The organism is Anaerovorax odorimutans, from assembly GCF_024459955.1.
Taxonomy (GTDB): Bacteria; Bacillota; Clostridia; order Peptostreptococcales; family Anaerovoracaceae; genus Hominibacterium; species Hominibacterium odorimutans_A.
Window position 1 is genome coordinate 115,344 of sequence record NZ_JANFXK010000002.1, and the last position, 57,671, is coordinate 173,014.

Annotated in this window: 47 protein-coding genes and 1 riboswitch (2 of these 48 cut by a window edge); of the genes, 3 read left to right on the forward strand and 44 right to left on the reverse strand. The window is 48.1% G+C overall.

The features are described from left to right. From NE619_RS02770 to glp, 14 genes are all read right to left on the reverse strand, one after another. Positions 1 to 1,881, reverse strand: partial view of a transglutaminase-like domain-containing protein gene (locus tag NE619_RS02770; protein ID WP_256130836.1) — the 5' portion only. The gene continues 504 nt to the left of window position 1, outside the view; only the first 1,881 of its 2,385 coding nucleotides appear in the window; the start codon lies at positions 1,879 to 1,881; the stop codon falls past the left edge of the window. A 2-nt stretch (positions 1,882 to 1,883) separates the two neighbouring features. Next, complete coding sequence (locus NE619_RS02775; RefSeq protein WP_256130837.1) at positions 1,884 to 3,038, reverse strand: DUF58 domain-containing protein; 1,155 nt, start codon at positions 3,036 to 3,038, stop codon at positions 1,884 to 1,886. After that, positions 3,038 to 4,237 (reverse strand): MoxR family ATPase, encoded by a 1,200-nt coding sequence (locus NE619_RS02780; protein ID WP_330640653.1) that lies wholly within the window; start codon positions 4,235 to 4,237, stop codon positions 3,038 to 3,040. Before NE619_RS02780 ends, NE619_RS02775 begins: the two co-directional genes overlap by 1 nt. Before the next feature lie 11 nt (positions 4,238 to 4,248). After that, the gene (locus tag NE619_RS02785) at positions 4,249 to 5,328 is read right to left on the reverse strand and encodes an ABC transporter substrate-binding protein (protein ID WP_256130838.1); all 1,080 of its coding nucleotides are present in this window, start codon (positions 5,326 to 5,328) and stop codon (positions 4,249 to 4,251) included. Between the two features lie 3 nt (positions 5,329 to 5,331). Continuing rightward, complete coding sequence (locus NE619_RS02790; protein WP_256130839.1) at positions 5,332 to 6,135, reverse strand: ABC transporter ATP-binding protein; 804 nt, start codon at positions 6,133 to 6,135, stop codon at positions 5,332 to 5,334. A gap of 4 nt (positions 6,136 to 6,139) precedes the next feature. Beyond that, positions 6,140 to 7,162 (reverse strand): FecCD family ABC transporter permease, encoded by a 1,023-nt coding sequence (locus tag NE619_RS02795; RefSeq protein ID WP_256130840.1) that lies wholly within the window; start codon positions 7,160 to 7,162, stop codon positions 6,140 to 6,142. A 40-nt stretch (positions 7,163 to 7,202) separates the two neighbouring features. Further along, on the reverse strand, positions 7,203 to 8,081 hold the full coding sequence (locus tag NE619_RS02800; RefSeq protein ID WP_256130841.1) for a hypothetical protein: 879 nt from the start codon (positions 8,079 to 8,081) through the stop codon (positions 7,203 to 7,205). Positions 8,082 to 8,833: 752 nt separating this feature from the next. Beyond that, positions 8,834 to 11,998 carry a leucine-rich repeat protein gene (locus NE619_RS02805; RefSeq protein WP_256130842.1) on the reverse strand — a complete coding sequence of 1,055 codons (3,165 nt, stop codon included), beginning with the start codon at positions 11,996 to 11,998 and terminating at the stop codon, positions 8,834 to 8,836. Between the two features lie 71 nt (positions 11,999 to 12,069). Next, positions 12,070 to 13,764: a fibronectin type III domain-containing protein gene (locus NE619_RS02810; RefSeq protein WP_256130843.1), complete on the reverse strand. Its 1,695-nt coding sequence runs from the start codon at positions 13,762 to 13,764 to the stop codon at positions 12,070 to 12,072. A 66-nt stretch (positions 13,765 to 13,830) separates the two neighbouring features. Beyond that, positions 13,831 to 14,655 (reverse strand): Ig-like domain-containing protein, encoded by an 825-nt coding sequence (locus tag NE619_RS02815; protein ID WP_256130844.1) that lies wholly within the window; start codon positions 14,653 to 14,655, stop codon positions 13,831 to 13,833. 248 nt (positions 14,656 to 14,903) lie between these two features. Further along, a riboswitch (molybdenum cofactor riboswitch) is annotated at positions 14,904 to 15,024 on the reverse strand. Between the two features lie 662 nt (positions 15,025 to 15,686). Further along, on the reverse strand, positions 15,687 to 16,064 hold the full coding sequence (locus NE619_RS02820; protein WP_256130845.1) for a DUF4988 domain-containing protein: 378 nt from the start codon (positions 16,062 to 16,064) through the stop codon (positions 15,687 to 15,689). A gap of 839 nt (positions 16,065 to 16,903) precedes the next feature. Beyond that, complete coding sequence (locus NE619_RS02825; protein ID WP_256130846.1) at positions 16,904 to 17,053, reverse strand: hypothetical protein; 150 nt, start codon at positions 17,051 to 17,053, stop codon at positions 16,904 to 16,906. A gap of 217 nt (positions 17,054 to 17,270) precedes the next feature. Continuing rightward, positions 17,271 to 19,175 (reverse strand): molybdopterin biosynthesis protein, encoded by a 1,905-nt coding sequence (locus NE619_RS02830; protein WP_256130847.1) that lies wholly within the window; start codon positions 19,173 to 19,175, stop codon positions 17,271 to 17,273. A 33-nt stretch (positions 19,176 to 19,208) separates the two neighbouring features. After that, a complete protein-coding gene (glp, locus tag NE619_RS02835; RefSeq protein ID WP_256130848.1) occupies positions 19,209 to 20,438 on the reverse strand; it encodes a gephyrin-like molybdotransferase Glp in 1,230 nt (409 codons plus the stop codon). A gap of 109 nt (positions 20,439 to 20,547) precedes the next feature. Here glp and NE619_RS02840 point away from each other — a divergent pair, with 109 nt between their 5' ends. Continuing rightward, on the forward strand, positions 20,548 to 20,823 hold the full coding sequence (locus NE619_RS02840) for a GIY-YIG nuclease family protein (protein WP_256130849.1): 276 nt from the start codon (positions 20,548 to 20,550) through the stop codon (positions 20,821 to 20,823). A gap of 13 nt (positions 20,824 to 20,836) precedes the next feature. Here the strand turns inward: NE619_RS02840 and NE619_RS02845 are convergent, their stop codons facing one another. From NE619_RS02845 to ord, 9 genes are all read right to left on the reverse strand, one after another. Then, positions 20,837 to 21,505 (reverse strand): N-acetylmuramoyl-L-alanine amidase family protein, encoded by a 669-nt coding sequence (locus tag NE619_RS02845; RefSeq protein ID WP_256130850.1) that lies wholly within the window; start codon positions 21,503 to 21,505, stop codon positions 20,837 to 20,839. A gap of 62 nt (positions 21,506 to 21,567) precedes the next feature. Continuing rightward, entirely contained in the window at positions 21,568 to 22,653 is a 1,086-nt protein-coding gene (gene orr / locus NE619_RS02850) for an ornithine racemase Orr (protein WP_256130851.1), read from the reverse strand. Positions 22,654 to 23,077: 424 nt separating this feature from the next. Further along, a complete protein-coding gene (locus NE619_RS02855; RefSeq protein WP_256130852.1) occupies positions 23,078 to 24,685 on the reverse strand; it encodes a GlmL-related ornithine degradation protein in 1,608 nt (535 codons plus the stop codon). A 285-nt stretch (positions 24,686 to 24,970) separates the two neighbouring features. Next, positions 24,971 to 25,615, reverse strand: coding sequence for a hypothetical protein (locus NE619_RS02860; protein WP_256130853.1), 645 nt, complete (start codon positions 25,613 to 25,615; stop codon positions 24,971 to 24,973). A 146-nt stretch (positions 25,616 to 25,761) separates the two neighbouring features. Further along, entirely contained in the window at positions 25,762 to 27,978 is a 2,217-nt protein-coding gene (gene oraE / locus NE619_RS02865; RefSeq protein ID WP_256130854.1) for a D-ornithine 4,5-aminomutase subunit OraE, read from the reverse strand. A 2-nt stretch (positions 27,979 to 27,980) separates the two neighbouring features. Then, positions 27,981 to 28,346 carry an ornithine aminomutase subunit alpha gene (locus NE619_RS02870; protein ID WP_256130855.1) on the reverse strand — a complete coding sequence of 122 codons (366 nt, stop codon included), beginning with the start codon at positions 28,344 to 28,346 and terminating at the stop codon, positions 27,981 to 27,983. Positions 28,347 to 28,470: 124 nt separating this feature from the next. Continuing rightward, the gene (gene ortB / locus NE619_RS02875) at positions 28,471 to 29,889 is read right to left on the reverse strand and encodes a 2-amino-4-oxopentanoate thiolase subunit OrtB (protein WP_256130856.1); all 1,419 of its coding nucleotides are present in this window, start codon (positions 29,887 to 29,889) and stop codon (positions 28,471 to 28,473) included. Next, entirely contained in the window at positions 29,889 to 30,188 is a 300-nt protein-coding gene (gene ortA / locus NE619_RS02880; RefSeq protein ID WP_256130857.1) for a 2-amino-4-oxopentanoate thiolase subunit OrtA, read from the reverse strand. The genes ortB and ortA overlap by 1 nt, the downstream gene beginning before the upstream one ends. Positions 30,189 to 30,279: 91 nt before the next feature. Then, on the reverse strand, positions 30,280 to 31,338 hold the full coding sequence (gene ord, locus NE619_RS02885; protein WP_256130858.1) for a 2,4-diaminopentanoate dehydrogenase: 1,059 nt from the start codon (positions 31,336 to 31,338) through the stop codon (positions 30,280 to 30,282). Between the two features lie 500 nt (positions 31,339 to 31,838). On the opposite strand from ord, the gene NE619_RS02890 reads away from it, so the two are divergent. Further along, positions 31,839 to 32,402: a hypothetical protein gene (locus NE619_RS02890; protein ID WP_256130859.1), complete on the forward strand. Its 564-nt coding sequence runs from the start codon at positions 31,839 to 31,841 to the stop codon at positions 32,400 to 32,402. On the opposite strand, the gene NE619_RS02895 is transcribed toward NE619_RS02890, so the two are convergent. From NE619_RS02895 to serC, 17 genes are all read right to left on the reverse strand, one after another. Continuing rightward, a complete protein-coding gene (locus NE619_RS02895) occupies positions 32,397 to 33,785 on the reverse strand; it encodes a sigma-54 interaction domain-containing protein (RefSeq protein WP_256130860.1) in 1,389 nt (462 codons plus the stop codon). The two genes, NE619_RS02890 and NE619_RS02895, sit on opposite strands and share 6 nt — an antisense overlap. Before the next feature lie 67 nt (positions 33,786 to 33,852). Continuing rightward, on the reverse strand, positions 33,853 to 34,578 hold the full coding sequence (locus tag NE619_RS02900; RefSeq protein ID WP_256130861.1) for a hypothetical protein: 726 nt from the start codon (positions 34,576 to 34,578) through the stop codon (positions 33,853 to 33,855). 23 nt (positions 34,579 to 34,601) lie between these two features. After that, on the reverse strand, positions 34,602 to 35,693 hold the full coding sequence (locus NE619_RS02905) for an alanine/ornithine racemase family PLP-dependent enzyme (RefSeq protein ID WP_256130862.1): 1,092 nt from the start codon (positions 35,691 to 35,693) through the stop codon (positions 34,602 to 34,604). Positions 35,694 to 35,695: 2 nt separating this feature from the next. Further along, positions 35,696 to 37,507, reverse strand: a complete 1,812-nt coding sequence (locus NE619_RS02910; RefSeq protein WP_256130863.1) for an AMP-dependent synthetase/ligase — start codon at positions 37,505 to 37,507, stop codon at positions 35,696 to 35,698. 1 nt (position 37,508) lies between these two features. Further along, positions 37,509 to 39,251: an AMP-dependent synthetase/ligase gene (locus NE619_RS02915; RefSeq protein WP_256130864.1), complete on the reverse strand. Its 1,743-nt coding sequence runs from the start codon at positions 39,249 to 39,251 to the stop codon at positions 37,509 to 37,511. A gap of 156 nt (positions 39,252 to 39,407) precedes the next feature. Continuing rightward, positions 39,408 to 39,617, reverse strand: a complete 210-nt coding sequence (locus tag NE619_RS02920) for a cold-shock protein (RefSeq protein ID WP_256130865.1) — start codon at positions 39,615 to 39,617, stop codon at positions 39,408 to 39,410. A 346-nt stretch (positions 39,618 to 39,963) separates the two neighbouring features. After that, positions 39,964 to 41,229 carry a pre-peptidase C-terminal domain-containing protein gene (locus tag NE619_RS02925; protein WP_256130866.1) on the reverse strand — a complete coding sequence of 422 codons (1,266 nt, stop codon included), beginning with the start codon at positions 41,227 to 41,229 and terminating at the stop codon, positions 39,964 to 39,966. A 312-nt stretch (positions 41,230 to 41,541) separates the two neighbouring features. Next, positions 41,542 to 41,946, reverse strand: a complete 405-nt coding sequence (locus NE619_RS02930; protein ID WP_256130867.1) for a C-GCAxxG-C-C family protein — start codon at positions 41,944 to 41,946, stop codon at positions 41,542 to 41,544. A gap of 69 nt (positions 41,947 to 42,015) precedes the next feature. Further along, a complete protein-coding gene (locus NE619_RS02935; protein ID WP_256130868.1) occupies positions 42,016 to 42,573 on the reverse strand; it encodes a DUF2238 domain-containing protein in 558 nt (185 codons plus the stop codon). Beyond that, positions 42,574 to 44,358, reverse strand: a complete 1,785-nt coding sequence (locus tag NE619_RS02940) for an ABC transporter ATP-binding protein (RefSeq protein ID WP_256130869.1) — start codon at positions 44,356 to 44,358, stop codon at positions 42,574 to 42,576. It abuts the gene before it with no gap. 84 nt (positions 44,359 to 44,442) lie between these two features. Next, positions 44,443 to 45,822, reverse strand: a complete 1,380-nt coding sequence (locus NE619_RS02945; protein WP_256130870.1) for an NAD(P)/FAD-dependent oxidoreductase — start codon at positions 45,820 to 45,822, stop codon at positions 44,443 to 44,445. 182 nt (positions 45,823 to 46,004) lie between these two features. Next, the gene (locus NE619_RS02950) at positions 46,005 to 47,228 is read right to left on the reverse strand and encodes a L,D-transpeptidase family protein (RefSeq protein WP_256130871.1); all 1,224 of its coding nucleotides are present in this window, start codon (positions 47,226 to 47,228) and stop codon (positions 46,005 to 46,007) included. A gap of 84 nt (positions 47,229 to 47,312) precedes the next feature. Then, positions 47,313 to 47,561 (reverse strand): DUF1292 domain-containing protein, encoded by a 249-nt coding sequence (locus tag NE619_RS02955; RefSeq protein WP_256130872.1) that lies wholly within the window; start codon positions 47,559 to 47,561, stop codon positions 47,313 to 47,315. Positions 47,562 to 47,628: 67 nt separating this feature from the next. Then, complete coding sequence (gene uvrC / locus NE619_RS02960; protein ID WP_256130873.1) at positions 47,629 to 49,485, reverse strand: excinuclease ABC subunit UvrC; 1,857 nt, start codon at positions 49,483 to 49,485, stop codon at positions 47,629 to 47,631. Next, positions 49,478 to 50,842, reverse strand: coding sequence for a D-alanyl-D-alanine carboxypeptidase family protein (locus tag NE619_RS02965; RefSeq protein ID WP_256130874.1), 1,365 nt, complete (start codon positions 50,840 to 50,842; stop codon positions 49,478 to 49,480). Before NE619_RS02965 ends, uvrC begins: the two co-directional genes overlap by 8 nt. An 8-nt stretch (positions 50,843 to 50,850) precedes the next feature. Further along, positions 50,851 to 52,062 carry a cofactor-independent phosphoglycerate mutase gene (locus tag NE619_RS02970; RefSeq protein ID WP_256130875.1) on the reverse strand — a complete coding sequence of 404 codons (1,212 nt, stop codon included), beginning with the start codon at positions 52,060 to 52,062 and terminating at the stop codon, positions 50,851 to 50,853. A 58-nt stretch (positions 52,063 to 52,120) separates the two neighbouring features. Beyond that, on the reverse strand, positions 52,121 to 53,209 hold the full coding sequence (gene serC / locus NE619_RS02975) for a 3-phosphoserine/phosphohydroxythreonine transaminase (protein ID WP_256130876.1): 1,089 nt from the start codon (positions 53,207 to 53,209) through the stop codon (positions 52,121 to 52,123). Between the two features lie 127 nt (positions 53,210 to 53,336). On the opposite strand from serC, the gene NE619_RS02980 reads away from it, so the two are divergent. Next, entirely contained in the window at positions 53,337 to 54,503 is a 1,167-nt protein-coding gene (locus tag NE619_RS02980) for a 3-phosphoglycerate dehydrogenase family protein (RefSeq protein ID WP_256130877.1), read from the forward strand. Positions 54,504 to 55,508: 1,005 nt separating this feature from the next. On the opposite strand, the gene NE619_RS02985 is transcribed toward NE619_RS02980, so the two are convergent. The 4 genes in view from NE619_RS02985 to NE619_RS03000 are tightly spaced (at most 24 nt apart) and all read right to left on the reverse strand, a layout consistent with a single transcriptional unit that may run on beyond the window. After that, positions 55,509 to 55,703 carry a nucleic acid-binding protein gene (locus tag NE619_RS02985; protein WP_256130878.1) on the reverse strand — a complete coding sequence of 65 codons (195 nt, stop codon included), beginning with the start codon at positions 55,701 to 55,703 and terminating at the stop codon, positions 55,509 to 55,511. Positions 55,704 to 55,716: 13 nt separating this feature from the next. Further along, positions 55,717 to 56,574 carry a YihY/virulence factor BrkB family protein gene (locus NE619_RS02990; RefSeq protein ID WP_256130879.1) on the reverse strand — a complete coding sequence of 286 codons (858 nt, stop codon included), beginning with the start codon at positions 56,572 to 56,574 and terminating at the stop codon, positions 55,717 to 55,719. A gap of 24 nt (positions 56,575 to 56,598) precedes the next feature. After that, positions 56,599 to 57,201 carry an RdgB/HAM1 family non-canonical purine NTP pyrophosphatase gene (gene rdgB, locus NE619_RS02995; RefSeq protein ID WP_256130880.1) on the reverse strand — a complete coding sequence of 201 codons (603 nt, stop codon included), beginning with the start codon at positions 57,199 to 57,201 and terminating at the stop codon, positions 56,599 to 56,601. Between the two features lie 15 nt (positions 57,202 to 57,216). Then, positions 57,217 to 57,671, reverse strand: partial view of a manganese efflux pump MntP family protein gene (locus tag NE619_RS03000; RefSeq protein WP_256130881.1) — the 3' portion only. The gene runs 97 nt beyond the window's last position; only the last 455 of its 552 coding nucleotides appear in the window; its start codon lies beyond the right edge, outside the window; the stop codon is at positions 57,217 to 57,219.

The window sequence follows — 57,671 nt, forward strand, 5'->3', positions numbered from 1 at the left end:
CTTCTCGTCTTCTTCCTTTTCCTGCGTCTGCTGTTTTGCCATATCGTAGTACCCGGGAACCACTTCCACCGGGAACCAGCCGATTTCGTCAATATAGATTTCCACCCAGCTGTGAGCCAGCGAATCGGGCACATCCACCGTCAGATCGCTCATGCCTGTGTAAAGCTTCATGTATTCCGGCGAAAGGTAATAGCCTTCCGCATATCTGGCAGGAATCCCGGCCTTGCGGAACATGAGAGCGGCGGCAGTGGCAAAGTGCATATCGTTTCCGCTGTAGCTGTCGTTCATAAAATAGTCCAGCTCGCCCTTTCTGCCGGGCGCTTTGCCCTGCTGGGAATCGTATGTAAACTCTTCATCGAAGTTCTTGCGGATATAATGGAGGGTGTAGTCGATGGTTTTTCCCTCGCACTTTTCAATGCCGCTGGCGCCCAGCGCCGCCGCGTCTTTGTTGGAAACATAGAGGTATGTATCGTAGACATACCTGCGGTAAACCGCCTCCGCTTCCGAGTAGGCAGCCCAGTCCGGACTCTTTTTCAGCTCACTGAGCCAGTCTGCGATACTTTCTTCACTGTAATCATTAAACTTGGGCTGGAACGTCTTAAAGGTATATTCCCGCTGACCGGCCAGCCCCTTTGTGAAGGCTCCGTAGTCCTTTTCATAATCCACCTCGCCCGGCGCAGTATCGCCGCCTATGACTGCCTCATAGGGAAGATACATGTATTTGCTGTTTCCGTTGATGTTATTTACATCCACCGAATAGAAATCATAATCCTTTGACATACGGTATAGCCGATCCTGCTGCATCCACGGATAAAAATCCTTTTTCTCCAGCCATTCGATCATACCGGTGAATTCGCCGGAATACGCTCCCTCCGGAGCTTCCGACCATTTGTCCTTTTCAAAGTTTCCGCCTGTGAAGCCTCGCAGGTACATGGGCTGCGCCATCTGCGTCTTTAGGGATAGCACCGTACTGTCCGTATAGGCCAGCGGATGGGATTTGGTCAGATCGCCTTTCGTCAGCTGGTCGATCTCGCTCCCGCCCAGTTTGTCGTAACGGAGGTGCTGCTCCGCGGCAACGACAGCGGCCTTGGCATCCTCCACCGTCTGCGGCGGCCGATAGTCCTCTCCTGAAAAAATCGTTACATACCCCAGCAAAAGTACCAGTGTAATGCTGAGGAAAATATATGGAAGGGAAGAGTTTTTCGCATTTTGTATGTAAATGGGCCGGTTCTTTTTCCGGCTCACCGGTCTGGCGACTGCCGAGAGAACCAGCAGCCCTGTCCAGCATAAAAGCAGCAGGATCAGCAGCCACACCGATGGCTCGATTTTCAGACACAGTCCGATCATTACCGGAATGGCGGTCAGCACAAATCCCAGCAGCGGCTCTTTGTGATAGATGCTGTGGACAATCGCCATGGAGGCCAGCAGGATAATGGGGATCATCGCCAGAAAAACATCGGTGCTCCAATCTACCGTATCGCCTGTGACCTCAAAGGGAACCAGTCCCGCCTTCATCTGATCGTTGAGCACTTCGATGATGATGTTTGCCATAACCATCAGCCCGTTCCATACCGACTCATAGGCCAGAACAAAAAACACGGCTGTAAGCAGAAATACATAAAAAACCAGAAACCTGCCTAAAAAGGGATTCCAGCACAGGAAGTACAGGCCGATGGGAAGTCCCGCAATCAAAAGGATACTAATGAGCGGGTCCACCGGATTGGGGAACATAGAAAAAAAGGTATACCAGCATCCCACCGACAGGGCGATGGCCAAAAGCAGCTCAAAGATAACCCTTCTGCCGGGATGTCTGCTGTTTTCTTCCGTTATCTGCACCAGATCCATTGTTGTCTGCGCTTCTTTTTTCCTTGTCAAAATCATAGTTACACCATTATCTCCGGAATGCCTTCGGCTATATTTTTCACAGATACCGGGATCATTTGAATGGCCTGCTGGGCCTGCTCCCGTTTCTTTTCGTCTTCATAAACATAAATGGTACGCATGATCTGGGATACTTCCATTTCCGCGGTTTTATCCAGATCCGGGTCCGATGCCACATAGACCAGCGTGCTCTTCTGCGTGCGATAAGCGCTGGCAGCGTAGTAGTCCAGGGCTATGCCCGTTTTTTCCCCGGCATAGGAGGACAGCACCTGAGCTGCAGCGATTTCCAGGTCCTCAAAATCATCCAGCTCCCGCACGTGAAAAGCGCCCTCGCCTGCGTCATACCAGGCCAGGTTGTGGTTGATCCCGCTTTCCAAAAGCGCCCTTGACAGGGAAAGATACAGCTCCACCACCGCATCCACCACGTCCTCTTTTCCCTTTGTCAGTTCCATCAAAAGGAACACGGAATAATTGAGGGGCAGGCTAAAATCGCGAACCATCATCTTGTCGATCTTGGAAGACAGTTTCCAGTGGATCTTCCGCACCTCATCTCCCGGCACATACTCCCTGAGGGTGAAAATTTCGCTTACATCCTGTCCCGGTTTGTCCGGTGAATACCGGCTTCCGTCGCCTGTGGTCTCGATGGGCTTTTCCATATAGACCTGCGCCTGACGCATATCGGGATAAACGACCGTCGCCCGGTCGGCAAGGTCCGGTTTTTTCAGGGCAAACAGGCCAAATGCGTCGTAAACCCGGATTTGTTTTGTGGAAACGATAACCGTTCCCACCTTGCTGTCCTTCATGGCAAGTCTGGCGGTCACCGTCTTTTTACCGCCCACGGTAGCGTTGACTTTTCTCGTCTTCTGCGAACCGGTCATCTGATTTTCCATCTGTACCAGAAAAATCAGCCGTGCCACGGGAAAAACGCTGCTGTTTTCAAAGCTGTAGGTAAAGACTGCGTTTTCTTTCTCCGCGGTGCCCGGAACCTCCAGCCCTATGGAAAGGCCTCTGCGGGAGAAAAGCATCAGCGCCAGAGAAATTACGGGCAGCAGAACGCACAGGCCCAAAAGCGTCAGCGTGTAATATGTATTTGTAAAAATATAGATCATTGCCATTGCCAAAAGCAGCAGCACATAAAACACTCTGTTTCGCAGCATTATTTTGCCTTTCTTTCCAGGATGGCCGGCGGCTTTACCTCGTTTAAAATATCCAGCAGGATCTTTTCCTCTGTTTCCTTGCGGATCTTGGCTCTGGCCGTCAGGATCAGCCTGTGGGAGCAGACATCGACGAATACGTCCTTGATATCCTGCGGAATCGCATAGCCTCTGCCGTCCATAAGCGCGTCGGCCTTAGCCATCTGCACCAGGGCCAGCACAGCTCTCGGGCTGACGCCCTGCTCTACGGATTCCACGTTTCTGGTCTTTTCGCACAGCGCCGCCGCGTATTCAATGATCTCGTCTTCCATGCGTACCAGCTGCACGGCCCGCTTCATGGCTTTGATATGGGCAGCGCCCACCAAAGGACGAACCGTGTCCATGGGGTCGGCAGTCTGTCTCTGTTTTATGATATCCACCTGGCTTTTCAGATCCGGGTAGCCCATGGAAAGCCTGGCCATAAAGCGGTCCAGCTGCGAATCGGGAAGCTTCTGGGTTCCGGCGCTTCCCAGCGGGTTCTGGGTGGCAATGCAGACAAAAGGCTCCGGTGCTTTGTGGGTCACTCCGTCTACCGTTACGCCGCCCTCTTCCATGACTTCCAGAAGAGCCGCCTGGGTTTTGGCGGAGGTCCGGTTGATCTCGTCTGCCAGGAAAAGATTGCACAGCGCTGCTCCCGGCTTGTAATCCAAACCGCCGGTTTCCTTATTATAAACACTGAATCCGGTGATATCGCTGGCCATGGTGTCCGGTGTAAACTGCATTCGCTTGTAATTGAGGTTCATCACTCGTGAAAGTCCCAGGGCCAGAGTGGTCTTTCCCACGCCCGGCACATCTTCCAGCAGAATATGGCCTCCAGCCAGAATGACCATCAGCACTTTTTTGATGACCTCGTCTTTTCCCACAATGACCTTTTTCAGTTCTTTGATTACCGCCAGACAAACCTTCTGCATTTCAACGGTCACAGCATCTTTTTTTGCTGCGGTCGCAGCTGCGGCATGGGGCTGCTGCGGGCTGGGCTGTGCAGGCTGCGGCTGCACTTCCGCTCCGCTCTGGCCGGGTGTTTTTTCAGGCGCCGCTGCCATCCTGCTCTGCTGCGCCTGGGCAGTGCTGACATTCTGGGCGGCTATTTTTGCGGCCCGTTCATCTGCGCTGCCTGCCGGCATTTGCACGTTTGTCTGTGGGTCCTTTGTCTGTTTCTCCATAATCTCCTCCTCTAATTGTTCGGCGAATTGGACATGCGCATCCCTTCGCCGGAAAGAATTCTTGCAACCGTCCGATCATCCAGATCTAAATCAAAATAGGTTTCATAATAATCAGCCGTGTAGGCTTCCATATCCAGATCCCTGAATTTTTCAGGGTAAAACAGCCTTGCTGCCGCAAGCACTCCCATATGGGCCTCCATGGAGCCCGGATGGCACCATCTGGTGGCTCCCACCGGCAGGGTGTAAGCTTTCCCTTTTCTCACTGCCGTAAGGCCCTTCCACTTGGAGTCGGAAAGGATGTAGTCTGTTACGGAAGCTTCGTTGGCAATGAAGGCGTCCGGATCCCAGCTGTAGATTTCCTCCAGAGTGGTGTACGTTTTATCGCCGCCCATCTTTACTCCCTTTTCAATGGAAATATCCTTTACTGCCGCCAGATTCAGGATCTCGCCGCAGATATCTCCTTCCCCGTCCGTGCGGATCGCTTCATTTACGGAATGATAGGCGGAAGGCCACTTTTCCTTTGGAATATCGCCTAATCGCTCTTTTACCATGTCGATGGTATCCTTGCTGAACTGAATATATTGCTGCGCCTGTTTTTCTTTTCCAAAGATGCTTCCCATCACTTCGATGGATTTCTCCAGCTCTTCCATGGTTGTATAATCCACTACCGCATAAGGGATTTTCAGTTTTTCCAGCTTTTCCACTTCTCCCTTATTGGCAGCAGTTGAATAGCGGATCAGCGCCAGGTCGGCTTCGATCCGCAGCAATTCCTCGGCGTTGATGGAGCCTTCCTGATAGGGCGTCGCCGTCTCTGCGATTTCAGGATATTTCATCTGCATCAGCACATCGGACTTTACGCCGTTGGGCGCACCGACAATCTTATCGCCTTCGTCGAGCATGGCCATCATGTGGGCTGTGCTGGCGTATAGGCAGGCCACCTTCTGCGGGTTTTCGGGAATCTCCACCGTCCTGCCCGCGCAGTCGGTGATGGTCTTTGTCTTCCCTGAGGAAGCTTCCGTATCGCTGTCGCAGGCTGCGGCGGTAAAAAGCACGACTAAAACAATAACAATGCTGACGATCTTTTTTTTCATAAGTTACCTCTTGTTTCGCAGCGGAAGAATGTATTTGCGCTCGCCGCTTCCGTTGCTGACGATCTCGGTGATAATGTTGAAGGTTCTTTCCAAATTCTCCGTATTGAGCACCTGGGACGGTGTTCCCACCTGGGCAAAATTCCCGTCGTTGACGAGGGCTACCTTTGTATTGACCCCTGCGTTTTCCAGGTAATACGCCTGGTTGAGGAAGTGGGTCGCCATAATGATGGAAATTTTTTTATCCCGCACCAGACGGGCTATAATTTCCATGACCGTAAGCTCGTGGGTGAAATCCAGGTGAGCGGTGGGTTCATCCATAATCAACAACCGGGACTGCTGGGCAATGGCCCGGGCGATGATCACCAGCTGCAGCTCGCCGCCGGAAAGCTTGGTGTATTCCCGTTCTTCGAAGCCTTCCAGGCCAACCTGCTTTAAGGCGTCGCGGGCAATTTCCCTTTCCTTCTCACCGGGAGGCGCAAACATTCTGGCCGCATAGGTTCTTCCCATGGTCACCACATCCAGCACTGTGTAAGCAAAAGTGGTCTTATGCCCCTGGGGGACATATGCCACATGCTCGGCCAGTTCCCTTGGCTTGAAGCTTTCCATCGGCCTTCCTCCGATCAGGATCTGGCCGTTTTTCAGCTTGTTCAGTCCCAGCACGCAGTCGATCAGCGTCGATTTACCGCATCCGTTGGGACCGATGATGCAGAAAATTTCTCCTTCTTCTACCCGGAAATTAATATGTTCAAATATCGTTCGCTTTCCGTCATAGCTGAAAGCAGCGTCTTTTATTTCTATAAGCGCCATGGCATCACCAGTTCTTTCCTTTTGTCTTTTTCAGCAGGTAGATGAAGAACGGCCCTCCCACAATGGCCGTAACGATGCCCAGAGGGATCTCCGCTCCGCTGATGGTCCGGCAGAGGGTATCGACGAAAACGGTAAAACAGGCGCCGATGGAAATGCTGGCCGGAATCAGCCATTTGTTGTCGCTGCCGATGACCATTCTGCACATATGCGGCACCACCAGCCCCACCCAGCCGATCACTCCGCTGATGCAGACCGCGCCCGCCGTAGCCAAAGTCGCAAAACCGACGATAATCCCTTTGTTCAGTCCTACGTTGAGGCCCAGCGTCTTAGCCTCACGGTCTCCCATGGAGAGGACGTTGAGCCGCCAGCGGAACAGGAGCATTCCCATGATGCCAACGAGCATTGGAATGGCTGAAAAAAGCAGTTCCGTGGACTTTGTAGACGCTAGACTCCCCATGAGCCAGAAGGTAATGGCCGGAAGTTCGCTGTAAGGGTCCGCCACATATTTGAGCAGGGAAAGCAGGGCTGAAAAAATGGACTGAATGATCGTGCCTCCCAGCACCAGGGTAATGGTCGGGGTTCCTCCGCTGACTTTGCCCACCAGATAGGCAAGAATCACAGCTAAAATGCCGAAGCCAAAGGAAAAAACGGATGTCATGACCATGCTGTTAAAGAGCAGGATCGACAGTGCTGCCCCGAATCCGGCCCCGTTGGAGACTCCCAGCATCCCGCTTGAAACCAGTGGGTTGCGGAAAAGGCTCTGAAAACAGGCTCCGCTCGCTGCCAGGGAGGCCCCCACCAGCAGCCCCTGAATCCCCCGCTGAAAACGGATTTCCATGACTACGGTGAAAGTCTTTTCATCAATCCCCAGATCCGCCCCTGTAAGGGCTGTCCAAAAACTTTTGAAAACAGCCTCTATGCTGATGCTGTATCTTCCGACGCAAATGGTTCCGATGAAGAAGATCAGCGGGAGCGCGATGAGAACTGCCGCCTTTATCCAGTTGTGTGTTCTATGTTCCTGGGTCACGGTTCACTCTCCGGTTTTCTTTCACATTTCCGCTTAGGTTTTATTTCACGCAGATGAACCCGTTTGCGGTCCATCTTCTGTAAAGGCAGTTGTAGCAGGCATTTTCGCTTTCGCTGTAACACTCTTCGGCATCGTTGTCCGCCTGAAAGTTTTCACAGGAAGTGGTCCAGGTGCTGATCCGTTTATCTCCCTGGTAGAGGTCCTTCTTGGTGCAGGCTATGTAGGCCCCATCCCACAGTTCTGCAATGAGGGTCTTTTTGTGGTCCAGCATGGCCAGTTTCAGCTGCTTGTCCACAGAAACGGTTTCTGTGTCCGCCAGCTCTCTGCCCTGAAAATCCAAAACCTGCTCAATGCCCATCATGGTTTTCCACTGAGCTGCTGAATAGGTCTGCCCTGCGTACTTGCTGCCCTTTCCCCCTCGGAAAGTCCCGTCGCAGCCGGAAAGCCGCAGTCCGACTCCTGCCAGCGCTCCGATGACTCCGATTCCGGTGCCTCCGTATTCTTCCAGGATCGTGCCGCCGATCTGATCCGCCAGATCATAGGCCTCCTGTTTTTGAATTACTTCTTTCTGCGCCCGCTTGCCGTAGGCAATGAGCCTGTCCGGTTCTTTGAGCTGATCCAGCCGGCAAAAACAGAGCCCCGGATCTGAAGTCTCAGCCATGTTGGCTTTGAGGATCTCCTCTGCCGCCGTCTTTATTTTCTCCATTTCAATATTCTCCATATCCATTACCATGCACATGGAGCTGTTGTGGGAGGTGTATTCGATGTCTTCATGGAGCAGCAGCTGGTGGCGGGTAATTCCCTTTTCCAGCACACCGCCCAATTCTTCCAGCCTGCGGGCGATCAGATCGGAAATCTTGCCGGTGCTGGTGCTTTTGGTCAGGTCGTCTGTATCATCTACACAAATGTATAATTTCATAGCTTATTTGTTCCTTTTCTTAGAGCGCGTGGCTTGCCTGCGATGGCTGCACGGTTCGCGGCCGGGCGCCGCGGTAACTTTTTCTTTAAATCGGCATCGGGTTACGCAAAGTTGTGGCTTTGACGGGGTATGAAACCGTTAAAAATGAAAATTTGTGCTGCGGCTTGTTTCTGTGCCGCAGAAGCGTTGAAAAGCGCGTAGCTTTTCTCTAAAATCGGGCGTTGGTTACCAAACCGCATTCCGATATAGTATATCACATTTCCATACCCCGTGACTACCGCCTATCTGGCCTTTTGAGCGGCTGCTGACAGGCGGGGTGCAGGTGGTTTGTGAGGATTTATACTATGGGCCGGCTCGCTGCGGAAGGTAGCGCCTGTTTCAATCTTATATGGCAGTTTCCATTGCCTGCCAGCCGGGGTGTTCGGAGTGTTCAGGGTATTCGGGGTGTTAAAAAGCCTGATTTTGTCTTTTTATATAAAACTCGTTCTTTTGTGCCAATTTTATATTTTTTTATGCCGTTTGCAGCGACCGGAAGAAGCAAAGTCTGCTTATATCCGCATTTCCTCTCTTCCCAACCTCCTGAAACCCATAAGTTTGTTATAAAATAGAGGAAAATTCTTTGTTTTTATATGGGTATGCTGGCCGGGTGAAGTCGGAGGTCGTCACGGTTTTACTTAAAACGGGCCGGAGCCCAGCCAAAGGCCCGACCCCGATCCGTTTTAGATTTTATAGAGTTATGCAGGACGCGGCCTTTATCTTGCTTTATAGGACGCAACTGTCGAATAGGCTCCGTATACCTTTTTGCCCTTTACTTTTCGATAAGCCCGCACTTTGAAGTAGTAGCGTTTACCTTTTTTCAGTTTTCCTGTGGTGTACTTGACCGTCTTGGCCTTTTTAATCGTTTTCACGGCTTTGTAGCTTTTGTTCTTTTTCAGGGATCGGTAAACGGTGTAGCCGCTGGCTCCGGTGGTTCTCTTCCAGGTGACTTTTATCTTTTGGGAACCGCCCCTCCGCGCTTTTACTTTGGTCACTTTGGCCAGAGTCGGTTTGGCACTGGCAACGGGCGAGTAGTCGCCCAGATATCTGGTGCCGCTTATGGTTTTATAGGCCCGAACTTTGTAGTAATACGTGGTTCCGGTGGTTCTGCCGGTGTCGGTGTAGCTGCGGGAGGACGCCGACAGGGTGCGCAATTTGCTGTAGGAGCCGTTGCTTTTGGTGGCTCGGTAGACCTCATAGCCTGCGGCGCCACTGATGCCGCTCCATGTCACTTTGGTTTTGTTGTAGCCGGCGGAGGCCGCTCTGGCAGTCGGCGCCGCTACGGCTTTGACGGTGACGGTGCAGGTGGCGGTGACATATCCGTTTGCGGCTTTGGCTGTAATCGTTGCTGTCCCCGGTTTGACTGCGGTGACAGTGGTCGTTTTCCCACGTTCAGGGCTGACTGCCGCAACTCTTGTATTGCTGGATTCCCAGGTGACCGTATCGTTGTTGTTATTATATACGGTTACGTTCGCGGTGAGGCTGCTCTTTGCCGGCGCTTCCAGGGTTATAGCTCTGGTGCTGAGGGAGAGGGCTACCTGGGATATAATGTTGTAGGTATTCCAGCCAGTTGCTTTTCTATATGCGCTTTCACTGCCCGGGGGTACGATGATGGTTTTTAAATTAATTCCACCTAAGCTGCCATCATAACTGGGCGGCGTCCTTCTATCGATAATTAAACGGTATAATGAATCACATCCATAAAAAGCTCCATCCCCAATTTTATCTACTGTAGCGGGAATTACCACTTGCCCTAAGTTACAACAACCTGCAAATGAATTTCTTGCTATTCCTACAGAATCTTCCGGAAGTTTAATTGATTTTAGATTTATTCGATCTTTAAAGATTTCTCCTTTTAATTTGCTGCCGCCTTCTCCATCATCCTCAAGCTTTGCTTTTGACAAATCAATTTCGGTTGCATTAAGAAAGTGGTTTTGTAAATATTGAATATCTTCTTGATAGTTAAGCATTACATTTCCAACCGTTTTAATTTTTAGCAAGTCAATTTCTTTGGAATCCATTCCCTCCAGTTTTTCTTCTGCTTCTTTTTTTAAAGAACCGCTTTCCGAAACTGTAATTGACAACTCATCATAAGGTTCTTCTGTAATATTGCCCCCAAATTTTTTCCAATAACTATCCTTTTTATAAATATTTGAGCATCCCGGTAGCACTCTAATGCTTTCAAGACCTGCTTCGGCAAAGGGGTCATCAAAAGTCGTTGCTACCTCAGGAGGAGATACACAGTACAAGACTAAGGACTTTAAGGACCTGCACGCCAAAAAGCTTTGTGTTTTTATTTGCTTTATGGCTGCCGGAATATAAATATCTTTCAGGCTGGTACAGTTTTTAAAAGCTCCGATACCGATTACACCCAAAGTTTCCGGCAATTTAACTATCTCCAGTTTCTTCATATTGGCAAAAGTATTATCTGGAATTCCTTCCACCATAATATCTTTACCCTTTTCATTTTTTTGACCAGACTCTATTAATGCAAAGCTGGCAGCAGTCAAATCCAGTTCATTTAAACTATTCATCCCTTTATCATGAATCGTAGTTAAGTCGCTGCTCGAAAGTTGTTTATTTTTTGCTGTTATTACTTTTAGTTTGGATAGCTCTGTTTCATTTTTACCCGCATTATTTAGGATATTTTCCAAAGTCTCATCAGAAGGTATATAAAGGGCTGTCACACCATCCTTCTCATCCTTCACAGTAAATTTTATTGTCTCAAGAATCTTTTCATTAAATGCCGACACTAATTGAATCTCAGCTGTTCCTGCTGAATTGGCGCTCCAAGCTCCTGACTTTTCATCAACAGAAATATTTTTTGTTGCAGCCTGCCATTTGACTTTTTTATAAATCAAGTTGTCTGCATGGTCTGTTGTTATCGATACAATACCTTTCAAAGTCCCCGTACCGCCTACTGTTACTGAGGCATTTTGCTCCAGGCCGGTGATAGCACCAGTAAGTGTAATCACTCTTGTCTTTTCAATTTTTTCTATTCCGGCTTTTAATGTTTGTGATGCCTGAATTATCTCGTTTTCTGTTCCGGCTGCTTTTGCTTTTGCTATGGCATCGCCCAAGTCTTTAATATCTTCTGCGCTCACGTTATACTTCCCGTCTTCAGTTCCCTGGTTAGCAGGATCAGATACCTGAGAGTATAGAGCTTCAGCAGTTGCAATCATATCAGCTAAGCCCTGAGTCCCTAGAACTGTAAATTCGAATGCCACCGGAACGCCTAAAATTTTTGAAGTTTCATTTCCGCAAACATTTTTCCCGAACTCAAGAATATAGGTGCCCGATTCCAAAGTATCAGCCTCTAAGCACAATGTAATTCTTCCTTTTCTATCATTATTAGTAGGATTTTGATATGTCTTTGTCGAATCATAATTAACAGTTAGTTGTCCTTGTGCCTGCTTGGTTTCATCCTCATTCCAGTTGCCTGTATACATTTCTGTTTTTTTATAAATGTTGACCATCGAATTACGCACACTTCCGTCCGCATTTTTCCCGGCTAGACAGTTTACTTCAAAGTTTAATATTCCCTCATCATTAAACGGATGATTCATTCCCGCGGTCATTGAAAAAGCAAATTCCATTGTCTCACTTCCATCCAACTCTGGCTCTATGATATTTAAAAAATAGCCGTCTTCGTCCGGAGTCTTTTCTACAGTAATTTCATTTTCCTCAAAGTCCAGTAGCTTAATCGCATTAGGTTCTTTGTCCCCCTTGCCTGGGATTTGAATCATTCCTTCTTTTCCCTGATATCCATACTCTTTGGTATAGGCATGACTATCTTCTAACGGAAACACCGCCATCATCACTGCCACGACAATTAAAAATGTGATTATTCTACTTTTTACAAGTCTAAAATTTTTTCTCATACTACATTCTCCGAGATACATTAGAAAGTATGCCGGCATTAGCCGCATACTTTCTAACAGATACTTAATTATTATTTTACTTTTACCTTAATTGGTGTTGTGAATTTACTATATAGTCTTTTTCCACCCAAACGTTTATAAGATCTGGCCTTATAATAGTAAGTTTTTTTGTTCTTGACCTTTTTATCCGTATATTTCAGTCTCGTTGTTTCTCGTAATTTGTAATACCCACCATTTCTTTTTGAACTTTTGTATATCTGGTATTTTTCGGAACCCGAAGTCTTTTGCCATCGGAGATACACTTTCTTCTTGTTCGATTTTATACGTAAAACAGTTTTCTCTAAGCATGGTGTAGCGGACACGACATTGGACATTGCACTATTATATTTGGTCCCATTTACGGTTTTTGTTGCTACCACTTTATAATAATACCGCTTTCCCAATTTTAGTTTAGAAATAGTACACGAATTACCTTTTAGTGCTTTGACTTTTTTGTATTTACCGGTTTTCTTCGTAGATGAGTATACGGTATATTCCGATACGCCGCCCATCTGTTTCCATTTAAGCTTAATTTTATTATTTGAAATTCCTTTTGCCGTCAAGCCCTGTACTTTTTTTACAGGCACAGGATTCACAGTTATTTTGCAGGATGCACTTTTACCATTGGCATTTGACGCTTTAATTAGAGCAGTACCCGCTTTAATCGCTGTAATATTCCCTTCCTGATCCACTTTTACAATCCTTGGGTCGGATGATGCCCATGTACATTCATAGTCATCGGCATTCGCCGGAACAACATTGGCAGATAGCTTTGCTTTTTGATTGACATCCAGAGACATGTCCTTTTTATCGATCGTTAAACCTGTAGCATACATAAACGGAGCAGTTTTAAAGTTGAAAACTACATCTTTATTTATGGGATCTCCTCCCTTATACAGTCTTAAATCAGGGGCAAAGCACAGCTGATACCGGGTATCTGGTTTTAATACTCCTGGTTTAATTCTAATTTTTGTATTCACTAAGGAATTTCCATTAATTTGACTTCTCTCCAAAATAAAGTCCTGCCTATTGGATGATGCTATTGTATTGCCTTTCAAATCCTTTACTTTGATATATGGCAATACATAGTTGCTTACATTTTCATCTTTGTTTGCATCGTTCATGCCACCAGGTTCATCAACCCTCCCCCAGTTATAAATATCTAGGTCCAAAAGGATATTTTTTGTGTCAAGCTGATTAGTAATATAATTTTCATAGAATATTTCATTATTTGGTGCAGTATAAATATCGTAACCATTTAAAAAAATCTTTCCATTTGTCCCTTGTTCAGTATCATATGACGCTCTGAAATCTGGATCTGCTTCTGTAGGACATCCTGTAACAATAATTTCTAATTTTTTTGTTATCCCTTTATAATCTCTGCTCTCGATATCTGATTTATATTCCAATATTACGCTTCCATTAGCTTTGGGAGTTATTGTAAACCCTCTCATTCCATTTTTTTGAATGTCTACAACTTCTATGTTACTTCTCCTCAAGCCAGGAATATCCGTTGCTGCTGTCTTTTTGTTATTAATATAGACCCATACCTTTTCTAATTTTTCTCCATATTTGAGTTCATATTTATCAGGTAATGGTTCATTTGTTGTAGTTCCAACATAGAAACCATCTTTCATAGCATCCGTCCCCTGTGCATTTACCGCCACAGGAATGGCAGTGGAAAACATAGCCATTACTAGAATAGCTATAAACATTTTTAGCTTCATTGTTTCATATCCTTTTTAGTGTTTGACCGTTCTCCGGCAGAAGGTTCTACCGGAGAACGGTATTTTTTAAATATTAAAGATAAATTTAACGGGCACCCCTAATGTTTTGCTTGCATTATTTCCATGGATATCCGCACCAAATTCGAGTACATATTCTCCCGATGTAGCAAGAACTGATGAATCAACACCAATGATAATATTTGGATTTTCATAGCCCCCATATACAATTGTCTCTGCGTCAAAAGTAGCAATATCCCGTCCATTTTGAGTTACTTTGATCAGTGGCATATTCTGAGTTATAAAGTTCTGCTCATTAAAATTATTCATACCTGCACCCATGGTGAATTTGAATTCATAGAATCCATCTTCATTAACGGCTAGAGTATTATTAATCCGGTTTAGATACTGACCACCACTTAATTGTCCTGCAGTAATGTTATTTGGTGAAAGCATCGTCAATGTATTTCCACCTATTCCCTGCGCACCATACGCCGTAGTAGGCAATATTGTAACGTCTAAAGTTGCAGTGCCCAGAATTGCGCCGGTACAATCTCCAGTCGTACCGCCACCACCGCCTGAAGGTTTTGCACCCTCTCTCAGTGTAGCTGTAATAGTTGTCGTTCCGGCAGCCTTAGTAGTAATTTTGCCATTATGAGTGCTGATAGTCGCCACACTCTCATTACTACTTGACCAATCAATGTGTGATGTCACATTATCGGGAGCCGGCGTCACTGACAGTACTGGACTGTCACCCATATAAACAGTGCCCACCGGATTAATCGATAGTGCTGTGTCCGCAAACGCCAATCCCGGCATCATGCTCAGTGCGATCATCAGCGCCATTACGATACTGACAATCACTCTTTGGTTACTTCTTCTTGTAACATTCATCTTTTTGTTCCTCCTATTAAAATAATATAATTTATATAATCATCCTCTTTACAGGGGGTGGTTATACCAGTTTTGATCCTTTGGCTTCACTGCGGACTTGTGGGACGATGCTCCAAAAGCGTGTATTTGCTGCGTGAAAGACACTTTGATCCACGCACCTTTTGCGGGCTGCGCCGAGTAGCATGAGGCAATAAAATAAGGAACGTATATAAAAATAAAACTCTTTCCTGATACAAGAAAGAGTGGTTTATTTTTAATACACCATTCCTTTCCAAAATGCGGGAGGCAAAGCCGTTTCCAGCGTTACCCATCGACGTTCAGCCATAAGCATCCTGCTCGTAGGCTTTCACGTTCGGAATCGTTTCTATTCAATTGGTGTAATCAGTCCAATATTTTCCTGACTACACTAGTATTTTATTATAAAAGATTCTTCATAGCAAGTCATTTTTCTTAGTTTTTCGACGGTATTCTCCTTTTTAGGATTTTTTCTAGTGATTAAATTCCTGTTATTACACTTTTGTTATTTGTCTTGATTATACCCGATTCAAATTCAAATGTATGTTGTCAAACCAACATCTTCCAAGATTTTTTCTTGTGAATTTACCGTCTTTGCAGTCTGCCTTCCCATGATCTCTGGCGATGCGTTATATTACCTGCGGAGAATTGGAAACTGCAGAAAACGCAAGCCCGATAGCGAATACGGGCAGCCCTCTGCTCCTGAACGGACCCTGTATTTTACTTTGCCGGCAGTATGAAGAAACGATATTTTCCAGCAATAAAAAAATCACCTTCGGTGAGTTATTCGCGCATAGCGCTCATTTTCATATTGTAGATTTTTTTGAAATATAGAATATGCCACGCATTCGATATTTCCTATATTATAAAAAAAGCAAACCATTCGCAGCTTGCACTGCCTTGTTTGCCTAAAAGAGGATGCTTTTAATAAATTCTTTCATTTAGAAAGAGGTTTTGCCGCTTTGGGATTGCCGGTTCCACCCGGCAGCAGCGATAGGCTCTGCCTCAAAAGCTGCTTACATAGCCGCTGTCCTGAGAGCCTCCTTATCAACCTTATGTTCCCTGAGCCAGTTCATGGCATCCATAGATGCGCTAAACTCCACGACCAACATGTCAAACCGCCTTTTCTGTTCTGCGTCCAGTTCTCTAAGATTACGCTCTACCTTGGTGACTCTCTGTTCAAGGGCACCAACTCGATCTTCAAGGGCGCTGACCCGATCTTCCAGTGCACTGACTCGTTCCTCAAGTGCTCCAACTCGCTGTTCAAGCGCACCCACTCGTTCTTCCAGTGCTCCAACCCGTTCTTCGAGCCGATCCACCTTCACATGAAGGCTCTGCACACTCTCAAGTATCTGCATCGTAATGCCTTTTAATTCCTGTATTTCTTTACTCATCTGTTGCTCCTTTCTTAACTATTTACATTTTTTATGTCGCATTACTCTATTATTATATATAATTTGTAAAATTTTGTCAAATCTTTTTTGCAGCTTTCAGTAACATTGCTTTCATATGGCAGGTTTTTAAAATACAGGAGCTGACACACATGTGACATTTTTTGCACACTATTTTTCTGTCCGCCGTTTGAAATATCCAAGGGCTTGTGAAAAAACAGAAAAAATGATAGTTCTGTCCGGACTATCATTGGGAAATAAGGAGTAGTATCAAAATATACAATTGTTTTAAGGTTAAATGATACTTTTGGGAAAAAGCGTGGCAAGAGCTTGCTAAATACTATCAAAATAGCGCAATTGAATATGATTGTTTTACATTTTGCCGTTTTCATTTTGCCGAATTACTGCAAAACTATCAAAATCCGGTTTCCCGCAGGCATCTGTTGATATTCGGGTGTTGAGGCGCAATACGGCTGCGATTACAGTCCGCTGGAGGAATCGTATACGATGCGAACCCTTACCAAGAGAGCTATTCCGGTAACTTCTCCTAATTTTTTTGAAAAGTTACGCGTTTTTCAACGATCCTGCGGCCTTCAGAACGACTGGCAGCACAAATGGGCATTTTTTTACGATTTCAAGCGCCCGCAAACCCACAACTTTGCGTAACTTCGCAAGATTTTTTCGAAAAGTTACCGCGGATCGCAGACCATAAGAAAAAATCCGGCAGTTTTACCCGCCGGATTTTCATCGCTTCTTAATCATTTTACAAGCTTTGGGACCATATTTCTTTTTTAAAACATTATGTTTAAAACACGCCCATACCATAAGACTTCATAGATTGCTTATTCTTCCACGTCTTTTGCAATCAGTTTCACTTTTTGTCCGGTCATCTTTTCAATCTGCTTTTCTGTCTCATGAAGCATGTGAGAAATAACATTAGAAGGATTTCCCGGATTGTCGTTTTTAAATCTGCCAACTCTTACTGATGTCATGGTTCAACACTCCTTTCTTCCTCATCATTGTGAAGATAATTTAAATTATCTCTTCTGACAAGGTCATTATATTCGGAGCGCATCAAAATTTCAACTGGAATACAGCAAGTTTCTTAACTCAGCAACCTGATAGCACTACAATAACAAAGTTGTTCATTTTCTTGCAATTTAAACAATTAATTTGTGCTTTGATACTAATTTAACAATATTCCGTCATTTAAATAGCGACAATCTCCCCGGCTTTTTCGTAGGTATATCCTCCCAATTCATCGAGGCGGCGGTGGAACTCATCGCTTTTGAGGATTTCCAGGAAAGCTTGAATATGGGGCAAATTTAAATACTGCTCCGGAATCGCGAAGTCGTACTCTTCGGGCCCGATGGGAACGAAATCCAAATCCATCGCTTTGGCTGCCGAAAGAATTCCCATGCCCGCATCGGCGCCGTCGCTTCCCACGGCTGCCGCTACTGCCATATGGGTAGTAGCTTCACGGTCATAACCGTTAATCGACGATGGTTCGATTCCCAGCTGTTTCAGCTTATAATCGAACAAAACTCTGGTTCCCGCTCCCCGCTGCCGGTTGACATAGCGACAGTCTTTAAGATCTTCAATGCCTTTAATACCCAGCGGATTGCCTTTCTTCACCAAAATGCCCTGGGTCCGGCCTACGCCCTTGATCAGAGAAATTTTTCCTTCGCCGAACAGCTTTTTAATATAGGCAATATTGTATTCACCCGAAGTTTCATCCAGAAGGTGAATCGGAGCCAAGTGAGCTTCACCCCTTTTCAAAGCCATCAGGCCGCCCATGCTCCCCACGTGAGTGCTGGAAACAAACATTCCTTTATGACTCTCCGGCATCATATCCGCCATCACATCCAAAATCAAATCGTGGCTTCCGATCACTACAACCGTGTTTTCCACTTCTTCCGGTTCCCGGTAAAGCTGCACCTGAACCGCCTCTCCGGCTTCCACACCTTCACTGTTCTGCTCAATCACACAGAACCCGTCGGCACGTACCAAAGACATGGCCGCACCGGCTCCTCTGGCAAGAGGCGCGGCAACCATCTTGTCTCCCACCTTGCCTACCTTAACCCGCACATATTCCTTGTGCTTGAGGCTGGAAACCAGTCTTTTGGAAACATGCGCCTGAACTACCGGGTTCTTTCTGACCGGAGTCTGACACATCTCAGCCAGTACCGGATCCACAAAGTTTTCAAATCCAATGTACGCAGAAACCGGATACCCCGGCAGTCCAACAACCGGTTTACCCTTAACCATTGCCAAAATCACAGGCTTTCCCGGTTTTATGGCAACGCCGTGTACCAGAACCTCTCCCAGTTCACGGAGTACATGGACGGTATAGTCCTCGGTTCCCGCACTGGAACCGGCATTGATAATTACCATATCGTAGCGGCCGACAGCCTCAGCGACGTGGTTACGGATCTGTTCGTAATCATCGATGATCGGCGGGAAACGATGGGCAATACCACCTGCCCTTGTTACCATATTCTCAAACATCCTGGAATTAGACTCAATAATGCTGCCGTCCGCAGGCGTTTCCGTAGGCTCGATGATTTCGGTTCCCGTAGGAAAAATGGCCACTTCCGGTTTTTTGACCACTTCAATGTCAATGATGCCTGCCGACAGCAGAACGCCCACATCGATCGGCCTGATCTTGTGATTGCTGGGCAGAATCATTTCACCCGCTACGATATCCTCCCCGATGGGCCTCACATGCTGCCAGGGCGCTGCGGAAGCGAAGATTTTGACACCTTCTTCAACCTCGGTTATATCTTCTGCCATGATCACTGCGTCATATGGTGGATGAATGGGATCGCCGGTATCTACGACCAGGTAATCCTCTTCCTCCTTCAAAATCACCGGATTGGTTTCATTGGCTTCGTCGGTTCTTGAAGAAATAACCGCTATGCCATCCATTGCCGAAGCGTTGAAAAGGGGTGAGCAATATTTTGCGTAAGTAGCTTTCCTTGTTACCCGTTCCAGCGATTCAACCACCGGAATCGTCTCATATTGAATGTCCAGTGTTTTCTTCAGTGCGCTCAGATAAAGCTCCGCCGCTTCGTCCACTGACTTTATGTCCAAATAAAGATTTCTCTTTGCCATTGTAATTCCTTTCGTCTCCTGTTTCTGCGTTATTTATAAAAGTGCTACCTGCACGATTTCGCCTTCTTTTAATCCTTCTTTGTTGGTATCGATCATTGTATATCCATGTGCCCTGGAAAGAGTGGTCATCAGGCCTGATTTTCCGAAGATCGGTTTTGCGATATACCCGCCCTCACTGTCCTCCAGCTCTACCAGCAGGCAGGTTGCTCTGCCCGGAGCGCTGGCTACATTGGTTTGGATCGCGGCTGTCGTATATTTGGGTTCCGGCTGGTGAGTCAGCTGCCTGTGAAGCCATACGGCCATCAGCTCGAATACGATCATGGCCGCCGCCGGATGTCCCGGAAGTCCCATCAGGATTGTTTCCGAAATCACATCATAGCCCAGTATCGTCGGTTTCCCAGGCTTCAGCGCAATTCCGTGGGTAAAGACCCCTGGCTGGGCAAACTGATCCAGCACGTCGGCAGTATGATCCTTTTCTCCCTGTGAACTGCCGCCGGAAGCAACTACCAGATCACAGCTTTTCATTGCCTCTGCTACGGCTTCTTCCAGCAGAGAGCGCTCATCCCGCAGCACCTGTTTGCTCACTACCTCAAACCCATACTTGATGCTCATGGCCTCCAACACATAAGTATTGATATCCCTTATCTGACCCGGCATCGGCTTTTGATCCGCAGGCACCAGCTCGTCCCCTGTGGAAATAATGCTGATTTTCCATGGCTTGTAAACCGGAACCGTATGGACGCCCGCCGACGCCAGCACTCCGATCTCCTGCGGCCTCAGTCTGGTGCCCTTTTTCAGAAACAGAGCTTCTTCCTGAATATCTTCCCCGATACTGACAACGTTACGCCCCGGAGAAACAGCATCATAGACAGCGATACTCTTTTCATCAAAAGCTTCGCAGTATTCTACCATCACCACTGCGTCTGCCCCCTCGGGAATCATTCCGCCCGTGGGCACATAGCTGCACTGGCCCGGCTGAACCATTCTTATAGCCGGAGTGCCGATCTCAATCCTTTCGATTACATCTAAAAAAACCGGTATGCTCTCTCCGGCTCCCTGGGTGTTGACCGCTTTGACTGCGTATCCGTCCACCGTGGACCTGCGGAAAGACGGGATCGGTTCCGGAGATACAAGATCCGAGGCCAGAATACGTCCCAGAGCCTCATTCAGATTTACAAATTCAATCTGTTTCTTTTTCTTCCGTGCCGCGGCTAATAGTTTTTCACGCGCTTCATTTACTGTATCTACTTTTAATAGTTTCACTGCTCTTTCCTCTCTTTACTTTGCTTAGTTTTTAGCATATCGCTTTCAGCTATGCATTGTCAATGGGGAAATAATTTTGTATGATAGAATTCGGAAAGGATCTTACATTATGGAGAAACAAAGTTGTGTCTATATTTTAGAATGCCGGGACGGTTCGCTTTATACCGGATGGACCACGGACATTGAAAACCGGCTGTCCGCTCATAACAGCGGCGCAGGCGCCAAATACACCAGAGGACGCGGTCCTGTGAAGCTTGTATACATCGAATATCTGCCGGACAGGTCTGCTGCCCTGCGCCGGGAAGCGTCCATCAAGAAACTGAGCAGAGAAAAAAAGCTGCTCCTGATCGCCTCGAATCCTGTGCAGGAAAACCAGCGTCTCTGAGCAGCTTTATCTTTTAAAGAGCTTTCTTTACATCTTTTTTCAGCTTCTTCCAGGCATCGGAGTGTTCCACATAATACTTGGGGCAGTCCTTGCCTGTAATATCGTAGTGACGAATCACGTCTTTCTCATCCAGCCCGAATTCGTCGCACAGCCAGGCAGTCAGCTTGATCAGGGCTCCGTATGTCTTGTCGTTGAACTTGCCGCTGGCATCCGGATGGCAGACTTCAATGGAAATGGTATCAGGATTTCGGTCATTGGATGCGGAGGACTGTTCGTCCAGAGGAACGCACTGAATGACTTCCCCTTTCAGGCCCACCACAAAATGAGCGCTGACCCGTGATTGGCTGGAGTTGAAAAAGTCCCGATTGGCCTTGGCGCTGCTCCCCGGATTGGCCACGTAGTGGATCACGATATCGTTGACCCGTTTCATGTCCCGCCCAGTCCTGGAGTGTCCGTCCTGATCGATGAAATCCTGCTTGATATAGGATGGGTAATTCAGCTTGGATATATCAATCGTCATAAAGCAGGACCTAAGCACCACTACGCTCATGATTGCCAGAATGACAAACATCAATACCAGCAGAAACTTTCTTCGTTCTTCCAGTTTTCTTTTATTTGTTTTTTTCCTTCGTCTTGTGGGTTTCTTCGCAGTTTTCCTTCTCGTCGCTGTTGTTCTTGGCATACGTTTATTCTACGACCGACGACGTTTTTTGACAAGGGAGTGAAGGAAATGTTAATCGGTTTTTAAGAATATACCTTCTCCACATAGCCGCTGGTGGCTGTTTTCAGCATTGCTCCGTATCCCACTTTAAACTTGACAATATCACCCACCTCATATTTTTTCTCTGATTGGGAAACGTCCAGAATCATATGGTCGGAGCTGGCGCCTAAAATATCGATACCTGAGTCCAGCGGCGTCATACTGCTGATATCCGTATCCTGCTGGCCGATGGCAATAATCGCCCTTTTGATTACACCCCGGTCCTCGTAATATGGTTTCTGCCCGAAGGCATCGACGCCGACCTCGCCAATTGGAAGCGATGGTTTTTCCTTCAGCTCAATGATCTGCGCCTCCAAAATCAATGCGTCATCGGTGGCGCCGGGAAGCTTTGTTCCGTAAGCAGTATCGTTTCCCAGAAGAAAGGCCTCGCCCAATCGCAGGTTGTTGATTCCCTCCGGAAGTTCTTCTTTTTCAATTAAGTAGATGGAACTAGAGTTTCCGCCGGAAACCATCTGCAGTTTGAGTTCAAACTTGGTTTCAATTTTTTCCGCCCAATCGCAGAGCTGGGAGAGATTGTCGTACTTGGGAATTATCGCTCCATAACAGGTCAGATTCACTGCGATTCCGTAAAGCTCCAGATTTTTCATAGAAAGAATCTCAGAAACGGTATTTAGAACAGCTTCTTCGTTTTTAAAGAAAATTCCTTCGCGAAGATCGCCCAGATCGATCATCAACACGACTTTATGAATTTTTTCCTGTTTTGCCGCTTCTTCGTTCAGCAGCCGCAAAGTTGCCACCTCAGAATTAAAGCTTATGTCTGCGAACTTGATGACCTTTTCGATCTCGCACGCCATAGGAAGCCGCAGAAGCACAGTCTGTTTTCCTGCTTTCCTCGCCCTGCAGGCATACGTCTCCAGGTTATGGATTCTGGAATCCGCGACGAAATCTACGGCCGGGTGCTGGCACACCAGCTTTACCATCTCCCTATCCGCACACAAGCCCTTGGTTACAATCATCAGGCTGCATCGTCCCTGCTCTTTTGTAATTCTGGCCACCCCTTCCAGGTTGCTCCTTAACTTATTTATATCGATCATTAATCTTGGATACATGGTTTCCCTCCTATTTCCCCGCAGCCGGAATGTATGTTATATATATTATCCCACTTGTCTATAAGGGCACTCTTGCCTTTTTAAAGATATTTGCTATAATAATGGTAGATGGATTGCTGCAGGGGTTTTAGCGGCAGTCGTTGGGTTTTTAGCCGTCTTTTAAAGGCGGCTAATTATTTTTTGAGCCCGCTATATGCGGCGCATACAGTTATGACGCCAAGAATAACTAAACAAAACTGAAATAGCTCTGAATAGGTAACCATATCATCACCGCCTTCCGCCTAAGCCCTCACCCTATTGAAGACGACAATGCCACTGGGCCCACAGCAATCCCAATATTATTATATGGTATTTTTTCCCATTCGTCAATATTTTTGTAAATATTTTACATTGCCTGTGGCTTAATCTCCCGCAGGTGCGACAGTTATGATCGCAGGTTTTCCGGATCCTTTTTCTCCAGTACCGGCAGACCCAGATCCTCTCTGTAGGCGCTCATATCATATCCCTGTGCCTCGCACTCTTCAATGTGTTTAATCAGTTCCTCCCTCTTAGAATCCTGCTCATCCTGCTCTCTTTTCAATTCCTCAAAGACAGCAGGTCCGTTCTCTTTCTGACCCATGGCTTCATTTAGTCCGGCGATGCTCCCCCTTCGCTCCGGAAATTTTATGCCCAGACTTTTTTCCAGCAGCTTTTTGGCTCCTTCTCTATGATTTTTAGAGAGGACGCCAAGGGATGCCATAATATAATCATGATCTACTAAAATTTCGGCATGCTGGGTTGGAAAAAGCCGCATTCCCGTCTCATCGTAAAAGGCAATCTTCTTCATCAGTTCTTCCCGATGGGGCAGTCTGGTAAGCGCTCCGCCGGTACCCACAATATATTTGACCTGTGTCAGATCTTTGCCTTCCGCCACACTGGTCCTTCCCGACGGCCCGTAGATATAACGGATCTTTCCGGCATGCCTTTCCACCGCCTTCATAACGGCTTCTTCTGCTAAAATCTCCACCAGTTTGATCTCATCCTCATTCTTTGGAATTGCCGCGTAGCTTTCCAGAGTTTTATCCGGATCAATGCCCGCTTTGCCGCACTTCTCGCGGAATTTCTCCTCGCCAATGGATTCGATTACTTTCATTCTGTTGACATATACGCCCAGATCGCCTTCCACAGTCCGCTTGGCCTTGGGCTCCGGAGCGGTCATGATTCGCGCCACTTGATCGGATTCTGTGGCTACAGAATGCAGATCTGTAGTTGCGCCGCCCACATCCAAAACGATCAAATCTCCGATGCAGTCATAAAGCAGCTTCGTACATTCCATAACTGCTCCCGGGGTAGGAATGATCGGCCCATTGACCATATCTCTCACGTGCTCCATTCCGGGAGCACCGGTTATATGCTCCTCGAAAGCATCCTGAATAACCTTGCGGCAGGGTTCCACATTCAGGTCGTCGATTTTCGGATAAACGTTTTCCACGTTGTACAGCTTCTGTCCGCTCTCTTGGTCAAAAATGAGCTTCATCTCTTCCTGATTTTCACAGTTTCCTGCGTAAATAACCGGCGTTTTCAGGCCCATACTGCGGATCATTTCTGCATTTTCAATGGCCGTATCCCGCTCGCCGTAGTCGACTCCGCCGGCAATCAGGATCAAATTGGGAGCGATTTCTTTTATCTTGGCAATGTCTGTTCTCCTCAGTTTTCCGGCAGTAACATAATGGATGATACCGCCTGCTCCCAGAGCCGCTTCCTTGGCAGCCCTGGCGGTCATATCATAGACCAGGCCGTGGACTGTCATTTTAAGACCGCCTGCCGCCGAAGAGGTTGCCAGCATCTCATCGTATTCCAGGGAATCAATTCCCTTTTTTCGGCAAAGATCTTCTATAGCCCCCTGCAGTCCGATCCTCACATCACCTTCCAGCACAGATGTCGGCGCCTGCCCCTGAGCCCAAAATACGGGTTCTTCCGTATCAATATCTTTAAATGCGTTTACGACCGTGGTTGTCGAGCCGATCTCAGCTACCAATACATCAATTTTCATAGTTTTTTATATGAACGGGCATTTTCCTGCAAATCTTTTTCCGAAAATCCCTATTCATACACTCCCTTTCTATATATTTAGGCTTTGCAGCGGGAACCTATACCCCCGTTTTTTCGCCTCTTCTGTCTTACAAAAGTTTATTGATAATCTCTGCTTCGATGATTCGGGCATCCAGATTGCCATTCTCATCGTCGTAAGTGACGATCAGGTTTTTCCATGGCACAATGCCGGCCTTCTCATACATGGCAAGCTTCCACTTATGGCGTTTCATATAAGCGGGGTCGTTTACCAGCCCGCAGTGCTCCCAATAGACCAGATCCCCATTGCGTAAAATAGTGAAGTCCGGACTGAAAGTCTGGTTTTCAATATAGAGCATCTGCTCGTAACGATAAGGAATTCCGTAGGCATCCAGTTTGTGGCAATAATGACCTCTGATTTTGAACGCACCCGCAGACCCTTCACTGTGATGTGCCTCCGTTCTTCCGGCCTGTTGACGCCCTGCTCAAAAGCGGCATCAGCCCAACGATTCCGCTCCCTTATTTCCGGAAGAAACATTTCGGCTGATAGGCCTTCGCAGGTCTTGGGCATGGCTGCTATAATGTTTGTTGGAGTGGGTGCTTTATGGACATCAACCAGCTTTTTTAAAGCAGGTATGTTTTTCTTAAGCAGGGCCAGAGATATCTGCAGATATTTTTTGCGGGCAAGGGCCCGGATCATATCTTCATTCTTCGTAATTCCCCTGCGCACCCGCTTATTTGTGCCCCTTTCCACATCATCAGCAGGCAACAGCTGGATATAATTAACCTTGCCTTTTTCCCGTCGTATCGCCAGCTGTCCCGGCGGCAATTTGGCCAGTTCTTTTTTCTGCTCCCTTTCCAATCTCTGATATTCTTCCAGTAAATTCAGCAGGTATGCTTCAGCATATTCCATCCCATTCCTCCAAAACGTGTACAAAGTATAATAAATTCTGTTTTTGTGCATGTTTTTACATTTTTTTACAATTATTTTTTGGAATTGAATATGCAGCAGGGCAGGTATCCCTACCTGCCCTGCCCTTTACTCTGTCACACACTGGTTTACAGCTCGCCTCTTCTTCTCATGGCCTCTTCCGCCAGGAATGTCGCCACATCGATCCCGTGGGAATCTCTGCCGAAACCTTCGTCAATTCCGGTGCTTCTGGCTTCTTCCGGGACGACCTGCGTGCCGCCGGCCGCGATGATTACTTTATCGCGGATGCCCTTTTCAATGGCAAGCTCATTGATTCTCTTCATGTTCTTATAGTGCACATTGTCGTGAGAAATAATCGTGGACGCCAGGATCGCGTCGGCGTTCAGCTCGACCGCCGCATCTACCAGTTTTTCTACCGGAACCGAGGTCCCCAGGTATTCCACTTTGATGCCCCACTTTTCAATACCGCCGTGCTTGATGTTGATAATCTCGCGGAGTCCTACGGAGTGCTCATCTTCTCCCACTGTACCGCAAACAACCTTCATCGGATGATCGCTAAATTCCTTATACAGCACTTCGTCGCTCAGATGATGCGGCTCCGGCGGAATTTCCAGATTATTCGGGTCTACATCAAAGGTAATCTTGCCTTTCATCTCAATTCTGGTACCCTCCGCATCCTGAAGGACCTCCTTACTGATTACCTCAGGATCTTCCAGACCCAGTTTCTTACCGATTTCCAGAGCCGTGGCTTCGGCGGCTCTCATATGGGTCGGGATGCACATGGTAAGCATGATCGTGCCGTCGGCGCACCATTCCATTTCCGGTTTGATGGCCTCGCCGTCCAGATATTTTTTAACCTTTTCAAGTCTTACATCAACACAGTCCTCTTCATCCAGCTCGTCGATATAAACGATCTTGCTGCGGTCTTCGAAGGTACAGCCGTCGATGAGCGCCGCCGGATCGGCTGGGTCGCCGCCGTACTGCTCTACATTATTATAACCGAAATGGGCCGTTACCGGCGCCATATAGTCATCTTCTCTTTCGAAGATATAGCCATAGCCTACGCCGCCCTCGATCTGCCTTGCGATACCGTCGCCGTTTCTTTCAGGATATTCCGCCGAGTCTACGAAGAAACCGTCCTGCACTGCCTGGAAATAGCCGCCTACTTCAACAATCTCTTCCATAAAGAGGCAGGCTCTTTCCTTAATCTCTCTAGCCTTTTCTCTCAAATATCCATCCTGTTTCAGCTCGACCATTTCCATCAGGCCGTCCAGGCCGACCAGGGTCTGCTTCGCATTGTCACAGGCTTCAATGTTGTAAATATGCCAAGGTACGTTTCTTCCTTCGTCCGGTGTGATGGTGGACTGGATATCGGCCCTTGTCAATTTGGAAATCAGCATGTTGAGAACATGGGTAACAGTCGCTTCTCTTGCGGAGGAGCAGATATATTTGGTGTTCTGCTGGGCCCTCATCTTGTACCTGTCGCAAATATCCCGCAGCGCTACCGCATAGGGCAAGTCCATGTAAACGCTCGGTGCAGGAGTGGCTGTCGGCGGAACGGTGGACAAGCTGATGTTTTCAGGCTTGATGCCGACCTTTTCTGAGAACAGCGCGTTGATGGCGTGCTGAACGATCAGCTCCGGCATTACCTTCCAGGCTTCTCTGGCTGTGGCGTTGGCGTTATGTGCTCCGTCGATCTGCAGAATGTCTGCCCATGCAAGAATCTTTTTCGATTCACAGGCATCCACGAAGGACCTTACACAATTGATATCTCTATAGAGTACGTTGTACTGCGGGTCCTGATGGGCACCATTGATGCCCTCTTCGGCAAACATTACGGCAACGTCCGGACCTGCCACCCCGGAAACATAGGAATGATAATTGATCGGACGGCCAACCTCATCCTCAATGATATCCAGAGCTTTTCTCTGGGCTCTGACCTGTTTTCTGGTGATGGGAACGCCGCCGATGCCCTGCGGAGTACCTTCCATCAAACCGTCGATATGGGACTGCCCCATATGGCGGATAACCATGATATGATCGGCCCCGTGCCAGGCAGCCATCCGCATTCTGCGGATATCGTCTTCAAATCTTCCGGAAGCGATCTCCGTCGTGATAACCGCATCCGGCTGGGGATCGATATTGCCAAAATATTTAGCCGGTGGAAGTCCCACCCCGTTTTTCAGCGGCTCGGAACAGTCGTGATATTTGAAAGGGCCCATCTCCAGATTGTCAACATGCTTTCTCCAGGTCCAGCCCCTTCTTCTCGGTTCATATTTGTCCAAGTCTTTTAAGATATTTCGAACGTCCAGTTTTTCATTGGGTTCTAACTTGAAATCCGTCATTTCTACTTGCCTCCCTTCGCAAACAGGGATGCTGCTTCATCCCAGCCTTCACCCTTAGCCAGCATTTCGCCGGCTTGCCTAATGGAAATACCCTTGGTTTTGGCCATTTTATAGACTACGTGTCCTGCACCATGGCCCATCAAACCTCTGTCCATGCAACCCTGCACGATTTTCTGTGTATCCAGGGAGGAAATTCCCATTCTCAGGAGAACGGCTCTCTCTACAGATGGGGTGGTATTTTTTCTGCCCAGCTCCAGAAGCGGATCGACAACCTGAGCGGTCAGCTCCCAGAACCTGTCGTACAATTCCTGGTCGCTCAGATTCGCGATGTGCTTTCTGCGCTCTGCAAAATCATCTTGTCTTTTCATCCTTTTTCATCCTTTCTGTCTCAGATTCTCCGGCCTTACCCGGCGGCGGGCCGATTCCGTTCAATCTCTCCGGGCCGCCGGCGGCGGCCCACTCATTTTTATACAATCTATACTGCTGAAAATGCTAAAGCGCTGCTTTTATTTCTTCTACGGCTTTCTTTACCCATTCCACATCTTTTTTGGTTTCCTCTGCCAGATACTTATAATCATCCTCTGTCGGGTTCATAGTGTACTTTTTGAGGTTTCCCTTAATCAGCGACTTTTTCTGACGGTCCAGATCCATGTCCGTGGCTTTAATCAGGGACGGATGCTCCGGAATGATAACGCTCTTTCCCGGGACTTCATCTTTCGGATCGCCGAGCCTTACTTCGATGCCGTTTTCTCTGGCAAAGGACAGCTGCGGCTGTACATGCTTGCCGGCGCCAGTATATTCCGTTTCCTGGACAACAATCATCTGATCCTGATCCATTTCCTGGGCCAGGGCAAATGCCGCTGCCAGGGAAGTGTTTCCCGCCGGCCCCTTTTCCAGTCCTTCAAGGGTTGCCAGACATTCTGTGATGTAGAACACATCGCCTTGGGTAATCGTCACATATCTGTCCATGTAGCGAAGCGGCCTTGCCGCTGATCTGGGCACATCGGAGTGATCCGGGTCCACTGCGTAAGGTACGCCGAAGCCCGTATGACCGGTTGTGCAGGATTTGAGGTTAAAGGCCTTGTCTGAGGCCATGTGCAGGCCGGAAAGGTCGATGGACGCGCCGATGACCTTTGTTTCTTTGGCTCCCGCCTTAATCAATCCTCTGGCAGTTCCAGTAAGGTTTCCGCCGCCCGCATTGGTGCAGACTACAACATCCGGGTCCTTGCCGTATTTTTCGCGGAACTGCATGGAAATTTCGTAGCCCAGAGTTTCCACGCCGGCGATACCAAATGGAGTATACAGGGATGCGTTGAAGTATCCTGTTTCCTCCAACAGTAGAATGAACTTATAAAAGAGTTCCGGCCCTACGGTCAGCTGCACCACTTCTGCTCCCAGAGCCTCGCATTTTCTGGCCTTTTCGATGATTTCCGGCTGTCCCACGCCTTTTGAGTCGTAACATTCCTGAACGATGATACATTTCAACCCTGCGATCGCTGCCTGAGAAGCGACGGCTGCTCCGTAATTTCCGGAGGTGGCTGCGATTACGCCTTTATAACCCAGCTTCTTTGCGTGATAAACCGCATTGGCGGCTCTTCTGGCTTTAAAGCTTCCTGAGGGGTTGGCGGCTTCATCCTTTACAAAGATCCGTGCGCCTTTCCCTTCCGGAGCGCAGGCTCTTGCAAGGGCCGTAAGATTTCTCAATTCCAGAATCGGCGTGTTTCCGACGTTTACGCTGTACTGGATCTTCTGCATCTCCTCCAGCGTGTATCCGGTCTCCCGCATCATCTTTTCATAGTCAAAAGCCATGGAACCGGATTCAAACTGCGAGTAGTCAATGCCGATGGCCGCTTTCATGACTTCCTGTTTTCTGCTCATTACGCTGTCATAATCCTGAGGTAGTTTTGCCATTATTTTTCACCTCCAAATACGATTTCTCTGACTTGCTTGTCGATTGCCAGCAGTTCAGGGATGCAGGTTCCGAAATCATGCTCATAATATGGATTTACTTCAATCAGTGTGCCGGTCTCATGCCTTCCGTTCACTGATTCTATTTCAACTTCATCGCCGATCTCAGCGTCCGCCAAAAGATATCCTTTGGTCCACATTTCCAGCGGAACGTTCTTTGTATCCTCCGGAAGCTTTCCGGTTCTCTGCTCCGCTTCCAGAATCACTTTATGGATTCTCACCCATTCACCTTTTTTAACCATGCCGTCCTCCTAAAAAATACGGTTAGATGGCAGAACACCCCCGGCCTGGCGCCGAGCGTGTCCTGTTGTTTTTGTATGCGTATGAATCAACTTATTTTACAATTTTTGCTTCTTCACAGATCATGTCTCTCATGTCTCCCATGATAACTCTCGGTACCGGCAGATCGATCATTGTGTGAAGACCCGGTCTTGCGTTGATGATGTGCGGGATCGTGTTAACGCACATCGCGATGGTTCCAATGCCTCCCGGAACCTCCGGTGAATTGACCATATTGATGTTTGGTGTTCCCTTGATGATTACATAGTCGCCGGTCTGAACGCCAACCTGCTCCGGCTCGATCTGCTGCGGATGATCCATTTCGATCTTCACTTCGCCGTCAATGTATCCGCTGCCCTTCATCGCGCATCCGGCAACGTTGCCGGCTTTTGCGAATCCGTAAGGAGATTTTCTGTCCACATCGGTCATGATTGGGTCCATGGACTGAGTGACTTTTTCCACATCCCAGCCAATAGCGTCTGCGATCATATGAATGGATTCGTGGAAACCAACATGCCCGGACAGCTTTCCGGTTTTAACGCCGTCAATAAATTCTTCCTTGGTGATGCCGATCCCCTGTTCTTCCATTACAGCCGGTCCGAATGGCGACAGGCTGTTGACTCTTCTGGAAGTGATATGCTCTACTTCTTCGCAGCAGCCGGTCATGGTAACCACCAGCAGGTCCATGATAAGTCCCGGGTTGATTCCGGTTCCGACGATGGAAACGCCGTTTTCCTTAGCGATCCGGTCCAGCTCAGCGGCTTCCTTCGGAGACTGTGCCTTTGGATAAGCCATTTCTTCTGCAGAAGATACGACATTGATCTTTCTTTCGAGGACGAATTTCAGTCTGTCAAAGGCAGTCTTTACGAAAGAATCCGTACAGCACAGAACTACGTCTGCCGCGCCCTCTTTAATAACGTCTTCGGGTGCTCCGATAATCACATCCGGTCTGTCTCCTCTTTCCGTCTTTATATAGTCATACATAGATTTTCCGATCTTGGCGCCGCGGCCTGCTACGCCGACGATATCAACGCCCTTTTTCTTGAGAAGTAGATCAGCCATTCCACCGCCCATTGCACCAAGACCCCAAATAATTACCTTTACATTCTTCATCTCTATTTCTCCTTTTCATATCAATATGGTTTAGCATACGCTTTTATCAGCAAGTTATCTTTATCCCTATATAAAGCAATACTCATGCCAATGCAGCACACTTACCTCTACCGACCCCGCAGCCCTCCAAAATTCAGCCTTGAATAGTTTTTAAGTTTTTTGAATATTTTAATTTCATTAAGGTTCCCGCCCATTTTTTTGCGTCAATCACGCCCATTTTTTTGCACCTTTTGTCATTTGTTCGCTGCTGTTCTGTCTATTTTACCAGAATATCCTCATTCTTCTCTTAATGCTCTCTTATTAAGCTCTTATATTATCATTCCATTTTACTGAAGGTTTTATAACTTGCGAGCGCAGTCGAGCAAGTTTCACGGGAAGAAGGCCTGGCGCTTTTTGCTTTGTAATTGGACTTGAGCGGACGAAATATGTGGGTTTGCGGGCTTTACAAGTTTATTTTGGAAAAATTTCCACGTAGAATTGACCGGCAAGGGTAAGAAACGTTGAAAAAAGGTCCGCTTTTACCTCTTTTTTTGTATGAAAGATCCGGAAATAATTTAACACGTTATCATACAAAAGCACGCAAAGGTTTATTTCTGGCAGGCTACGATCCGGAGGCCCGGCCGCAACAGGGAGAAAAGGGAACGGGTTTAGGTCTGCGACCAAGGTGCTTTTTTATGGACAATGGTCGCAGGATTTGTCAGGGAAAGCAGCATTTGGTCGCAAACCCGCTACCGTTCTGTTCTCAGCTGCAGTTAGCTGATCGCAAGCCTGCGGCCCCCGAAGCACCCGGACCCGGCAGCACAAATTTTCAATTCCAACGGCTGCAAGCGCCGTCAAGCCCGCAACTCTACGTAATCGGACAGCAGTTTGAGGAAACGGTCACCCAACCAAACCCGCAACTTTACGCAGCCCGGCCGCAGCAGGCAGAAAAGGTTACCTCAGCGCCTGGCCCGCAAGCCCGCCTGAAAAGAAAAAAGGAGCGCAGGAAGGATTTCTCCCATGCGCTCAGGGTTCCGGCCGGCCGCGGCACCGCCAAAGGGGCAGCTGCCGTTTCGTGCCTATAATTCATATTTCTTTAATTTATGCTGCAGGGTCTGTCTTTTGATGCCCAGTTTTTCAGCAGTTCTGGAAATGTTTCCGTTGCTGGCTGCCAGGCTGCTTTTTATAATGGCTCTTTCCATCCGCTGCAGATACTGATCCATGCTCTCTTTTTCCGGTTCAAAGTCCGTATTGGCAGACGCTTCATGATAGGCTTCCTGGATCTGGATCTGTTTTTCCGTCAGCACGTGCTCTTTGTCTGCCAGAGATACGGCAGACATAATAATGTTTTCCAGTTCGCGGATATTTCCCGGATAGCTGTGGTTTTTCAGTTTTTCCAAAGCGCCATCCGAAGCCATCCAGACCTCTTTGCCGTACCTTTTATTATGTTTTTCTAAAAAACTGTCCACCAGCAGAGGCAGGTCATCAAGCCGCTCCCGCAATGGCGGAATGGTTATATTGACAATATTGAGCCGATAATATAAATCCTTTCGCAGGGCGCCGCTCTCAATGAGCGATTGGGGCGATTCATTGACCGTGGCAATGATCCGCACGTCAATGGGGATGTCCTTATTGCCTCCCACCCGCCGGATATAATCCTCCTGCAGGACCCGCAGCAATTTGCTTTGAAGGTCATAAGGCATAGCGCTGATTTCATCCAAAAGCAGGGTCCCCCCACTGGCCTGCTCAAAGAGGCCGGCCCTGTCCACCGCCCCCGTGAAACCGCCCCGCTCCGTTCCGAAGAGAATGCCTTCCAGAAGGCTTTCCGGAAGGGCTGCACAGTTCTGGGCCAGAAAGGGCTGGTCGCTTCGTTCTCCTGCAAAGTGAATGCTCTGGGCAAATAATTCTTTCCCCGTCCCCGTCTCCCCATAAATAAATACGGATGCATCGGTTTTTGCCGCTTTTTTCGCCTTTTCCACCACCTCTTTGAAAGCCTTGTTTTCACCGATCAGGTTTTGGAAGCTGTAGTGTTTGATCCTGGGTTTATCAGGCCTTCTGGGGTTAATGCTCTCCTTTTGCAGCTTGAGAATGGTATCGCTCATACTCTTTATTTCGGTAATGTCCTTGCCGATCTCAATGGCTGCGATGACCTGTCCCTCCACTTCCACCGGGATCGTCGAATTGATGGCTGTGATTTCCTTGCCGTACTTGTTGCGGTATGTCTGGTGCTGATTGATCGTAGCTCTGTTTTCTGTCAGCGCTCTGTAAAGAGAGCTTTCCTCCGGAGGGATATGGGCAAAAGCTTCCTGAAAAGGTTTTCCCAGCACGTCTTGCCGGTTGGTCTTCTCCAGGCTCGCCATAGCTTCATTATAAATAATACTTTTCCCCCTCGCATCTACCACATGGACGCCTTCATCCACAATGCCGCTCAGTTCCTGCAGGATTTTCTGATAATCTTTTGCTTTCATACCGCACCTCCTGCCTTTAGTATAGCACAAAAAGAAATGGGTGCAAATAAATTTGCACCCTCTGTTTCTAAGTTTCAATCTGTAATTTACTGGTTTCTTGTGACGGCGGAAAGCCTGCTCCGGCTACCGGTTTACCATCATATTCCTTCCAGGTGTGCCAAAAGCATATCATCATACGAATCTGTGCCACAAACAGTATGATTGTGCTTATTATTGCCGCAGCCACGACAATGGCCCCCATTATATCCGATAACACAATGACTCCAATGGCAATTACGCAAAGCACCACACTGATTACCGTAGTCCATATGTACATAAGCCAAATGCTGCGGCACCTCTCAGCCAGCGCCGGATCATTCTGCCCCATCGCGACGTCACGGCAGCCGTAAATCAGCTCATAGGTGCAGATATAAGTCATCACCAGTGCGGCTATCAGAAACGCTGCTGCCAAAAGCAGGCAAATAAGGCCCGCAAGCCATCCACTGTCTTCTCCCTCTACAGCGGCATCCGACCAAAACCAGCTCCAGCCGGCAAGCAGCCCCGCTGCGATTGTCAGGGCAAAAAGTACAATCGTCACGACGGTATATTTTTTGGCCCTTGCAAATCGTTCATTGGTATAGGCGACTTTAAAAATTCCCACGATTAACACAATCGCAGCCACAAGTTCCAATGGCAGTACAAAAAATCCCGCGTCCTCATCAAAGGACGATACCACGGATTCAACAGCCGAAAAAATTATTCCCAAAGCCATGCCGATAGTTACCAGCTTCAGTCCCTTCAAATTATAATACACACGCATCCCCCCAGCAAATCCTTTTATATGTACACGACATCTACATTCTGGGAGTTGGTCGCATAAACGATGGTCGCGTAACAAAGGTCGAATTCTACGATATCTCCCACTCTATAATCGTGCTTGCAGCTATCCACATCCAAGATCGTGTGATCGCTGGATGCTCCCAGCACTTTGATTTCCTTATCCCGCGGCATCAGCATATCGGAAAAAGCGAAATCCACTTTGCCCAGGCCGATGATCGCTCTTTTGTGCGTCCCTTTATCCTCAAAGGTCGGGCGGTTTCCAAAAGCATCGAACTCGATCTGTCCCACCGGGTAGCTGGGCTTTTCTTTTGCCTCGATCACTTCCGCCTGCAAAGTAAAGACATCCTGATACATTTCGCTCATATCAAATCCCCACAGGTCCTGCAGGTCTTTGGCGAGAATAATGCCCTCACCGATTCGCAGAAGATTGACTCTGCGGGGCATGTTGCCTTCCAGCACCCTTGGATAGGAAGTGGTTGCTCCGCCGGATACGAATTCCAGCTCTCTTCCGATCTTCTCTTCAATCATTTCTGCGCACTCCACTAATTCGTTGAGCTTTTCCGGTGTCGCAGCTATGGCGCCATAGCATCCCAAATTTGTTCCTACTCCGGCCAGCTCCAGATTATAGAGCTCGTTTTCCACTCCCAGCGCTGCCTGCAGCAGATCTTCCCTGTCCCAGAAGCCTTCTCTCAAATCGCCCAGATCCACCATCAGAATGACCTTATGCTTTTTATCCTGCAGTCCTGCCTGATGGTTCAGAGCTTCCAGAACCTTCATCTCGCTGTTGAGGCTGATTTCCGTCAGGCGTACCACGTCAGCCGCCTCGCTGAGCATCGGTATACGGATCATCATAAAATCCGCCTGAACGCCAAACTGCCTCGCTTCCTCAATCTGTTCCAGCCTGGAAGAAGCAATATAACGGCAGCCTGCAAGAGCAAACTGGTTAGCACACTCAGGAAGGCCGGTACAGCCCTTGACCACACCTGCCACTTCGATACCCTGATCCTGGCACTTGATTAGAACATGATCGATATTATGTCTGAGTTTTTTCAGGTCTACAACTAATTTAGGATACTTGTTTTTGTTCATTTTCACCTTTCCTCTCTGTTTGAATCTGCATAACGAATAATTTTTTTCGCCGTATTTTTTTCAAAATCTTCTTCGCGAATGATGATTTTTTTGATCTTCTTGAAAAACGGTGTCATATCGTTGATCTTATCCACTTCCTGCCACAAGACCCGCTGAGCCTCGTCCAGATCATAATTCTTGCCCAGTTTTTCTTTGATCTCCTCTTCATCCAGTTTGATGGAAGCCACGATCGTCGTGTCCTGCCCATCGTCACTGTCCTGCCCAAAGACAAAGGACTCCTCCACAAATGGAATATTGCTCAGATAGTATTCCAGCTCTTCCGGATAAACGTTTTTTCCGTTTTTCGTAATGATGACATTCTTTTTGCGGCCGGTGATATAGGCGTAACCCTCATCATCAAGATATCCCAGATCTCCGGTGTGGAACCAGCCGTCTCTTACAACATCCGCAGTCGCCTCGGGCATATTGTAATAACCCAGCATGATATTGGGTCCCTTTATACACAGTTCGCCGATACCCTCTTCATTGGGAGAATCGATTCTCATCTCACACCCCGGAAAAGGTACGCCAATGGAAGTAGCCTTTGGCGCCGTATCGGGATTCAGGGCTCCCAAAGGCGCGCATTCCGTAAGGCCGTAGCCCTGCAGCGCCTGAATTCCAAAGTCCTGGATACCTTCCAGAATCTCCGGATTGATGGCTGCGCCCCCGCAGATCATCAGGCGCATCCTGCCGCCGAATACGGCCCGAATTTCCTTGAGGAACAGGTTCCCCAGATCCAGCCCGATCTTCTTGGTTTTACGGTTAAGCCGCAAAACCTTTTTCAGCATTTTTTCCTTGCCCTGCTTGCGGACATTTTTCCAGATTTTTTTATACATACTCTCGAAGATCAGCGGCACGCCCAAAAACATAGTCGGCTTCACCTCGGCGAGGTTTTTCGTAATGTATTTCAGCCCTTCGCAGTAGGCGATGGCCGCGCCTTTATAAATAGGCATCAAAAATCCGCAGGTACACTCATACGTGTGGTGGAGCGGCAGCACGGAAAAGAAGATATCCCAGTCGTTTACCTTCAGAACGGTGGGTGAAACCATCAGGTTTGATGCCAGGTTCCAGTGGGAAAGCATCACGCCTTTGGAAACGCCAGTGGTTCCTGAAGTAAAAAGAATTACGGACAGTTCATCCTTATTGATCTGAGCATCCAGAAAGCTCCGATCCCCTTCTGCCATCAGCCGCAGCCCTTCTTTCACCAGAGGTCTCCATGCCCACACCTGTCCGTCGTCTTCGTCCGCGTCCATATTGACCAGCATCTTGAGAACCGTACCACCGCTTGCCTTCATATCCTCAAAGGTTTTCTGAAAACGGCCCGAGAAAATAACGCAACTCACCTCTGCCTGGATAACCAGCTGTTTCAGCTCCAGGGGATTGAGTTCTTTATCCAAAGGGACTACGATGCCAGTGCCGCACAGAGCCGCAAGATAGGAGATCGCCCACTGACAGCAGTTATCACCGATAACACCGATCCGCTTGCCCTTCATTCCTGCCTCAATGAGAGCCGTCCCCAGCCCATTAACCATATCGAGCATTTCTTCATAGCTGACGGTTTTGTATGGCCCGCCCTTTTCCATTTTCTGATAAAAAGCCGTGTGATCGCCATACAGCTGAGCGCTGCTCTCGATCATATGCTTTATATCGGTGATGGGGCGGCTTTCTTTGTATTTTACCGCCGGGCTGGTACTGTTATTTATCTGCGCCACAATTTCTTCCGCCGCCTGCATATCCACGGCTCTCATAGCGCTGTATTCTTCTTTGCTAAGCATATCAGTCCTCCTGTGGGTCATCGTTTTGCGGCTGGCTATGGCGTTTAATCTTACGGGTGGTGGTTTTTTCAAACTCCTCCTGCCGGATTCTAAAGCGTTTTACCCGTTTGTAGAGCGGCATTTCCTCGTTGGTTTCGTCGACAACCGTCTTCATAAAGTCTTTCAGACCTTCTTCGCTCATTTCGCCCAGGTCCTCGTTGATTGCCGTAAAGTCGGGATAGATATCCGCACGCACCACCGCATCGCCGGTTCGCTCATCTGTCGTTCCATAAACCATTACTTCTTCTATGTATTTGCTTTTCAGCAAATAATATTCCACTTCTTCCGGGAAAATGTTCTTTCCGTTTTTGGTAACGATTACATTTTTCTTCCTGCCGCAGACATAGAGGAAACCATCCTCGTCAAAGCGTCCGTAATCTCCGGTATACAGCCATCCGTCTCTAAGCACCTGCGCGGTGGCCTCCGGGTCGTTATAATACCCGATCATGACAGACGGGCCTCTGCATATGATCTCGCCTACGCCGTCCCGGTCCGGATCAATAATCCTGACTTCGGTTCCCGGCATGGGTTTTCCAACGGAATCAGCTTTGCTGTATCTATCTCTGTTGACAGCAATAATTGGCGCGTTCTCGGTCATTCCATATCCCTGGATCATAGGAACGCCCATCGCTTCATAGTCCCGAATGACTTCCGGGTTAATGGCCGCGCCGCCAGCGATGAACAGACTCATATGATTTCCCGTGCTCTGATGCAGCTGTCCGAATATCCTGCGGATCATTTTCTGATTATTATATAGTTTCGTCTTTTTGGAAAGGCGAACCATTTTTTTCATAATCTCAGCTTTACCCGAACTCTCCGCCTGTTTCCAGATTTTCTTGTGCATCGTCTCGAAAATCAGGGGAACGCCCAGCATAACGGTGGCTTCCGACTCCTTCATATTCTTTTGTATATGCTTGAGTCCTTCGCAGATAGCCACACACATCCCCTGGTACATTCCGGTGAAAATGTGGCAGGTCATTTCATAGGAATGGTGCATTGGCAGGACTGAGAGTCCCATTCCTGGCGACTCGATTTTTACATATTTGGACATATTGTACACGTTGGCCGATATGTTTTTATGAGAAAGCATGACACCTTTGGCAAGGCCGGTAGTCCCCGAGGTGAACAGAAGCGAACACATGGCTTCCCTGTCAATCGGCGCATCAGTAAAGCGCTTGTCTCCCTGTTCGATGAGAGCCTGTCCCTCTTCAATCAGCCGGTCAAAGGAAAGTACGCCCTCTTCATGGGTTTCCGCTTCCATGCAGATCCGAAATTGCACGCCTTCTACCTGGGAAAGCGCGATCCGCACCGTATTCTCCAGTTTTTTGGAATGGATGATAGCGCTGACCTCCGCCCGCCTCAGCAGATGGACGATCTCCTGCGGAGGAAGCTCTCTGTCCAATGGAACAACAATTCCGGTTCCGTTGACCGTGCCCAAATAAGAGACAATCCATTTATAGCTGTTCTCCCCGATCACGGCTATTTTCTTACCCTTTAATCCCAAGTCGATCAGTCTGGTGCCCAACGCATCCACGTCTTTTTTTACCTGAAAATATGGAATAGGGCGGTATTCCCCTCCCGGCACGTCTTTGACAAGATAGGCATTTTGCTCGGCAAAAAGCTCTGCGCTGGTGTTGAGCATATCTTTTAAATCGTTTATATACCTGAATTGGTAAAATGTATCTTTATATTTTCTGCTGTTCAAGTGGACAAAACCCCCTTCTTGATTTCCCGTGTGATTACTTAACGCCTGATAGTATATTGTATCATTTTACCGGGACTTGCGCAATTGGCAAAGAAAAAAGCTGTCTCTGCTTTTGAGAGACAGCTCCGGTTCGATCACTTTGTTCTACATACTATGTTATGCTAAACGAACATTGGCAGCTCTTGTCTTGCCGCGTTTAACGTCATCTTCAATGTCAAAAGTAACCTTCTGGCCTTCCTTGAGCGTCTTGAATCCATCAGCAACGATAGCTGAGAAATGTACGAACAAATCTTCGCCACCATCATCATTAGTGATAAATCCAAATCCCTTGTCATCATTAAACCATTTTACTGTACCTGTATACATTCTTCGGTACCTCCTGTTTCTTAATTATACTTCATAGATCCAAGTATAAAAAAATGCGATTTTCAAAGTATCCCAGGCAGGAACTTTTAAAAACCACATTGCTTATAACCGTTCTCCATTCAATACAAGCTTAGTATAGCATGAATTTGTCAGATTTGTCAAACAAAAATCGTTCTGATTCTGTTCTTTCTGATAAGGTTTTAGGCCAATCAGCCGGTTTGCCAAAACTCCCGGATAAATTCAAAAGAAAAGGAGCCCGCCGCCCCGGGCTTTTATTCCCCGATGCGGCAGCTCCTCGCTCGTTCTTTCACATACCTTTATGCACGCGTGTCAAACTATAGCCTGCTTATTTCCAGGACAGGGAGTACCATCCGGAAGAAGTCTTGGTGCCTCTGTAAACTTTGATGTAATAAGTGCCCTTGGCAAGCTTTCCATATGGCGTAATGGTCAGTTTTTTACCGTTGTAAGGAAATTTAGATGCTTTGCCCACTTTCTTACCGTTTTTCTTGTAGATAGCGACTTTCAGCGTATTATTGGTAGCGCCCTTCATCGTCAAGGTAAATTTTTTCTTGCCGCTGAGCTTGAACTTGTACCAGTCCGCCTGGCTGCTGCCTGCTATGATCGTTCCCTTTTTGGTCTTTTTCTTCTTAATCGTCACGGCTTTGGATTTCTTTTTGCCGGATTTTTCGGTGATTTTTTTGTTGGTTACATAAAACTGGTATCCACCGTAATAGTTGCTGCCGGCAGCAACCTTTACATAATAGGTCGTACCCTTTTTCACTCCGTATGTAGGCGTCCATCCTGCATTGGTAGCGTTAGAAAGCGCCTTTTTCTTGCTGTTGCATAAGGTTATTTTGTTATAGCTTTCCGAACAGTCTACTGACAAATAACCCGTCTGAGTTGCCTTGAATTTAAAGTAATTCGTCTGAGCGTCTTTTTGCCCCACCGCAATAGTTGAACCACTTGTAATAGTACGATCAACACCTGAAATAAAACCGGCTGACATATTCACCCCTACGACAAACGGCTGCGGTGAAGTTGCAAAATCCGTTGAATAGGCACCGATATAATAGGTTCCCGCAGCTGGAACTTTAAATACAATACCAGCGGATCCCCCCTGGTTTATAGTTCCATAATAATTTCCACTTGCGATTTGGTTCGCCATGCTTGATTCTTTGAATAATCCAAACCGTACACTTTTACTGCTTTCTGGATAATTATAGGCTGCTAGGATAAGCGTCCCCTTTGATGGTAAGTATACAGCTTGGCTAAATCCGTATTTACCATTACCAAGTGAATCCCCCTCACCATATGCAACTGCTGTAACCGGAGCATTTTCGTTTCCAGTGACTAGAGTTGCCACGGAAATCCTTCCTGAAGCCTTTGTTTTTGCTAGTTTTGACTGTGCTTTAACACTATTAGTTTGTACATTAATCTTTTTTTCAAGGTCGAATCCCTTTTTAAGCGACTTCATTTCCTGTTTGTTCTGAGAAGCCTTCACCTCATCTTTAGCTCCGCTGTCGCCCGTATCCGCAAACGCCACTCCGGCCGAAGTGAAAACTAGTGTTGCTATCAGAAGCGCTGACAGCAATTTGCTCATTCCTTTTTTCATATTGCTCTCCTTTTTGAATACTTTTGTGTCGATTCACGTCCGGTTATTATTATACCTTATTTTCACTATTTTTCCATTGTTTTTTCACAAATTCACCATATTTTTTTGTAAGTTCAGATTCGCTGAATTTGTTGGTTACAGCCACGCTCAGCTCTCTTGAAACCTTTTTGTATGTTCTCTAAGCTTATTGCATAATTATTTATTTAGCAGGAAATGCTTTAACTTCCACACTTCCGCACCGCCGCAAACAAAAAACTGCTCCCTGAAATCCACGAGTTCCATGGTTTCCGGGGAGCAGCCCCAATACTCTGGTTATTTTACCAGGACTTCTTCCACAATCCTGGCCGCGTCTTCGACGCAGCCGTCGCAGCTGCGCAGGACGTTTCCGCCATTGATGCCCTTCAGTTCGGCACAAATAACAGACTTATTCTTTTCCTCAAATTTTTTAATCATTTCTTTCATTGCTTTATAGCATTGTTTTTTCGTAGCTGGCTTGTCCAGATTTCCGTCGCTCAGCTTCATTCCGGTGAGGACAGCCATGGCGCTTACCGCCCCGCAGGTTCCCATCGTTCCCATGCCAAAGCCAAAGGCTTCCGACATTTTAAAGGCTTCCTTTTCATCGACACCCATCAGGTCGCAGTATGCGCATACGACTGCCTGTGCGCAATTGTACCCTTTCCTGTGATTTTCCACCGCTTTCGTCACTCTCTCAGACATATTTTTTCCTCCTCTTTCTATGTTGATAGCTTATTAAGACAGCTCTGCCCAAAGGCGGCGCTGCCGTCCTCAAATATCTTTCTTTTTCTGCCGTATCAGCCAGAAAAAATATCCGGCCGTATATGTCACTGCTCCCAAGGCGCCGGAAACAATGTCTCCCATCGTATTGAGGTTGTTCCCCTGCATGTTTGTATGAATCAGCTGGTCTGCTGAAAACTCATAAATTTCCCAAATAGCGGCACAGGCACAGGAAAAGAAGAGCGCAAACAGAATCTGAACCAGCAGCAGGCCCCTTTCGTGGTAACGCCTCAGTATATATCTCATGATCAGGCGGCCGCCTTCCGCAGCCAAAAGACCGCTGAGATAGTGGACAACCCGGTCATAGCCGTCAATACTGCGGTACAGATCCAATACCGATCCGAATGCCGCAGCCAGCAGATCAAAACACAGCGCCAGTATGAAAAAATGCCACGGCGCTTTATACAGCACTGCCGCCACTAATATCGATGAAACATAGGCGCCGACTATATTAATTACCGGCGGATCGATCCCTGTGCTTTCGGCAATAATGACGCAGACTGTAATCAGCGCCCATAATCCTATGACGCTGTAAATTCGTTTCCTCATTTAGTTTCCCACCGTTTCCTCGTTGGTCGTATACATGTTGTAAAGCCTGCTGTACAGGCCACCTTTCTTCATCAGCTCTTCGTGGCTGCCCCGTTCCTGAATACCATCCTCTGTCAATACCAGAATCGTTGACGCATTGCGGATCGTAGTCAGGCGGTGGGCGATAGTCAGGGTCGTTCTGCCCTTGGCCAGTTTTTCAAGGGACTGCTGGATAATCAGTTCACTTTCGTTATCCAGAGCAGAAGTGGCCTCGTCCAAAATGAGGATCGGCGGATTTTTCAGAAATACCCGCGCAATGCTGATTCTCTGCTTCTGCCCGCCTGACAGCTTGACGCCCCTCTCGCCGACAAAAGTGTCGTAACCATCTGTCAGCTGCATGATGAACTCGTGGGCCCCTGCCAGTTTGGCGGCTTCAATGATTTCTTCCCGGCTGGCTCCCGGCTTTCCGTATTCGATATTATCATAAACCGTTCCTGAAAACAAATAAACTTCCTGCTGAACCATGCCAATCTGGGATCGAAGGGAGTGGGCTGTCACGCTGCGGATATCGGTTCCGTCGATCAATATACGGCCCTCTGTGACGTCGTAAAATCGTGGGATCAGGTTACACAACGTCGTTTTACCCGCGCCCGACGGCCCCACCAGAGCCACGTTTTCTCCCGCATGGATATTCAGGTCAATGTGGGCCAGAACGTTTTCATCACTGTCCGCATAATGGAAGCTGGCGCTTTCAAATGTGATATTTCCCTTTACCGCCTGCAGCTCCGTCGCATCCGGCGAATCCTTTATTTCCACCTCTTCATCCATAACTTCGATGAACCGCTCGATTCCAGTCATTCCCCGCTGGAACTGCTCGGTAAATTCCACGATCCGGCGCACAGAAGCCAAAAGCATTACCACGTACAGCAGATAGGCCATCAGATCCGGCGGCGTGATGATTCCCTTCATCATAAACAGCGATCCGGCAACCACGACAGCAATGTACATAACCCCGTCGAAAAGCCTGGTGGTACTCTGAAAGCCGGCCATATACCGATACGCTTCCTTTTTCACGTTGAGAAAACCTTCATTGCCTTCTTTGAATTTTTCGCCCTCAATATCTTCATTGGCAAAGGATTTAACTACCCGCACGCCCAGCAGACTGTCCTCCACCTGGGCATTGATCTCTCCCAGCTGGTTTCTGGACTTTTTGAAAGCAGTCCTCATTTTATTATTGAACTTCATGGCAAAAAAGATCATCACCGGGATAATGGCGAAAATGATCAGGGTAAGCCAGACATTGACCGAGCTGAGGATACAGAAGGAAACAATAATCTTCACCGCCGCGATATAGTATTCTTCCGGACAGTGATGGGCAAATTCCGTTACATCGAAAAGGTCGCTGGTGATCCTTGCCATCAGCTGGCCGATTTTTGTATTGCTGTAAAAGGAATAGGAAAGCTCCTGCAAATGATCGAAAAGATCTTTTCTCATGTCCGTCTCGATTTTCGCGCCCATCACATGTCCGATATTGGCCATGTAATAATTGGCGATGAGGTCGATAACCCGCAGGCCCAGATAAACGGCGCCCACCGACAGGATCAGGCGCACCGAAAGACTGGCCGCGTTGTTCATCCCCATATCGGTGAGATAGCGGACGATCATCGGCAGGACTAAATCGCAGATTGTCGTCAGCGTCGCACAGAAGAGGTCCAGAATCAGGACCCATTTATACTTTTTAAAATATGGAAGAAACCTCTTAATGAGATAAGAGGTTTTCTTCGTATTGATGTTATTTTCTTTCATATTCGAATTCCTTAATAGTTACCTGTTTTGCACCCTATCCGCTGTTCGGAAAGCAAAATTGCCGCAGGCAGCGTTTTAAAGGCATCAGCTGTATTTTTCCGCCAGAATCCGTCCCACATGGACGCCGCTGGCCGAAGCCTGCGACAGGGAATGGGTCACACCTGAACCATCTCCCAGAGCGTACATGCCTTTTACGACGGTTTCCAGATTTTCGTCTACTTCCACTTTTGAATTGTAGAACTTTACTTCTACCCCGTACAGCAGAGTATCCTCGTTGGCAGTTCCGGGGGCAATTTTATCCAGCGCATAGATCATCTCAATGATATTATCCAGTTGCCGCTTTGGGATCACCAGGCTCAAATCTCCCGGCGTGGCCTGCAGCGTTGGTCGGGTAAAGCACTTTTCCATTCTGCGGGCGCTGCTCCTGCGGCCTTTAATCAGATCGCCGAATCTCTGCAGCAGTACGCCGCCGCCCAGCATATTGGACAGTCTGGCGATGGATTCGCCGTACTCGTTGCTGTCCTTGAACGGCTCCGTAAACTTGTTGGACACCAGAAGCGCAAAGTTGGTGTTCTCTGTCCTCAGGGCCGGGTCCGCATAGCTGTGGCCGTTTACTGTAACGATTCCGTTGGTATTCTCGGCAACCACTTCTCCGTAAGGGTTCATACAGAAGGTACGCACCAGATCATTATATTTATCGGTCTTGTATACGATCTTACTTTCGTACACGTCGTCTGTGATATGTTTGAACACTTCCGCCGGAAGCTCAACCCGCACTCCGATATCCACACGGTTGCGCTTTTGGCCGATCGCCATTTTATCGCAAATGCTGGAGATCCATTTGGAACCGGAACGGCCGGTGGCCAGTACCAGATCCTCACAGGCCATAACATCTCCTTTATCCGTGGTGATCTCAAAGGTACCGTCCTCTTTCTTCACCACATCCTTAATGGTTGTATAGAACATGGTATCTACTTTACTGCTGCAGTAATCAAAGACTCTGCCCAGAATTTTCACATTGCGGTCGGTTCCCAGATGGCGCACCTTTGCCTCTAAAAGGTGAAGATTGTTTCTCAGCGCCGTTGTTTTCAGCTCAGAGCTGGCGGTGGAATAAAGCTTGGCATCCGCGCCGCCCATGCTGCACAGAACATCGTCCACATATTCCATCAGCTCCAGCGCTTCCTCCGTACCCACGTAGTTATGTAAGTCTCCTCCAAATTGGGTGGTAATGTTATATTTCCCGTCGGAAAGGGTTCCTGCTCCCCCGTATCCATTCATAATATGGCAGGGAGTACACTTCAGGCATGACTTGGCTCCCTTTTTGATCGGGCACTGGCGCTTTTCCAGCGGCGCGCCCTTGTCGATCATAAGTACCCTGGCTTTATTATTTCTCTTTGTAAGCTCATAGGATAAAAATACACCGCTGGCTCCCGCGCCAACAATGATTATGTCATAGTTTTTCATTTCATTCCCTCCAGAAATGGCTTTCTCTTTTTCTCAATTCTTATATTCTATGCCGTTTTGTCCCTTTTGTAAAGTAGGCAAATTCCTGCGGCGCCCTGCCCTGATTCACAAAGATGTAACCGCAGCAAGCCGCAAAAATCCCGGAATCAGCTTCCGGGATTTTTCTTTATTAAGGATCCGAACTATTTTTTCTTCTTTTTGATGTTCGGGTCGGTCGGGTCGTAATGCTGTCCTGATTTGATCTTCTTAACAGTCGGTTTGTCAAAAGGACCTGCGGACTTTCCGTCGTAAATGACTACCTTCGTCTTTTTGTTTCTGGCAATGTCGTAGATGATTTTCGCATTTGCCGTCTGCAGACGAATGCATCCATGAGATGCGGCCTTGCCCAGGTTATTGTAGGCAGCCGAGCTCAGTGTACGGTTGTTCTTCTGATTGAAGTTTACCGAATGGAACAGGTATCCTCCTGTGATTCTGGAGCAATACTGGCCGTAGCAGTATCCGCCCATCGTCGGGCCTCCCAGCTTTGCCCAGCGGTAAGTTCTTCCCTTGGACAGATAATAGGTTCCCTTTACGGTAGGAGTCTTGGACTTGCCTACGGAGCAGGCCATGGCCTTCACCGGAATCGTATATCCCCGCTTACCGTCCTTCGCGTACAGCGTCACACAGTTTTTCTTGCGGTTTACCTTAATCGTAATATCTTTTTTCTTCCATTTGTTTCCGAACTTGGCGATCAGGTCCTGGCACAGTCTGCCCTTGCTGTCAAAATAGTATTTGTATTTTCCAACGTATTTCCAGCCTGTAAGCGCCGTGCCTTTTTTGAAGTAATAGCGCTTGCCCTTTACTCTCTTCCAGGCCGTTCCTTTGTAAACCTTGCCGCTCTTTTGGAAATAGTAGATCTTACCGTCATTCATTTTTTTGACAGTATTTTTATACTTTGTCTGCTTAACGCCGCTCTTGTAATAGTAGCTGCCGCTGACTCCGGAGTAAACCTTTCCTGCCTTGTAGAGCTTGTTGTTCTTTGTTCCGGAGAAGGGCTTTCCGTTTACATACAAAAGCTTGTTGTATGTGCCATTGGCCAGTGAACCGCTGACATAGTATTTGCCGCCGTAGTTACCGGTATAGAGCACGCCTTTGGTGCCGTTTCCAAAGTTGTATAATTTGCCACCAATATCCTGCAGACCCTGCAGTAAAACACCATTCCTAACGTAGGTGCCATCGGCCTGCCAGCCGTCTTGCTTTGGCGCTTCCTGCGGCGCCTGGGTTTCACTCGTAGCCTCCGTGGTCGTTTCTTCCGTTGGCGCAGCCTCTTGCGCATAAGCCTGGCTGCCCGCAAACATCCACATACCCAGCAGCACCGCCAGAGCGGCCAAACCTACAATTAACCCCCGAGATCTCGTTGATTGCATTTTGTCTCTCCTTTTACATAAATACGGGGACCGCTGAAAAAACCGTCCCCCTTGTTCGCCGTATTCCGCCTGTCCGTCGTTTGCCTATTCTTCGAGCATCAGCTCGTCAAATACTGCTACTGCCTTTTCGAATTCAGCATCATCCACAATGTCGATCAGCTCGAACTCGTCTTCGCCGGTTTCCTTATATCCATAGATATACACGTCATCGGAATCGTCCTGTGGAATCAGGGCAATGTACTCCTTGTTTTCCGCTTCGAAAACTCCCAGGATCTCACATTCCAATTCTGTACCATCATCATATTCCAATGTGATGAAATCTGCATCTGACATATTTGTTTCCTCCAAAAAATTCTCTAAAATTGTGCTAATATCATTACTATACCATTATGCTGGGCTTTTAGCAATGAAAATATTCCTGAATTTTTTCCGCCAGTTTCTCTGTAACTCCTTTGACTTCCCGCAGTTCTTCCCGGGTGGCGTTCTTTATCCGGTCCACGCTGCCGAAATGATCCAGCAGCGCGTTCCGCTTTGCCGGACCGATGCCCTCGATTTCATCCAGAACCGAGGTGAGCATTCTTTTGTTCCGAAGGCCTCTGTGGTATTCGATGGCAAACCGATGCACCTCTTCCTGAACCGTACCCATATATTTGTACAGCAGCGGGTAATCTTTCAGAAGAATCTCTTCCATGCTGCCATCTTTGAAAAATACCAGTGAGCGGGTTCTATGGTGATCGTCCTTTGCCATGCCCGCCACCGCCAGATCCAGTTCCAGGCCGCGGATCATCTCCAAAGCCGCATTGACATGTCCCTTGCCGCCGTCGATGAGAATGAGGTCCGGGAAAACGGAAAAGCCTTCATCTCCTTCCAAAGCCCGCCGGAATCTGCGGAAAAGCACTTCCTGCATGCTTCCATAATCGTTGGGGCCTTCTACCGACCGCACCTTGAACCTGCGGTAGGATTTTTTATCCGGCTTCAAACCTTCGAAAACAACCATCGCTCCCACTGTGTCCACGCCGTTGGTGTTGGAAATGTCGTAAGCCTCCACCCTGTAATCACGGCCGCTGTAGTCTCCCTCTTCATACCCCATCTGGCTGAGGATGTTATAGATCTCCCGGCCCAGGCTCTCGGCCCGCTCTTTTCTTACTTCCGCACGCTGGTCAATGGTCTTGACCATTTCCACCACATCTTTCTTCGCCAGCTCCAGCACCGCCCGTTTTTCACCCTTCTTCGGAGCCAGCAAATGGACCTGATGGCCGGCAATACCGGAAAGATATTCTTCCAGCAGCTCCTTTTCCTCAGGCTGCTTTTCCAGAATAATCTCTTTGGGCAGAGTCAGACTCTGTCCGTAGTGCTGCTTGATGAAAGCGGAAATAATGTCTTCCGAGGAATCCTCTTCCATAGATTGCAGGTCATAGGTTTCCCGGCCGCTCAGCTTGCCGTCCCTTACGAAAAAGAGCACCACATGACGCTGTTTGGCGCCTCTGGCTACCAGTATCAAATCCACGTCCTTGGTGTCCTGAAGCACCACTCTCTGCTTTTCAGAAAGGGCCTTTGCCGCCATGATATAGTCCCGATACTCCGCCGCCCGTTCAAAGTCCAGGGCCTCGGATGCCTGGTTCATCTGCTCTTCCAGATAAGTAAGAATTCCTTTTGTCCTGCCCCGCAGAAAGTCTACTGCGTGATCCACCTTTTTCCGGTATTCCCCAGGAGACACCGTACCCTGACAGATGCCGTCGCACTGGTCGATATGGTAGTTGAGGCACGGCCGGAAGCCCTTGGGAAAAACACGGGCAGAACACTTTTTCAGGGCATAAACCTGATTGAGAAGGTCAACGATCTGATTGACGGCTCCTGCGTCGCTGTAAGGGCCAAAGTATTTGCTGCCGTCCTTTTTTACCAGCCGGGTCTTAACGATGCGGGGGAAATCCTCCTCTGTCGTCACCTTAATATATGGATACGTCTTGTCATCCCGCAAAAGCACGTTGTACTTCGGCATATGCTTTTTGATGAGATTGCACTCTAAGATCAGGGCCTCCATTTCGCTTCCCGTGGTAATATACTCGAATTCCTCGATCTGCGAAACCATTGCCCTGACCTTCGGGTCCATATTTCTGGAGGACTGGAAATACTGGCGCACCCGATTTTTCAGGGAAATCGCCTTGCCTACGTAAATAACCTGCCCCAGCTTATCCTTGTGAATGTAAACTCCCGGTGAATCCGGGAGTTTTTTCAGGTTCTCTTGAATATCAAACATGTTTTCTTCGCTCTTGCTCTCTTCTCCTCTGCCGTTTTGCCTTTGCGGCTTTTCTCCTGCTGCGCTTGCTGCCCGGGCGTCTGTTGAGCAGGATCACGATTATAATCATCAGAATAATGATGCCCACTGCAATGTAAATCAGGACAGCCAGCCAGTCGGGAATACCGATGTGCGAAAGAGGGCCGCCTTCCTCAATGGTTTTGGCCGCTACCGCATCCACCTGGCTCATGAGGCGATCACCGTCATAAACCTTGATGACGCCTACCTTGTCTCCCTTTTTTATTGGAGCTTTCAGCTCCATCTTTTCAAACTCCGTATGTACCGCTTTGATGTCCTCATCTTTTTCTACGGTAACCGAAGCCGGGCCCGAAGCTACGGCCGGCACGTTTCTGTGAGCGCCCCATTTGACGCGCACCTTGCCGACTTTCTCCGCCTTTTCCACGATCTGATGCGTATCATAGAACCGGTCCAGGGTGTAATCCCACAATTGGATGGTGTCGTAAAAACGCATCTGCGGCCCCGAATGAAGCACCACCGAAATCAGCTCCGTACCGTTTCGGTCCACAGCGCCTACAAAACAGCCACCCGCCGTGCTGGTCAGGCCGGTTTTGACACCGATGGTTCCCGGATAATACGGGGTAAATTTAATCTTTTCCTTTTTATCCGTGCCCGTGCCTTTTTCCACTTCCACTTCTTCTTTATCCCACAGACATTCATTGGTGCTTTCCAGCTTGCGCGCTTTGGATTTATTGGTGGCCGGAATCGTATATTCCGTTGTGCTCACCAGCTTGCGGAACGTTTTGTCTTTCAGGCCCTCTCTGGCCATAACCGCCAGGTCGTAAGCGGTCGTCAGGTGCGCTTCCTGTCCCTGCCAGTTGAGTCCGTTGGGATTGAGGAAATGAGTGCTCTTGGCTCCGCATTCCTTTGCCTTTTGGTCCATCATCTTGGCGAAGTTTTCTACGGTCCCGCCCATTTCTTCGGCCAGGACCACCGCCGCGTCATTGGCGGAATGAACCATCAGGGCGTAAAGAAGCTGCTCTACCGTCAGCTCCTCGCCCGCCTTCACCTCCATGATGTTTCCCATCCTTGTGGCGTCGTGCTTCACGGTGATCACCTGATCCAGTTTCAGCTTTTCCAGCGCCAGAAGGCAGGTGGCTATCTTGGTCGTGCTGGCCGGTTCTCTCTTGGAGTACGCATCCTTCTCATATAGAATCTTCCCCGTGGAAGCGTCCATTACGATGGCCGCCTGGGCGTCCAATCCCAAATTGTCCGCAGACGCAGCAAATGCCGGCACCGCTTGGGTACAGGCAATTGCGATAATTGTAATAAGAATAAATAGTTTCTGCTTGAACTTCATACCTTCTCCTACTTTTCAAAGAAGAAATCCGCTAAGGCATAACCGCTGTCAAAGTATTGTCCTTTTGCTCCGGACTTTTCGTTGAACTGGCGATTTTTGTCCTCAGGCAGCTCTTTTCTGCTGTCATAAACCACATATGGAACCGGGTCCGCCGAATGGGTCCGAATGGCCAGAGGCGTTCTGTGATCGGGAACCACCAGCACACGGAAATCCTCCCCGGCCTGACGGAAATATTCCACGATCGGAGTCAAAACTTTACGGTCAATGGACTCCAGACACTGGATCTTTCCTTCCATGTCGCCCTGATGTGAGCACTCGTCCGGCCCTTCCAGGTGCATGTATACGAAATCTTTTCCATCCTTGTACTCCCGAATGGCTGCCGCCGCTTTACCCTCAAAATTGGTATGCAGCGTACCAGTAGCGCCTTCCACGTCTACGGAGTTCAGTCCCGCGCAGATGGCAATGCCCTTAATCAGATCTACCGCGGAAATCGCCGTGCCCTTTATTCCGTATTTGTCGTAGAAAGAAGACAGGCTCGGTTTTCTGCCCTGTCCCCAGATCCACAGGGTATTGGCCGGATTGAGCCCGCGAGCGATCCGGTCCTTATTCACCGGGTGATCCTTTAAAATCTCATAGCTTTCTTTCATCATATTGGTGATGAATTCGCTGCCTTCCCCCTTGGGAAGATGGTCTCCCACTCTCTGGGTCAGAACGTCGTGAGGCGGGGTCAGCTCATAGTCCGTGGATCCGTTATGAACGATCATGCAATGGCGATAGCTGACACCGGTATAAAAACGGATTTTATCGTCGGCGAACTTTTCGTTGACCGCCTGAATCAGCTGGTCCGCTTCCCCTGTGGTGATATCCCCGGAGCTGTGGTCCGTGATGATGAGATCCTCGTAATCCCCTTCTCCTGTGAGCGTAATGATATTGGTACGGAAAGCCACATCTGTGTCCGACATGTCGATGCCGATGCTGGCTGCTTCCAGCGGGGATCTTCCAGTCAGGTATACAGATGGGTCATATCCCATTACCGAAAGGTTGGCCGCGTCTGAACCCGGCGCTACTCCCGGGGGAATGGTCTTTACCATGCCCACCTGACCTTTCGCGGCCAGCTGGTTGACCATGGTCAGTTCCGCTGCTTCCAGCGGAGTTCTCCCTTCCAGCTTCTCAATGTTTTCATCTCCGGCTCCGTCGGGAACCAAGATCAAATATTTCATGCTTTTCCTCCTAAAATGTCAAAGGCTTCCCTTTTGTAGTGGGAAGCCCTGCTTGCTTTTACTTATTTTCCGCTTCGAACTTCTTCATAAATTCAATCAGCTCATCCACGCCTTCAGGCGGCATGGCGTTGTAAATGCTGGCTCTCATTCCGCCGATTGATCTGTGTCCGCCGAGATTGTGAAGGCCGCAGGCTTTTCCTTCAGCTACGAATTTTTTGTCCAGGGCTTCGTCGCCTGTAACGAATACCACATTCATCAGGGAACGGTCTTTGTCTCTGACCGGACAAGTGTATAAATCGCTTCCGTCTATATAGTCGTACAGCTTTTTGGCTTTTTCCACGTCCATCTTGTGCATGGCCGCAACGCCGCCGATGTTCTTGATGTACTTGAACACTTCTCCTGCTACATAGATGCCGAAGCAGTTAGGCGTATTGTAGGCCGAATCGTTTTCCGCATGCACTTTGTAGTCCAGGTAAGTCGGAACCGTGTCCTTGGCAAACCCGATCAGGTCTTCTCTCATAATCACGATGGTAACGCCTGACGGGGCGACGTTTTTCTGAGCGCCCGCATAGATGAGGCCAAATTTGCTGACGTCGATCTCTTCGGAAAGGATGCAGGAGGACATGTCCGCAACCAGAGGAATATCTCCCGTATCCGGAATGTACGGATAGTGGGTTCCGTAGATCGTATTGTTATATGTGATATGTACGTAGTCTGCGTCTTCTCTGAAGTCTTCCTTCTTTACCTCCGGAATATAGGAGAATGTGGATTCCTCTGAAGAAGCGACAATTTTAACGTCTCCGAACTTTTTCGCTTCCTTGGCGGCTTTCTTAGCCCAGGAACCGGTGATGATGTAATCTGCTTTCCCTGATTTTCTCAGCAGGTTCAGCGGAACCATGGCGAACTGCAGCGTGCCTCCGCCCTGCAGGAACATTACCTTGTAGTTTTCCGGAATGTTCATGATGTCGCGCAGATCCTGTTCTGCTTCCGCCAGAATGGCTTTGAACTCCTTGGAACGATGGCTCATTTCCATTACGGATTCTCCGCACCCATTATAATTGGGCAGCTGTTCCGCTACGGTCTCGATTACGGGCAGTGGCAGCATCGATGGGCCTGCCGAGAAGTTGTATGCTCTATTATTGCTCAAATTCGTCACCTCCATAAGCTACTTGAGTCAATTTTAACAAATTCATGATTTCCTATTATATCACTTTACTGGCTCATGGTAAAGTGCTATAATTTATGATAATTCAAAATTACAGAGAGGTGAAACCATGTATAAAATCGCGACCCTGAACAAAATTTCACCGGTAGGACTTTCCCGCCTCACCGATGAGTATACGGTAATTGACAATACAGATGAAGCCAACGGCATTCTGGTAAGAAGCCAGGCCATGCACGATATGGAATTCGGCGAGGATCTTCTGGCCATCGCCCGTGCAGGAGCAGGTGTGAACAATATTCCCCTCGACCGCTGCGCGCAGGAAGGCATCGTCGTGTTCAACACGCCGGGAGCCAATGCCAATGCTGTTAAGGAGCTGGTTCTGGCCGGAATGGTTCTGGCAGCAAGGAACATTCCTGACGCTCTCGCCTGGGCTAAGACTCTGGCCGGCAGCGAAGGCGTTGGAAAAGCTGTTGAAAAAGGCAAAGGCCAGTTTGCCGGAACTGAGATCAAAGGCAAGACGCTGGGCGTTATCGGCCTGGGCGCTATCGGCGTTCTGGTTGCCAACGCGGCGGAGGATCTGGGCATGGACGTAATCGGCTACGACCCATATCTAACCGTAAAGGCGGCCCACGGTCTGTCCAATACGGCAACGATCGTGGACGACCTGAAAGACCTGTATCCGAAATGCGACTACATAACCATCCACGTTCCTGCTGTGGCCGATACCAAGGGCATGATTAACAAGCAGGCCTTCGATCAGATGAAGGACGGGGTTGTATTCCTCAACTATTCCAGAGACACTCTGATCAATGACGATGATCTGGAAAAAGCTCTGGCAGACGGAAAAGTAAAGAATTACGTGACCGACTTCACCGATGACCGGGTAATCACCTTTGATAACGTTATCGTACTGCCGCACCTGGGTGCATCCTCCGCAGAGGCGGAAGAAAACTGCGCGTCCATGGCAGTGGATCAGATCATGGATTATATTGAGAACGGAAACATCACCAATTCGGTGAACTTCCCGGCCTGCAATCTGGGACCGATCGCGGACGGATCAACGCGTGCCTGCATCATCCACAAAAATGTATCGACTATTTTAGGTACCATCACCAATATCTTTGCTGATATGGGCATCAACGTTGAAAACATGATCAACAAGAGCAAGGGCGATTACGCCTACACTCTGGCAGAGGTCTGCGGAGATATTCCGGAAGCGGACCTGAAAGCCAAGCTGGCTACGGATGACGTTGTTTCCATCAGAGTTATAAAATAAGTAATTTGCAGTAATCTCGCCCCCTGTATGAACAGGCGGCTGAAAAAAAGATAGCCTTGTACCGGCGGATGACGGTACAAGGCTTTTTTAGTTCAGCTCCATGGTGATGAAAATTTGTGCTTCCGGCTGCTTTGAGGGCTGCGGGTTCCTTGGAGCATAGGTAACTTTTTGCAAAATATGCGTATTTGTTCAACAGCTAATTCGTTTGGACTTGGTTGTTGAAGTATTTCCAAGGTTTGCGGGCTCTGCTCTGTCCAAATCCGTAAGTTGATCCGTTTTTCTATGTTCGTATGCTCTATATCCTTGAAAAAAGCTCAACAAGAACTTGTTTTTTCGCTGCGTGTTGAGAAAAATAGCAATTTGCCTTCTGGACAGGCTTTCGCAAAGGCATGGCTTACTGCAAAGGCATATCTGGCCGGCAACGATTCCTGATTCTTTTTGTCAGCGAGCCCACGGCCTCCAAAAGGGTCGATAGCACAAGTTTTCAATTCTTGCGGTTCCGGGTGTCAGCAAACTCACAACTTTGCGTAACTCTGCACTGCTTTTTGGGAAAAGTTACCACCTCCTGCAGGCGATAGCTTCGCTATATCTTCGTCTGACAGGCACGCTTTTCTTTCGCCTTCTATTGCGTTAAAGCAATTCCGGCGCTTTAGTCATTAGAAACTACAAAAGCGGATCTTTTTTCAACGTTTCTCTCCATTGCATTCCTTCTGAACACCGGATTCGCTGGAATCCGCACCTAAGAACGCTCCAAACCCACAAGTTTCGTCCGCTTTACCTCGATTTTTTATCAAATAGCGCCGAATTCCCGGATTCTGGCCAAATTATTCCCAGACCCTGGTCAAACTCCCCGTCCCCGGCCCTTATCACTCAAGCCAGGAACCCACTTCCGACCCACTCACCTCAACCAAGTCTCTTCCTCCCAGAAAAAAGGAAACGCTCTTGCGCAGGCAAACTCCACAGGCCATAGGCCGAGGACATTGCCGCAGCAAGAGCGTTTCCTTTTTATTTCTGCAGTTTCTCAATATTCTCTATGTACACGGAAACTTCTCCGCACCCAGGGCAGACCGCAACTTTAGGGCGAATCCGTTTCGCCAGCAGTTCTTCACTTTCCACCAGCTGGATCTCAGCAGCTTCCGACTCTTCACGGATGGAATAGCCTTCGATCATTTCTCTTCCGCATCTTAAACATTTTCTCATTTTTCGTTCCTCCTCATGGACGTTCGACCGGCTTTCGTTTGCTGAAGCTGGTGGTATCGTCCCACACCTTATTAACTAATATCCCCAGGCACAGCACCCATGCCAGGAAATAAAACCAAAACAAAACTGCGACAATGGATGATAATGCTCCATAAATGATATCGTAATTGGCCACGCTGCTGGTATATTTGGCGTAAACCAGCGTCACCAGCAGCATTCCCCCCGAAGCGAAGATACTGCCCGGGAGAATTTTGCGAAAGGGAACCCGGTTTGACGGCAGAATATAATAGTTATAGCTGACCATCAGGAAATAAAGGGCCAGGCCCAGGAACCAGCGAAGGTACATCCATATGCTGTTGATATACTTATCCGCATCCAGATTAAACAGCTTTACAATCGTACTCAAAAGCAGATTGCCATAGCCGAGAATAATCAGGGCAAAAGCAATTGTAAAGAGGGTAACGGCCATTGTTCTCACAGCCCGCAGCCGCTCTCTCCAATAGCCCCTTCCGGTATTCTTCCCTTCCGTAAACGTATAGTTGGTAATGCGCATGATCGCAAACTGCGCCCGCGACGCCGCCCAGAGAGCAACCGCCAGGAACACGATATTTCCTACGCCTGCTGAGGAAAACTGCAGCAGGTTGTTCAGCACCTTGGAAAGCTCTCCCCCCGCGTACTTGCTGATTAATTCCATCACATAGCCGTTGTTCAGGGGCAGATGAAAATACCCCAGAATCTGCGTCAGCAGCAGGAACATCGGAACAATGGAAAGCAATAGGTAAAAAGAGATCTGCGCGGCAAACCCCTGATAATATGGATCTCTGAATTGCTTGATTCCTAAAAATGTCATCTGCAATAACCGTTGTCTCATTCTACTCTTGTCTCTTTCTAAAGTTTATTTCGCCGCTCTTTCTTCCAGCTGGCGTTTCAGCTCTTTCAGAGCATTGGCCCTGTGGCTGATCCGGTTCTTGGCATCAGGGTCAAACTCCCCAAAGGTAATGTCATACCCAAGGGGCACAAAGAGCGGGTCGTAGCCAAAGCCGTTGGGGCCCTTTTCCTCTAAGACAATGTGCCCTTCCACTTCACCCCGGGCCACAATGGTGTCGCCGTCGGGATATACCATGGTAATGACGGAAACGAACCTTCCGGTTCTTGTTTCATAAGGCACATCCTTAATCAGTGCTTTCAGCTTGTCATTGTTGGCCTGATCGTCTCCATCCTTTCCTGCAAAGCGCGCGGAATAAACACCCGGCGCTCCATCCAGGCAGTCCACTTCCAGACCGGAATCGTCGGCAATGGTAATCCGGCCGCAAAGCTTCATGATCTCGTACGCCTTTTTATAGGAGTTTTCCTCAAAGGTGGTTCCGTCCTCTTCCACTTCAACATCCGGCACTCCCGCCTGATCGCGGGGAATGATTTCCATTCCGAATTCTTTGGTTATGGCTTCGATTTCTCTGATCTTGTGCTGGTTCTTTGAAGCCGCCACAATTACACTCATATATCTTCCTCTCAGTTATAGTATAGCCTTTATTCCAATGATTACTAATATTGTTCCGCCTAAAATTTCCGCTTTGCTCCCCAAAAGGTCTCCAAATCTGCGGCCGATGAAAATGGCCGCGGCTACCATGACAGCCGTTATGATACCGATCTCCGTCACAGCAGCGCCGATGGGAACCCCCAAAAAGCTGAAACCAAGTCCTACTGCCAAAGCATCAATGCTGGTGGCAATTGCCTGAAATACCAGGATCCCCAGCGTCAGAACTCTGTTCCTGGGAAGCTGGTGTTCCCTCAGATGAACGATACCTTCCTTAATCATCTTGCCGCCGATAATACCCAGAATCAGTAAAATCACCAGCCCTGACCAGGCGCTCATGATTCCGGCAAACAGATTCCCCGCATAGTAGCCGATAATTGGCATCAGCATTTGAAACCCCGCAAAAAAGGCCAGCATACCAATATAGTCTGCTG

Bases quoted from the DNA above. Each gene is read 5' to 3' on its own strand.
- NE619_RS02775 (WP_256130837.1), bottom strand. From the start codon at position 3,038: ATGCTGCGAAACAGAGTGTTTTATGTGCTGCTGCTTTTGGCAATGGCA.
- NE619_RS02780 (WP_330640653.1), bottom strand. From the start codon at position 4,237: ATGGAGAAACAGACAAAGGACCCACAGACAAACGTGCAAATGCCGGCA.
- NE619_RS02785 (WP_256130838.1), bottom strand. From the start codon at position 5,328: ATGAAAAAAAAGATCGTCAGCATTGTTATTGTTTTAGTCGTGCTTTTT.
- NE619_RS02790 (WP_256130839.1), bottom strand. From the start codon at position 6,135: ATGGCGCTTATAGAAATAAAAGACGCTGCTTTCAGCTATGACGGAAAG.
- NE619_RS02800 (WP_256130841.1), bottom strand. From the start codon at position 8,081: ATGAAATTATACATTTGTGTAGATGATACAGACGACCTGACCAAAAGC.
- NE619_RS02805 (WP_256130842.1), bottom strand. From the start codon at position 11,998: ATGAGAAAAAATTTTAGACTTGTAAAAAGTAGAATAATCACATTTTTA.
- NE619_RS02810 (WP_256130843.1), bottom strand. From the start codon at position 13,764: ATGAAGCTAAAAATGTTTATAGCTATTCTAGTAATGGCTATGTTTTCC.
- NE619_RS02815 (WP_256130844.1), bottom strand. From the start codon at position 14,655: ATGAATGTTACAAGAAGAAGTAACCAAAGAGTGATTGTCAGTATCGTA.
- NE619_RS02820 (WP_256130845.1), bottom strand. From the start codon at position 16,064: ATGAGTAAAGAAATACAGGAATTAAAAGGCATTACGATGCAGATACTT.
- NE619_RS02825 (WP_256130846.1), bottom strand. From the start codon at position 17,053: ATGACATCAGTAAGAGTTGGCAGATTTAAAAACGACAATCCGGGAAAT.
- NE619_RS02830 (WP_256130847.1), bottom strand. From the start codon at position 19,175: ATGGCAAAGAGAAATCTTTATTTGGACATAAAGTCAGTGGACGAAGCG.
- NE619_RS02840 (WP_256130849.1), top strand. From the start codon at position 20,548: ATGGAGAAACAAAGTTGTGTCTATATTTTAGAATGCCGGGACGGTTCG.
- NE619_RS02845 (WP_256130850.1), bottom strand. From the start codon at position 21,505: ATGCCAAGAACAACAGCGACGAGAAGGAAAACTGCGAAGAAACCCACA.
- orr (WP_256130851.1), bottom strand. From the start codon at position 22,653: ATGTATCCAAGATTAATGATCGATATAAATAAGTTAAGGAGCAACCTG.
- NE619_RS02855 (WP_256130852.1), bottom strand. From the start codon at position 24,685: ATGAAAATTGATGTATTGGTAGCTGAGATCGGCTCGACAACCACGGTC.
- NE619_RS02860 (WP_256130853.1), bottom strand. From the start codon at position 25,615: ATGGAATATGCTGAAGCATACCTGCTGAATTTACTGGAAGAATATCAG.
- oraE (WP_256130854.1), bottom strand. From the start codon at position 27,978: ATGACGGATTTCAAGTTAGAACCCAATGAAAAACTGGACGTTCGAAAT.
- NE619_RS02870 (WP_256130855.1), bottom strand. From the start codon at position 28,346: ATGAAAAGACAAGATGATTTTGCAGAGCGCAGAAAGCACATCGCGAAT.
- ortB (WP_256130856.1), bottom strand. From the start codon at position 29,889: ATGGCAAAACTACCTCAGGATTATGACAGCGTAATGAGCAGAAAACAG.
- ortA (WP_256130857.1), bottom strand. From the start codon at position 30,188: ATGGTTAAAAAAGGTGAATGGGTGAGAATCCATAAAGTGATTCTGGAA.
- ord (WP_256130858.1), bottom strand. From the start codon at position 31,338: ATGAAGAATGTAAAGGTAATTATTTGGGGTCTTGGTGCAATGGGCGGT.
- NE619_RS02895 (WP_256130860.1), bottom strand. From the start codon at position 33,785: ATGAAAGCAAAAGATTATCAGAAAATCCTGCAGGAACTGAGCGGCATT.
- NE619_RS02905 (WP_256130862.1), bottom strand. From the start codon at position 35,693: ATGAACAAAAACAAGTATCCTAAATTAGTTGTAGACCTGAAAAAACTC.
- NE619_RS02910 (WP_256130863.1), bottom strand. From the start codon at position 37,507: ATGCTTAGCAAAGAAGAATACAGCGCTATGAGAGCCGTGGATATGCAG.
- NE619_RS02920 (WP_256130865.1), bottom strand. From the start codon at position 39,617: ATGTATACAGGTACAGTAAAATGGTTTAATGATGACAAGGGATTTGGA.
- NE619_RS02925 (WP_256130866.1), bottom strand. From the start codon at position 41,229: ATGAAAAAAGGAATGAGCAAATTGCTGTCAGCGCTTCTGATAGCAACA.
- NE619_RS02930 (WP_256130867.1), bottom strand. From the start codon at position 41,946: ATGTCTGAGAGAGTGACGAAAGCGGTGGAAAATCACAGGAAAGGGTAC.
- NE619_RS02935 (WP_256130868.1), bottom strand. From the start codon at position 42,573: ATGAGGAAACGAATTTACAGCGTCATAGGATTATGGGCGCTGATTACA.
- NE619_RS02940 (WP_256130869.1), bottom strand. From the start codon at position 44,358: ATGAAAGAAAATAACATCAATACGAAGAAAACCTCTTATCTCATTAAG.
- NE619_RS02945 (WP_256130870.1), bottom strand. From the start codon at position 45,822: ATGAAAAACTATGACATAATCATTGTTGGCGCGGGAGCCAGCGGTGTA.
- NE619_RS02950 (WP_256130871.1), bottom strand. From the start codon at position 47,228: ATGCAATCAACGAGATCTCGGGGGTTAATTGTAGGTTTGGCCGCTCTG.
- NE619_RS02955 (WP_256130872.1), bottom strand. From the start codon at position 47,561: ATGTCAGATGCAGATTTCATCACATTGGAATATGATGATGGTACAGAA.
- uvrC (WP_256130873.1), bottom strand. From the start codon at position 49,485: ATGTTTGATATTCAAGAGAACCTGAAAAAACTCCCGGATTCACCGGGA.
- NE619_RS02965 (WP_256130874.1), bottom strand. From the start codon at position 50,842: ATGAAGTTCAAGCAGAAACTATTTATTCTTATTACAATTATCGCAATT.
- NE619_RS02970 (WP_256130875.1), bottom strand. From the start codon at position 52,062: ATGAAATATTTGATCTTGGTTCCCGACGGAGCCGGAGATGAAAACATT.
- NE619_RS02980 (WP_256130877.1), top strand. From the start codon at position 53,337: ATGTATAAAATCGCGACCCTGAACAAAATTTCACCGGTAGGACTTTCC.
- NE619_RS02985 (WP_256130878.1), bottom strand. From the start codon at position 55,703: ATGAGAAAATGTTTAAGATGCGGAAGAGAAATGATCGAAGGCTATTCC.
- NE619_RS02990 (WP_256130879.1), bottom strand. From the start codon at position 56,574: ATGAGACAACGGTTATTGCAGATGACATTTTTAGGAATCAAGCAATTC.
- rdgB (WP_256130880.1), bottom strand. From the start codon at position 57,201: ATGAGTGTAATTGTGGCGGCTTCAAAGAACCAGCACAAGATCAGAGAA.